The organism is Aliivibrio sp. 1S175 (genome assembly GCF_001690985.1).
In the GTDB taxonomy this organism is placed as follows: Bacteria; Pseudomonadota; Gammaproteobacteria; order Enterobacterales; family Vibrionaceae; genus Aliivibrio.
The window spans coordinates 1-57671 of the sequence record NZ_MAJS01000019.1 but is presented as its reverse complement, the minus strand read 5'-3'; the positions used below and the strand labels follow the sequence as shown (position 1 = coordinate 57671).

Below are 57671 nucleotides of genomic sequence, written 5' to 3'. Positions count from 1 at the left end.
ACGAATTGAAAAAGGATTAAGAAAATCTGATTTGATTCCTCATGGTGATGAAGTGTGGTATTCCGGTCGCCCGGTGATGGTGACTCAAAATGATTATGGCGTAGGTCTTTATAATGGTGATATTGGTATTGCGATGCCAGATCCTGTTGATCAACGTCTACGTGTTTATTTTGATATGCCAGATGGTTCGATTCGTGGAGTATTACCAAGCCAATTACCAGAGCATGAAACCGTGTATGCGATGACGATTCATAAATCTCAAGGGTCTGAGTTTGAACATACCGTTTTAGCTTTACCTGCTGAGTTCAGCCCAATCTTAACGCGAGAGTTGATTTACACTGGTGTAACACGAGCTAAGAAAAAACTCGATCTGTTCGCAACAGAGAAAGTGGTGGCGCGAGGTGTAATGATTAAAACTCAGAGAAACAGTGGGTTAGCAGCGTTAATGAGTTAGTTAAATACAGTGGTTAATAAAGAAAAGATTAGCCGCTGTATTATTTCATATACGTAATAATCATTTTCTTCTCCACCTCTAGTAAATGTGAAATAAATGCCTATAATTGCGTCTCTAAAATTCGGAAGGAATACCGGATCTTTTTTTCTACCAATATGTTCAATTAGATGATTGATAGAGTTGGTATTAATATGGCTGTTCCGTTATATGTTTAAATTACTTGTTTCAATGCCACCAGCAATGGCGCTTATTATTGCTATTATTTCCGAAGTGATAGCGACCTCTTTTATTCCTAAAACAGAGCAATTCACCAAGCTAACCCCGAGTGTTATTGTTGCTGTGGGTTATGCTATCGCCTTCTTTTTACTGTCAATAACCGTAAAAAGCATGCCTGTAGGTATTGTTTATGCGATATGGAGTGGGGCTGGGATTGTTTTGGTCGCCGGTATTGGATATTTTGCTTATGGGCAAAAACTGGATTTACCAGCATTAGCCGGAATCGCTCTGATTTTATCTGGTGTACTGGTTGTTAATTTGTTCTCTAATACTGCTAGTCACTAAAGAGAACAAAGACGATTATTAAAAAGCCGCAAAGGGATAATCCGTTGCGGCTTTTTTCGTTTACAGTTCTTTTAACACTAAGATCTTTGATTTACGTTGGTAGTTATACAATTTTTGTTTTGTCATTGGTAATTGCGAGACATCAACTTCAACAAACCCTTGCTCTCTAAACCAATGAAGGCTGCGAGTGGTAAGTACAAACAGTTGTGATAATTTAAATTGCTTGGCTTTAAAGCGTAAGCGATTGAGTAATGTGACTCCGCGATCTCCGTCTCGATAATCAGGGTGAACCGCAACGCAGCCCATTTCAGCCATTCGATCTTCAGGAAAAGGATAAAGAGCGGCGCAAGCAATCACTAATCCGTCTTTTTCAATAATGGTAAATTGAGCGACTTCTTGTTCTAGTTGTTCTCGAGATCGACGTACTAAAATCCCTTCTTCTTCTAATGGATGAATTAAATCCATAATACCGCCAATGTCATCAATTTCAGCATCACGAATTTGTTCAGAACTGGCCATTACAACTTGAGTACCAATACCATCAAAAGAAAATAATTCTTGAATTAATGCCCCATCTTCTTTGTAACTAATAAGGTGGCTTCTTGGTACGCCCGCTTTACAAGCTGAAATGGCCCCCCTTAAAAAGCGCATGGTGCCCGTAGAATTTCCATCTTTCGGGTTAAGATCCGTTTCTAATTTCCCAAGTATAGTTTCTGCTTCATTGGGAAATAGCTCGGCTAAAATATGACCTTGGTTATCAACAACACCTTGTTCAGAGCAAAATCCAATTAATTTATCTGCGTTTAATCGAATGGCTAATTGGGTCGCTACGTCTTCAGAGAGCAAGTTAAAACACTCCCCAGTGACGGAACTGGCGACAGGGCCAAGTAAGACGATGGATTGCTGGTCAAGCATACGGCTAATACCATTGGTATCAATACGGCGAACACGACCACTGTGGCAATAATCAATCCCATCATCAACGCCAAGCGGTTGGGCGATAATGAAGTTACCGCTGATAACGTTAATTTGTGCACCTGCCATTGGCGTGTTATTTAAACTCATGGATAGCCGAGCAGTAATATCAAGTTGTAATTGCCCTGCGATTTGCTTGACGAGTTCAAGGGTTTGCTCATCGGTGACTCGGATCCCTTTGTGAAAAGGCGCATGATGACCATTTTCTTTGAGTTGGGAGCGCATTTGAGGCCGAGTGCCATAAACAATAACAATCCGTAATCCAAGAGAGTTTAGGAGAGCAATATCATTAACGATATTTGCAAAGTTTTGGTCAGCAATGGCTTCACCTCCAAGCATAATAACCACGGTTTTATCCCGGTGAGCATTTACATAAGGTGCAGATTGGCGAAACCCTTTAACTAAAGCGGTACTACGAAACTTCACACGATTCATCCATGAGTAATTATTTATGCGTTTATATTGACTAATTATTTATATTTCTACAAGTGTTTAGTACAAGGTCACATAAGTTTTTCTTAATATTTTGAAGGATTGCCGATAAGCTTAATAACATAATTATTTTTAGTAGGCATCACAATGAGTCGAGCTCAAGAAAAAGAGTTAAAGAAAAGAAAAATTCGATTATTAGTTTTAATCAGTTTTGTTGCCGTTGGTTTAGTCGCATCAGTGATTGCTGCAATGTATAAATCGGGTGCTTTTGCTCAAATGCCAGTCTCTCAAATATATGGTAATTGGGTTGAGTCTGGCGTACCAAGTTATGCTCAGGATAGCTTTACTGTCAGTAAAGCAGGAATTTATACTCATGGTCGCTTAATTAATACTAAGTTTGAATTTAATGGCAGTAAACTCAGCTATAAACACGGTGAAATGATGTATGTATATATGGTTGAAGACAAAGATGGTGCAGAGTTATTGCGTATTAAACCAACGCATTATAAATCAATTTTTCATAAGCAATAATTTCTAAAGTTTCTAGGTAACTATGTTTCATTACATTTACTTGGAAGTTGACTGCTAGTTTGTGTCAATTTTTGTCAAAATTCTCCTTTTCTTACACTTATTCGAAGGTAAGGAATTGCTCTATTTCTATTTGTTTGTCATTCTTCTTACACTATTTTTCAATAAGGCTTTATTGTGTTTCGTAAATTTTCTCTCGTGTGTGTTCTTCTTGCTTTAGCTGGTTGTGCTGATCGTCCCACTGAACGAGCTCAACAATATTTAGATGGTGGGTTCAGCAGTAATTTAAATGAAGTTAATGAAATCCATACAGATAAACCTTCTGATTTTAGTGCATTCAAAAAGCAAAGTGCCGAAGTAGTTAATCGTTCTGAGTCTATGTCATTACGCTATGAAGATCTGTATGTACAATTGCAAAAATGGATTGATGAAAGTTCAAACCCTGCAGAGTTGTCGGCTTATGGTATTCAATTTGCTCAAATGGGCGGAGGGGACAAACAGGGCAACGTGATGTTTACGGGGTATTTTTCACCTGTGATTGAAATGCGTCATACGCCTAATGAAACGTTTAAATATCCAGTTTATGATAAACCTGATTGTGGTTCAGATTGTCCTACTCGAGCTGAAATTAACGCGGGTGCGTTAGCTGGGTTAGGGCTAGAGCTTGGCTATTCAGATAATCGGATTGATCCGTTTATTATGGAAGTGCAAGGCAGTGGCTTTATTCATTTTGGTGATGACGATAAGTTAGAGTATTTTGCCTATGGTGGAAAAAACAATCATCCTTACGTGAGTATTGGTCGTATCCTTATTGAGCGTGGTGAAGTTGAACGAAAAGATATGTCGCTAAAAGCGATTAAAGAATGGGTTGAAAGAAACGATGATGCAACCGTTCGTGAATTATTAGAAACAAATCCATCCTACGTATTTTTTACGCCTAAAAAAGCACATGATGTATTAGGCTCTGCCGGTATCCCTTTACTTGCTGGTGCGGCAGTTGCGGCTGATCGCAGTTTATTGCCTATGGGAACCCCGATACTTGCAGAGGTTCCACAGTTAGATAAAGATGGTAAGTGGACGGGTAAACACGTATTGAAAGTATTACTCGTACTTGATACGGGTGGTGCAGTTAAAGAAAACCATTTAGACCAATATTACGGTATGGGTTCAGAGGCTGGTATTGCTGCTGGCCACTTTAAGCACTTTGGGCGAGTATGGAAGTTAGGTTTAAAAGACTCAGAAACTGAAAATCCATGGGAAATGCCAAAAAAGAAATAGGTTTGAAATAATCCCGAGTTTCTTAAAGCTTGATCTTCTAAAAAAGAGTGCGTATAAATCGTGCTCTTTTTTTGTTTTTGAGTAAGGTAAACCCATGCGCGAATTAACCACTCCTGCTTCTGAAAGTTATGACCAACGTTTTGGTGGCACTCGCCGTTTGTATGGTAATAGTGAAGTGGAAATCATGCGTGCTGCACATGTCTGTGTGGTAGGTATCGGTGGTGTCGGCTCGTGGGCTGTAGAGGCATTAGTTCGTACTGGTCTTGGTGAGATTACCTTGATTGATATGGATGATGTGTGTGTGACGAATATTAACCGTCAGATCCATGCAATGACGGGAACAATTGGCCAAAGTAAAATTGAAGTAATGGCTGAACGCATTAAATTAATTAATCCTGAGTGTAAGATTAATTTGATTGATGACTTCATCACCCCTGAAAACCAAGCAGAATATATTTCTAAAGAATTTGATTACGTACTTGATGCTATCGATAGCATGAAACCAAAAGCCGCATTATTAGCTTATTGTAAAAGTAATAAGATTAAAATTATCACGACGGGTGGTGCGGGTGGCCAGACGGATCCAACTCAAATTCAAATCACTGATTTAACCAAAACAATTCAAGATCCATTAGCGAAGAAATTGCGTGATACGTTACGTCGCCATCATAATTTCACGAAGAACCCTAAGCGTAAATTTGGCATTGATTGTGTCTATTCAACAGAGCATTTGAAATACCCACAAGCGGATGGCTCTGTGTGTGCGACTAAAGCAACCGCTGATGGTCCAAAGCGTATGGATTGTGCGAGTGGTTTTGGTGCTGCTACGGTTGTCACTGCGACCTTTGGTTTTGTTGCGGTGTCGAGAATTGTAGAGAAGTTGATAGAGAAACACTCTACTAGAGACTAGAGACTAGAGACTATAAGTGCGTGTATGGCTGGTGTGATAAATATTGTTATTACTATCAGCCTTTTCTGCTCTTATAGTATCTAGTTAGCGAAGCGTATAGTTTCTAGCTATCTGAACGAACAGTCTCATTAATCGTTTCAATGATTGCTTTAAGTCCATTACCACGTGATGGGCTTAAATGTTCAATTAACCCTAATTGAGCAAAATAGCCATCCATATCAAACGTGTTAATCTCTTGTGCCGTTTTATTATTAACCGTAGCCATTACTAACGCGATAAGCCCTCGAACAATACGCGCGTCAGAATCAGCACAGAAAAAATAAACCCCATCAATGACTTCATGTTGTAGCCAAACTTTACTTTCACAGCCTGAAATCGTTACATTATCTTGTTGCAGTTCTTCAGGCATTTTAGGCAGTTTTTTACCTAATTGAATCACGTTACGGTAACGATCTTCCCACCCTTTTGCTTCACTCATTAAATCGAGAACCGTGGTGTGAGTAATATCAAAACCAAAAGGTGACGATGGGAATGTAGACATAAATAAAATACCTTAAATTTGAGCTTATAGCATATCTACGGCTTTATTTAGCGCGTCGATAAAACGTTGAACATCTTGCTTGGTATTATACAAGGCAAATGAAACGCGTACAGTACCTGTTAGTCCTAATGCGTCTAACATAGGGTGCGCACAATGGTTACCAGAGCGTACAGCAATGCCTTGCTGGTCTAATAATGTCGCGATGTCTTGGTGGTGGACACCATCAATAACAAAAGAAAATAAGCTCGCATTATTTTGTAAGCCTACAAACCGTAAATCTTCAATATTTTTGATGCCATCGATCGCCATCTGACGAAGCTCGTTGATATGAGTATTTAGATCATTGTGGGTAAACTGCTTAACCCAATTGATTGCGGTAGCACAAGCAATCGCGCCAGCAACGTTTGGTGTGCCCGCTTCAAATTTCCCTGGCAGTTCTGCAAATGTCGTTTTTTTAAACGAGACTTTCTCAACCATTTTACCGCCACCGTGCCAAACTGGCATGGATTCAAGTAAATGTTGCTTACCATAAAGAGCGCCGATACCTGCCGGAGCAAATAATTTATGGCCAGAGAAAACGTAAAAATCCGCATCCATTGCTTGAACATCAATATCGTGATGAACAATACCTTGAGCGCCATCCACAACAACAATGGCTCCTACTTTATGTGCTGCGTTTATAATTTTATCAATTGGATTCAAAGTGCCCGTTACATTGGTCACTTGAGCTACGGCAACAATTTTAGTACGCGGAGTTACCAATGTTGCAAATGCCTCCATATCTAGAGTGCAATCAGGGTTCATTGGGATTTTTACAACTATCGCACCTGTTTGCTCTGCAACAATTTGCCAAGGCACAATATTGGCGTGATGTTCTAATTCGCTTATTAGAATTTCATCACCTATTTTTAATGTACTTCGAGCGTAAGTTTGAGCTATTAAATTAATGGCTTCTGTTGCCCCTCGAGTCCAAATGATTTCTTTACTGTTTTTTGCGTTTATAAAGTGCTGAACAGTTTCACGGGCTTGTTCAAATTGCAACGTTGCTGATGCGGTTAAGCTATGACTGCCACGATGAACATTAGCGTTACTTTTTTGGTAGTAATCTTGAATGGCATTTAATACAACTAATGGTTTTTGCGTAGTGGCTGCACTATCAAAATAAGCAATAGGTTGCCCATTAATATCTTGAGTTAAGGCCGGAAATTGAGTTCGAATAGCGTCAACGCTAAATGCAGTCATAGTGATTTTCTTTTATTAGGGTAAGCAGACAGTGAGAATGATGCGGATTTCTGGTTCGTAAGTCAAAATTACAGGCAAAAAAAAGCACCGTATTAAACGGTGCTAAGAATCTTTTTTAACCAAATGGTCAAAAACGTAGTAAATATTGGGTATTGTTAACAAATTTTTTGAAATCAATACTCGGGGCTCTAACAGTCGAGCCAATATGCAAACACAACATTGGAGTCTAGAGGTTAGTAAAAGATACTCAGGGAGGAATATATGTCTTTCCTCTAAACAACGGAGCCAATATTAGGTTTTATCTGGTAGTTCGGCAATGGACAATTTATAATACTTGGCATTAAAAAAACTAATGATTCAGAATGTGAGTTCTTATGTCTCGAAGATTACCACCTTTAAATTCTTTACGTGTGTTTGAAGCGGCAGCTAGGCACTTAAGCTTTACTCGTGCAGCGGAAGAGTTATTTGTTACACAAGCAGCAGTTAGCCATCAAATCAAAGCATTAGAAGAATTTCTGGGCTTGAAGTTATTTCGCCGTCGTAATCGATCTTTACTTCTTACCGAAGAGGGGCAAAGTTACTTTTTAGATATTAAAGAAATTTTCACATCTCTATCAGAAGCAACAGATAAAGTATTGGAAAGAAGTGCGAAAGGCGCTCTAACTATTAGTTTGCCACCAAGTTTTGCTATTCAATGGCTTGTTCCTCGTTTGTCTGATTTTAATAACCAAGAACCAGACATTGATGTACGAATTAAAGCGGTTGATATGGATGAGGGTTCATTAACGGAAGATGTCGATGTTGCGATTTATTATGGTCGTGGAAATTGGCCTGGTTTACGTGTTGATTTGTTATACCAAGAACAGTTATTACCGTTATGTTCACCGCAAGTACTGTTAAATGAAAAACCATTAGCAACGATTGATGATTTACGTTTCCATACCTTATTGCATGATACCTCCCGTAAAGATTGGAAGTTATTTGTAAAACAATTTGATTTGCAGGGAATGAACGTTAATCAAGGCCCTATATTTAGCCATTCAACGATGGTACTACAAGCCGCAGCGCATGGTCAGGGTATTGCATTAGGGAATAATGTACTTGCTCAACCTGAGTTAGATGCAGGGCGTTTAGTCGCTCCTTTTGAAGAGTTACTCATTAGTAAAAATGCGTTTTATTTAGTATGTAGTGAAAAACAGGCCGATACGGGACGCATTGCTACTTTTAGAAAATGGATACTGAGTAAGGCGCGTAGTGAGCAAGAGATTACAGATGATGAATAGTCGTCTATGTTTATTGACTGCTAGCTTTAGTGGTGCGCTGACTGTTGGTTTAGGTGCTTTTGGTGCCCACGGTCTAAAGTCGATTTTATCGCCATATCTACTGGATGTGTATGAGACAGCAGTGCAATATCAAATGTGGCATACACTTGCTCTGTTTGGATGTGGAATTTTGTTGAGAAATTCATTTTCAAAAGGGGTATCATACGCCGCCTTGCTATTTACCATTGGAATATTATTATTCAGTGGTAGTTTATATGCATTAGTGTTCACTGGAATAAAATGGTTTGGACCAATTACTCCATTAGGTGGATTCTGCTTTATTGTCGGTTGGCTAACGCTGGCTGTTTCAACTTATCGTTTGACTGAGGTTTCAAAGTGAAACAAGTAATGTTCTATTGTCGCTCTGGTTTTGAGAAAGAGTGTGCAGGTGAGATCCAAGATAAAGCCACTCAACTTGAAGTGTTTGGTTTTCCTCGCCTAAAAAATAATACAGGCTATGTGCTATTTGAATGCTACCAGGAAGGCGATGCAGATAAATTGATCCGTGAGATTAAATTTAATGAGCTGATTTTTGCTCGTCAAATGTTTGCGGTAGCTGCTGAGCTACAAGATTTACCATCTGAAGATCGTATCTCACCAATTTTGAATGCATTAGTTGATGTCGAAAATCTTCCTTGCTGTGGTGATATTCGTATCGAAACACCTGATACAAATGAAGCGAAAGAATTATTAAAATTCTGTCGTAAATTTACCGTACCAATGCGAATTGCATTACGTGGTAAAGAAATGCTAACACCAAGAGATTCAGACAGAATCCCTGTTATGCATATTTGTTTTACGGCTCCGGGTCATTGTTATGTAGGTTATTCTTATACTAATAATAACTCAACGTTCTTTATGGGTATTCCTCGTCTGAAATTCCCGTCAGATTCACCAAGCCGTTCTACACTGAAACTGGAAGAAGCATTTCACGTATTCATTCCAAGAGATGAGTGGGATACTCGCTTGGCTTCTGGTATGTGGGCTGTTGATTTAGGCGCGTGTCCTGGAGGTTGGACTTACCAACTAGTTAAGCGTTCTATGTTTGTTCATGCGATTGATAATGGCATGATGGCACAAAGCTTAATGGATACAGGTCAAGTTAAACACCACATGGTTGATGGTTTTAAATTTGAACCACAAAGAAAGAACGTAACGTGGATCGTGTGTGACATGATTGAAAAACCTGCACGTGTTGCTCATCTTATGGGTGAGTGGTTAATTAAAGGTTGGGCTAAAGAAGCGCTATTTAACCTTAAATTACCAATGAAAGGCCGTTACGATGAAGTGCTTCAAGATATTGAAAATTTAAAAGAATTTTTGAAGAAGAATAACTTCCAATACAAGCTTCAAGCGAAGCACTTGTATCATGACCGTGAAGAAATTACGGTACATATCCAAGCTATTTCTAATATTTCGCCACACTAATCTTGTGATATTGATTAGAGTGAGATAAAAATAAACGCCCGCTGATGTTGATAATCAGCGGGCGTTTTTATTTAAGGCTACCGAAGAAAATAGAACCTAGTACGCTTTTTCTTAAAAGAATAATCGCTATATTTCGTGTTGGTGGCTCAATGATGACAAACAGATTTTTGTTTCAAAGCACATTAGTTTCTACATCTTATGGGATTTATAATTCTATCCCCTAGATCCTGATTCTGGTTTCTCATATCGTATATCTTGCAGATTAAAGCCAAGTTCAATATCAGTTCTTAATCCAGCTACTTTTCTACATAGAATCGCCGTTTCGTAATATTCATCAAATTTTTTACGGTATTTTTTTGGTAGTTCTTCAGATTCGTTTGCCGCTTCAATCGTTGGAAATTGAGTTAAAATTTCTAGTGCCGCTTTAGGGCCAACTCCAGGGATCCCCGTAATTTTACTTGAGCTAATCCCTGCTAATCCCCAGTAATCTGCCAATTGTTCAGGTTTTAGACCAAATTCTTTTTCAATAAAAGGGGCATCCAACCAACGGTGTTGAAAGTAATCTCGGATACGAAGTGTAGGAGATAGCAATTGGCAATACCCTTTATCTGTAGAAATTATGGTGACTTGTTCATTATGCGCGGCAACTTTATTTGCTAAGGTAGCCACTAAGTCATCGGCCTCATCACCATCAGATAAAAGTGAATCGATTCCTAATTTCCACCATGCATCTTGAATGCTGTCCATGCCTTCTTTTAGGGTTTCTGGCATTGGTTTTCGGTCTTCTTTGTATTTAGGTAATATTTCTGCTCGCCAGCCTCGGTCTTGAAGGTGGTGATCGAATACCGCGATAATATGAGTCGGCTCGGTTTCTTTTAAAATGCGGTTAATTGTGCGAGAGGTTGTGGTAATAACCGCTTGGATATCGTCTTGATTTGGTTGGGCGGAATGAACGCGACGAATAAGATTTAATGCGTCAATAATAACCAGGTGAATTGCCATAACGTATTCATTCCTATATAGAAAAAAGAAAAAGCCTATGTATTTAGCATAGGCTTTCTATTGTACGTTACTGAAGGGGAGGGATTCCAGCCCTAATCTACGACGATTTCATAACAAGGGACATATTTAGAACCTGGAAGCTTCATTCGACCTTGCTTAACAAAATCTTGTAGTAGGCGATCCATTTTCTTCATTAATTTCGGATCTCCATGAAGTTTAAATACCCCGTTTTTTTCTATTTCAGCAATACCTTCAGCTTTTACATTTCCAGATACAATTCCAGAAAATGCCTGGCGTAAGTTTGCCGCTAGATTTTCAGTGGGTTGGTCTAAATGCAAATCAAGGGCAGACATTGCTTCATGCGTTGGTTCAAATGGATGTTGAAACGCGGATTCAATTTTCAACGCCCAGTTAAAGCTGTATGAATCATCTGTTGCTTTACGGTACTCTTTTACTTTCTTGATGCCATGGTTAATCATCACAGCTGCTTTTTCAGGATCATCGACAACGATTTCATAATAATGCGTCGCTTCTTCACCCAATGTCTCACGTATAAAAGTGTCGATTGAAAGGAAGTAGGCTTCACTCTCTTTTGGTCCGGTGAGTACTATTGGCATTGGTTGCTGACGATTGGCAGGGTTCATCATGATCCCTAAGATATACAGCAACTCTTCAGCTGTACCAGGGCCTCCAGGGAAAATGACAATACCATGAGCCATACGAACAAACGCTTCCAATCGTTTTTCAATATCCGGCATAATAATGAGTTCATTGACGATAGGGTTTGGTGGCTCAGCGGCGATAATTGAAGGTTCTGTTAATCCAACAAAGCGACTACTTAAATAACGCTGTTTAGCATGACCAATAGCCGCTCCTTTCATTGGTCCTTCCATTGCGCCTGGCCCACAACCAGTACAGATATTCAGCTCTCGTAATCCTAGTTCATGCCCAACTTCACGAGTGTATTGGTATTCGATTGGATTAATAGAGTGACCGCCCCAGCAAACAACGAGATTGGGCTCAATGCGAGTATGGAGTGCTTTGGCGTTGCGTAGAATACTGAATACTAGATTGGTTAAATGTGAGTCATTGGATAAGTTCAGTCTATTATGATCTGCGATTTGCATATTCACATATACCATGTCACGTAATACAGAAAAGAGGTGCTCTTGGATCCCTTTAATAATAGTACCGTCAACAAAAGCATGTTCTGGTGGGTTACTTAGTTCGAGTTTTATACCTCGATCTCGACGTGTTACTGATACGTCAAAAGATTCGTATTTTTCTAGAAGTTCTTTCGAGCTATCAGTGTGACTGCCTGAGTTTAAAACGGCTAATGTACAATTTCGGTACATTCTATAGACATCACTAGAAGCGGTTTTTTTTAGTTGGTCTACTTCCAATTGTGATAGCAAATCCATGCTACCTGCAGGACTAATATGAGTGATCATACAGAGCCTCCCTAGCTGTTTTTATTATTGTTTAGGTATTTAACTTACACAGCAATGAAGGATTTTGCGAGGAAAAAACAAAGGAATTGAGAAATGCATACTTATTTATAGGCATATATTTACAGTGTAGCAATAATGAATTATAGGTTAATAAACTGTCTGATCCCTTTTGATTTTTGTTTATAGAGGGCATCAATTGAACGTTTAATTACTTTCTCTGGGATATCGCTATTGGTAAATTCTGAACAGCAAATAGAAACGGTAACTTGAACATGATCATCTTTGAACTTGAACGGAAGTTTTGAAATCGCCAATTGAATTGCTTTCAGGGTGTTATTTATCTGCTCTTTATCTGTTTCTGTAAATAGAATTAAGAATTCTTCACCACTGAAACGAGCGACAAAATCTGTGTCGGACACGTTGTTTTCAATTGTTTTTGCAATGATAGATAGGGCTTTATCTCCCGCTAAATGCCCGAAACGTTCATTAATGCGTTTAAATTGATCAATGTCTATCATAGTGAGAACAAGTGAGTGTTGATGGCGAACCCAACGTTTGTATTCAAGATCTAGACGTTCATGCATTGCTGCACGGTTATACACTTTGGTTAGTGGATCTTTAAATACTCGCTGTTGTTGGTCGCTAAGTTGTCGGCGATATTCTAATGTTTCATCGTATAAATTATTGAGTTTTTTTGTTGTATATTCATGACGAGTGATTAATGCTGCCTCGCGTTCGTGCATTATTTTATTGCGTTCAGCTAGGTCACTCATTTCACCTAGCAACATCGTCATTTTAGCTTTGTATTCGTGTTCGCTACCTTTACTTTCTAGCGTATTCTCAGCTTGTTTAATAAGAAGTGAATACTCTTCATTAAGTAAAGAGCGCTGCTCTAAATAAGATTGGCCTTGGTTTTGATTCTGTTCACTAGTCTTAATTATTTGAGCGACTTGAGTGTTCATCTCTCCAACAAAAGCTTGAGAGGCTTTACGTTCGTTATTCGTCCCTTCTAACACTAATTGTAAGGTCTGCAGAGCTAAGTCAATTAATGAAACGGCATCTACTCCCCTCACTAATTTATTACGAATACCGAGTAATTTATTACCGGAAGAATTATCAAAATCTAGTTCAGAAATGAGATGTTGTAATTCATTACTTAATTGTTTTTGAGTATCAATATCAATAATTTCATTAGTGTTTATTTCAGATGAAATTTTACCGACAGAGATGAATTTGATCGCTCTTTCATACAATTCAACTAATCGAACAATACGTTGAATATGTTTACTGCCATCTTGAGAAGGATATTGTAAAAGAGTTCGAAGATCTCTTTTTAGACCTGCGGGTAAACCGACAACGCGTTGAAGGGTTTCACCACAATAAGAAATATGCTCCTCCATAACAGAATGATCTTTTTGAACGTTTATTTTATAACGATTAATTAAACGTTCAAACGTAGCTATCTGTACGGTTAATTCTGAGGTGTTCTCAACGTTTTCTATACTGTTAGCAAGCTCTACTATTTCTTTATCTAGTTCTCCATCATGATGCTTACACGCAGCGCAAAAGCGTAAAATAATACGTTTTAAAAGTAGTATTTCACGACGTGATTTTAATGTGGTATCACGATGCGATAAGCGTGTTTGATCTAGTTGTTGCTTTAACTGACTTAATTCAGAGGCAACGATGGAGACTTCAATCATAATAATTTAGAGAGTAATTCATACGTTATAAAAACATTGATAAGACCAATTATTTATAGTAACAAATTTATAATTAACAGACTAAAAAAAGTACCCTATTTTGTTTAATTGATAATCATTCACTAATGATAATTGTTAAATTTGTGATGCATAATCCAAATCCTAAAATTAGTGCTTAGACGTCATGACTTTAATTAGGCCCTGATTAATCGCTTGCTTACATGCAGAAATAATATTATTGCTAGCAAAACTGGCAGCAGGGGCATTATCAATCGCTCGATAATGGACCCATTGGCTGCCAGAATGTTCAGCGCTAATATCGCAAGCCGTATTCGTTGCCATTAATAGAATATCGATCAATTCACGGTCATTAATGGCGGTATAAGCACGTGGTAAAAATGGATACTCCACCATACCTATATTGACGGTTCTATTAGGCATTGTTTTTGATTCAAAATTGTTTATCCAAGATTGAACGGTTTCAGCCATTTCTTGAGCGTTGGATGTTGAATCTGATTTATGCTCAATATATAAAAAACTAGAGTCAGAAAAATGATAAATTCGACATGGCAATGTAACTACGGTAGATAGGTAATCGCCAAATTCTTTTTCAATCGATAACCCTTCTTGATAACCGTGAGTGAAATACAATTCTTGTAATACCGGCACATGAAAGAGAGTAAAACGAAGGCGGTCACTTAAGGGTTCGTTAATTAACTCGCCTAAATGCCATTGCTCTATATTTGAGCTACTTTGTTGTAATGATGAAGGCAGTCTTTCTGTTAATAAACGGAAGTTACGTAAGCCACTTCTTGGGTGAGTGTAATATTTGTTCAATAGTAGATGCAGACGTTTCTTTAAAAAACGATTTACCTGCTGTTGTCTAAAGGCATAAATAGAAATCAAGGTTAAAAGAACCAATAAAAATCCGGCTATTTTTTGTATTTTTCGAGTTTGTAAGTGGTTTTCTTTTAATTGTTCCTCTAATCCTTGGTAGTGTAGGGATTGCTCGATAATACTCTTTTGCTGCCTGAAAACACCCTCATTAATTTCATTTTGTACGGCTTGAACTGATGAATTTAAGGTTTCGTATTCTCTTTGGGCTTTTAATGCGAGTTCATATTTACCCATTTTCTCATAGGTTTCAGATAACAATTTTTGTGACTGTAACTTTAAACGTAAGTCATTATCTTTCTTACTGTATTTGATTGCTTTCTGTATCTGTTGAACGGCAAGATCTGTTTTATTATTTACGAGATAAAGTTTCGCCTGTAAAAGGGAAGCGCACGCTTTTTGTTCTGGCAAATTTACGTATTCATTAAGGTTATTTGCTTGTTTAAGGTAATGTTCACTTAACGCATAGTTGTAAAGTAAGAAATAGGTATTCGCGATATCTAAACGTAATGAGATTAATTTATCTACGTTATTTTTTTCTTTTTCTTGGTCAAGAGCATTGAAGTACTGTACTAAGGCTAAGTTAAATCGCCCCTGTTTTAAGTGTATTTGAGCAATTAAAATTAGGACGTTAGAGAGTTGCTCGCTGTTATTGTATCGGCCATAGAACTCGGCAGATTGCGAGGCATGTTCTAATGCTTTATCTAACACTTGTCTTTGGAAAAATAACTGCCCAAGTAAATAGTTAGTTGTTGCTAACTGACCACTTCTGTCCGCTTCAATCGACTGCCAGTAAGCACTTAATAACTCAGTTAATGCTTGATCAAATTGTTTGTTTTTTAAAAAATACTTACCGTAAGAAATATGATAATAAATCATACTACTAGGGTCATTAAGTGCGCTTCCATGAAACATGGCTTGCTTATAATATTGTTGTGCTTGACTGTTATTGCCTTGAAATGATTCCACTTCAGCATGAATTAAGGCTAAGCCAAAATAGAGTTTTTGGTTTAATTTTATTTTTGTATCTAACTTATTTAATTCAACAGAGATGTCTTTTAAAATGGCATTCGTTTCGTTGATATTTTGAGTTAAATTCCACCATAAGCTTGAATAGATAAGTTTTGATTCTAAGTAACCAGACTTTAAGTCAAAGTCTTTTGCTAGAGCGATTGCTTGTTTAATAGATTCAATAGATTCACGATTACGATCAAGGCGCTTATTTGCTAAGGCTTTAATTTGAAACGCTTCAACGGTACTAATTGGAGTGCGGATAGTTCGTTCCGAATCATTATTGATATGAATTCGGTTTGGATCTTGTTCTGGAGATATTTGTCGTTGTTCTAAATATTGCTGGGCAATTGAATGGGCTTGTTCTGGATTTGTATCCAGTAATTGGTAGGCGTCATTTAAAATAGGCGCAGAGAAAAATTTAGCCCACGCTGATAGAGGGAAGAAAATAAAGATAATAAGAAGGCATTGACGCAAAGACATGTAAATGATCCACTAAAAAACAACCATTACATACTATCTATGTGGTGAAATTTGTCTACTAGGAATACGATTCAAAGTAGACAAAACTCACTATTTTAAAGGCTTTTGGTGCCTAAATTCTTATTGTCGAGCCAAACGTAGGTTATGTTCTGGTTTGGCTAAATGTGAACTACGGAATGGATTGATATCAAGTCCGCCACGGCGCGTGTAACGAGCAAATACCGTTAATGACGTTGGTTTACAGAATTTCATAATATCAGTATAGATACGTTCAACACATTGTTCATGAAACTCATTGTGTTGACGGAATGAAATTAAGTAGCGAAGTAGTTTTTCACGATCAATTTTCTTACCGTCATAATTTATTTCAACACTGCCCCAATCTGGTTGGTTTGTAATAAGACAGTTTGATTTTAATAAATGGCTATGTAGAACTTCGTTGACCATTTCTTCTGATGTACTTGATTCTAAATAGTTAGCGTCAAATTCATAGCTATCAATAATAATATCTTGATTATCTATACACTCACCTTGCATATCGACGATTGGTTGTTGTGAGTATGCTTGCACTGGGTGTATTTCTACTTTTACTTCTTCACCTGCACACGCACTTAAGTCTTTAATTAATGTACGAGTTACTTCATCCCATGAAGAGAATTTAGTTTGGTTAAAGCTGTTTAAATACAATTTAAAGGATTTAGATTCAACCAAATTAGGACTTGTTGCAGGTAATACTACGTCCCCAACGGCTACTTGAGGTAAACCACTTTGGTTTAACCAAGATAGCTCATACAGTGTCCATACATCACAACCTACAAAAGGTAATTCGTCACCTAATTTAAGATCATCACGATTTAAACTGCGAGGAACGGCCTGTAATAATTCTGGCTCATAGCTATGTTTATATTCGGTTTTCTGACCAAGAGTCAGTGATTTTAGCTCATCAGCGTTAGTGTATTTAGTCATATTGAAAATGCCAAAAGTAGATTAGAATAGAGGTCGCTTAATAAATTAGCGTTATTTGATACAATTAACGGTAGTTTACTTGAATTTTTGTCTTATTAGGAGAATCGAATGCCACTTTCGGTAGAGCAAGCGCTTGCTAACTTTAGTCAACGCTATGTAGAAGCATGGAAAGCCAAACATAATAGCCTTCCGATAAATGAAGAGTTAGTGGGATTAGCTTCACCTTGTATTGATGAAACGCGTGATTTAGAGATCTTATGGCAACCTATTGCTCGTGAAGAGAACATTCGATTAGTTAACATCGAAAAAGGCATTGAATTAGATCTTCATGATGATTTTCATGCATTTTATGGAGCTCAATTTAGTGCAGATATGGCCGCTAAATTTGAGGATATGAATATAGAGTTACTTCAAGTTTGGAGTGATGAAGATTTAGATAATTTACAAGGCAATATGCTTGGTCATCTTGTTATGCAGCGTAGATTAAAGTTAGTGCCAACGTTATTTATTGCCGTAACGGACGATGAGATGGAAGTGATTTCTATTTGTAATCAATCAGGCGAAGTTATTTTAGATACGGTTGGTACAAAGAAACGAAAAGTATTGGCTGAGAATATGGCTGAATTTTTAGAAAAACTTGAACCGGTTGTTGCTTAAACGATCGGTTAATATGCCCTAGAAAGATCATGATTAAATCAATTCCGATAAAGGTATGCTTATCGGAATTTTCATTTTATACGTTGTAGTAGGAAATAAGCGTTAATGTTTGTAACTGAGTTAGATTTTGAAATTTACTGCGATACTTCAATGGCCGCAGTAGAGAAAGCGATCAATTATTGTTTGGATTGTTTACGTTATAACGGACAAGTGATTGGTCGTGAATTACCAGTGGTAATGAAGGGAACTAATTTTGTTGCACGTGTGGTTTGCCCTGAAGAAGATTCACTTCATCCTGATAATCACAGTCCACAAGTGAAATTGGCGTTTAAACAATTAAGTGATTTCGGATTATTAGAACCGAAAGTCAAAGTGGTTGGCCAGGACATGAATTCTGACCGAAGTGATGAGAGTGAAAAGGTAAGCTGGCAAATTCTGTACACTACCCATTTGCATACTTGCTCTCCAATTCGTCACGGTGAGACGTTTCAACCTATTCCTCTTTATCGTTTACCTGCTGTTGCTAATGGTGATCAAAAACAATTCATTAAATGGCAAGAAGATTGGAGTGCGTGTGATCAATTGCAAATGAATGGGTCTGTGGTTGAACATCCTGCATTGCATGAAGTGAGTTCAAGTGAGAGTCGTTTATTTAAACGTGGTTGGGATTTGTGCCGCCGTATGGAAGTATTGAGTGGTATTTCAACGTATCTATACCTTTATCGTGTCGGCGGTGAAAGTAAAGAAAAAGAATTAGCACGTAAATGCCCAGTGTGCGATGGAGATTGGGCGTTAGAAGAGCCAATTCATGAAGTGTTTGATTTTAAGTGTGATGAGTGTCGATTAGTTAGTAATTTGTCTTGGGATTTTAAAGACTAATACTCGGTCATATACAGATAAATAAAAAATGGGAGCTCACAATGAGCTCCCATTTTTATTTGTTTTTATTTTTTGAATTTAGCAAGGATACGATCCAGTTGATTAGCAAATTCACGTCGGTCAGTCTGAGATAGTGCGGCAGGGCCTCCCGTTTGGATGCCGCTTGCTCGCATTGTATCCATAAAGTCACGGATATTTAAACGTGCTTTTATCGTAGCTTCAGTATAAAGCTCACCGCGAGGGTTCAGAACTTGTACCTTTTTTTCGATCAATTCTGCAGCCAGTGGAATATCACCACTGATAACAAGATCTCCCGCTTCAGAACGTCTTACTATTTCGTCATCTGCAACATCAAAACCAGATTCAACCTGTATTGATTTAATATTGAACGCTATTGGTACTGGAATGTAGTGGTTTGCAACAAAAGTCAGTTGGATGCCAGTACGTGTAGCAGCGCGGCAAAGTACTTCTTTTACGACTTTTGGACATGCATCTGCATCTACCCAAATTTGCATTATTTATTCTCCAAAGCGTTTAAACGCTGGGTTAATTCTCTTACTTGTTGTTCAAGCTGAATAATACGTTCATCGGCAGTTAATGTACTTTCACGTACTTCAATTTTAGGTACGTGAGCACTGGCTTGAAATGATTTAATTGCAGTAATAATCGCAGGCATAGGAACTTGAGTGCTTAAGCGAGATTTAACTAGGGCTGTTGTTGGTTTTTTCCCTTCATTGATTAAATCTTGCATTATTTTTTGCAGTTCATCAGTTACATTTTTCATCATGACTTCCTATATTTCATCTGAAGCCATGATATCTAATACTGGCTCAATGCACCATAGATATACATTACTTCAGTTTGATTGACATAATTTGAGTTTAGGCAGAAATTACATTAGAAATAACCGAGAGTTCTTGTAAGAGATATCTTACAAAATCGTTGAGATATGTCGTTTTCTTTATAGTGATAATCAATGCTATGCATCTTAATTTATTGTTTTTAATGTATTTTGTTTTATTTAATTACGAGACGTATCTTATTTAGGTAGGAAAATGATAATTAGGGGATTGTTCCTAAAAGTAAAAAGCGTAATCTTATTGGTGTCGGAAGGATACTGACACGGAACAGGAATTGACCAAGGATTTGGTACGCTTCAGGATGAGGCACTCGGTTACTTAGGATGAGTAATCGGCATGGAAAGCAAAACCGGACATTGAATGGATTCAATAGTAGCTAGGATGGTTACTACTAAGGAAAGATAATGGACACCTCTAGGATAGAGGAAGGATTAGACATCAGGATGATGTAAAGGACACAGCTCAAGGAACAAGTGAAGTGAGTTAGCGACGGATTGTTAACGGATCAGGATTAGATCATGGACACCGCTAGGATAGCGATGAAAGGAATACGCTGACGGATTCAGCATACTATCAAGGATTTGATGCACGGAGCACCCTAAGTAGCGGGACTGCTGCGAGTAGAGTTATGACCCCATTAGGCGAAAGCTTAGTGGGGTTTTTCTTTATTTTCTATGAAGTACTTATCTTCAATCAAATACCTACCTAGACTAATATTCTTGAGCCATACGATACGGTGGTAAATTAAACTTTGCTGCTTTAAAGCCTACCATGATTAATTTACCCGTATAGTAGTCATCACCAATAGAAGAAAATTCAAATTCATACGTTGTGTATAAACGTTTCTTACCACTTGGTAAGCGAAAACCATAAGATCCTCTTGCGACACTTAATAGCTGCAATTCCATTTTTTTACAGTACTGTTGGATAGCTTGATGGGCGTATTCTGATTGTCTTCTTTGTTGCCAAAAAAGAAAACAGAAAAAGGTTAAGCCAAGTATTGCAAAAAGATTATCCATATCATTAGCTCTTGGTAGTTTGTTGTAACGTTAATAAGGCATCTGCTAGTTTAGGATCTGCTTCTCCATGCAAGATCTGTAACATACACATACGTAATTTAGGTTGCATAACTAAATCTGAAAACAGTTGGTTGAAGAGTTGTTGATCACCCGTCTGAGCTAGACGCAGTAAGAATAAATTCGCAGTCGTAAGGTCTTCTAACCCAAGCCAGCAACGACCAGCAATCGCCACTAAGACTTCAGGGTGGCTCAACCGTTCACTAGATAGAATACTCGTTAATGCTTGAGTTAAAATAGAATGTTGAGATCCAGAAAGTGCACGGATATGCGCAGACAACAAAAATAGGTCAGCATTATCATCACCACAAAGATCATTTACAATATCTAACTGCGTTTGTGCTAGTTTTTCTGGCAGTTCTACATGTTCTAAACAACCCAGAGTGGCATATAAAACAGTCGTTGGTAAATGCGATAGTGCTTTACGTAATGCGACACCATTATTTTCTTTGCTTAAATTAGCACAAACATCCGCTAAGCCCTGAACCCCAACAAATTGCCAATTATCCCACCCATTTTTACCAGAAAGGTATGTTTGAGCATGTTCGTAGTATTGGCTCATTGATTGTTTTAAATCAGAGCGTAGTAAGCTATGAAACATGGCCATTTTGTCGTCTTTGGGCTTAAAGGTGTAAGGATTGTTAGCCAGTTTTTGTTGTTGTTCTTCGTTTAAATCGCCACTTAATGACACACCAATAGCTTCAACTACATACTTAATAAAATTACCAATATCGCCTTGTTGTAATAAACCACGCTCATCCAAAGGTAGTTTTAAAAACCAAATCCAAGGTTGTTTAGCTTCATTCCAATAAGCAATGGCTAAATGAGCATGGCGTTGAAGTGGAAAAGGATAAGGTTGCTGAGCAGCTTCAATCGATTCAAATTGTTTATTGGAAATAGGTTGCACGCGACGACCTAAATCATAAATAGCGTATTCACAATTTGATTGTTGGATAAGTTGGCTAAGCGTATAAATCTGTTCCATGATATGTCTTATTCAATGGTTAATATCATGATTATACCCAACCATTGATAAGATGGTATCCTTTGTCATTAAAAGTATCAGAGAGTGCGAGATCAATCGGTTATGACAACTTCATCATCGTTAGTTGTGTTATTGCAGCAGTTAACGGAACAATTACAACACCATGAACATTGGCAAGAGAGTTCACCATCGGATGCTGCATTGGCAAGTGTAGAGCCTTTCGCCCTTGATACTTTATCGTCAACAGAATGGTTGCAATGGATTTTTATTCCCAAGATGTTCATCTTAATTGAGAATGGACACTCATTGCCAAAAGGATTTTCAATTACCCCTTATGTTGAAGAAACACTGAAAAATCAAAAGGGCGAAGCTGAGATTATTAGCCTTTGTCAGGCCATTGATAAATTGAGTAATATTTTGTGAACATAGATAAACATATCCTAGAAGAAGAGCAACCTGTCGAAAACGATATACAACCAGAACCCATTGAGCTAGAGATTGTGTACCGTGATGAGAATTTAATTGCGATTAATAAACCGGCAGGAATGCTTGTTCACCGTTCATGGCTTGATAAATATGAAACCGTATTTGCGATGCAAACATTACGAAATCAAATTGGCCAACACGTATTCCCGCTACATCGCTTAGATAAACCGACATCAGGCATTTTGTTTTTTGCATTATCAAGTGAAGTTGCTGCTCAATTTTCACCATTGTTTTCAGGTAGAGAAATTAAAAAAACGTACCACGCTATTGTTCGTGGCTGGATAGAAGAGAGCGATACTCTTGATTATCCGCTTAAAGAGCAGTTAGATAAAATAGCGGATAAAAAGGCATCAAAAGAGGTTGAGGCAAAAGAAGCGATAACCGAATACACGCCACTCGCTAAAGTTGAGTTACCTTATTCAACGGGTAAATTTCCAACCAGTCGTTATTGTCTTATGGAACTAAAACCTCAGACTGGTAGAAAGCATCAGCTCCGTCGTCACATGGCACATTTGCGTCACCCAATTGTTGGTGATACGACTCATGGCGATGGGAAGCACAATAGATTATTTAAAGAGAATTTGGACAGCCATCGCTTGTTGTTACATGCATCAGGGCTGAGTTTTACTCACCCTATTACTAATGAAAATATAGAGATAAAAGCAGGCGTTGATGAAACATGGCAGAGATTAATGGCAGAGTTTGGTTGGGATATTGAGTTATAGAATACTGGGTTAAAGACAATAAAAAAGGGAAGTGAGATAAACTCACTTCCCTTTTTTTAACAAAGATTTTTAATTCAAATCTTGATAATCAATTAAGATTATTTAGTCATTGCTTCGCTGCCGTTTTCACGGATTTTCTTAAGCATAGACTTAACGATACGTGGGCTACCAGCTACTAGGCCGCCAGTTTTCATGTAGTCAGTGTTGCCAGAGAAGTCAGTACAGATAACGCCAGATTCACGAGCGATTAGGTCTGCTGCTGCCATTTCCCAAGGCTTAAGGCCAAGAGCGAAGAAGCCATCGATGCGAGCTGCAGCTAGGTAACATAAATCTAGAGAAGGACAGCCAGAGCTACGGATATCAGCACATTCAACAAACATCGCGCCTAGCACTTTTGAGTAGCTTTCTGCGTGTTGTTTTTGACGGTATGGAAGACCAGTCGCAAGAATTGTTTCGTTCATGTCTTTTAATTCTTGAACACGAACACGTTGGTTGTTGCGTTGAGCACCAGAACCACGTTGAGCTGTGAATAATTCATTACGGATTGGATCGTATACACAAGCAACTTCTGTACGACCTTTAATGCGAACTGCAATAGAGATAGCGAAGTGTGGGATACCTTTAACGAAGTTAGTAGTGCCATCTAATGGGTCAATGATCCATTGAACGTCAGCGTCTCTGCCTTCGATTAGGCCAGACTCTTCAGAAATGATGCTGTGATCAGGGTAAGATTTCTTGATCATATCAATAAGCATATATTGAGCATCGTTTTCGATGTTCGTAATAAACTCGTTATTGCCTTTTTTTGTTGTTTCAATTTTGTCAGTTTGCTCAAAAGATTTAGCAACAAAGTCACCGGCTTTACGCGCAGTACGTATAGCAATATTTAGCATTGGATGCATAGTTATATCCCAAAAGATGTTAAAGAACAGAAATCGGCCGCGAGTATACATAAAGTAACGCTTAAAAGGAAGCGTTTATTTTTTGTTCAGTTAGTGTCGTTCATTACAAAAAAAACCATAGCAGGTTAAAATCTCTTATATATAAAGAAGAAAGGGGTATTGCTTTATGGTAGTATCCGGCGGCTCTTTTCATCATATGGAAAAATAACATGTTAGATAGAATTCGTATTGTCCTTGTTGGTACTAGCCATTCAGGAAACATTGGGTCAGCTGCTCGTGCAATGAAAGTAATGGGTTTAACTAATATGGTATTAGTTGCGCCTGAGTGTGAAGTAGATGGTCAAGCCATCGCATTAGCTGCTGGTGCAAGTGATATTGCGAATCGTGCTCGCATTGTTGATACTTTAGATGAAGCCATTTCTGATTGTGGTTTGGTTATTGGTTCAAGTGCACGCTCAAGAACACTTGAATGGCCAATGCTAGAACCGCGTGAAGCAGGTGTAAAAGCAATAGAAGAAGCACCGTCTCATCCAATCGCATTCATTTTTGGCCGAGAAAGAGTAGGATTAACAAATGAAGAATTACAGAAATGTCATTTTCATGTATGCATTCCTGCTAACCCAGAGTACAGCTCATTAAATTTAGCAATGGCGGTACAAACAATCAGTTATGAAGCACGCGTTGCTTGGTTAGATAGCGAAGCTTATAAAGGTGAAACAACAGAATCTGAATATCCTTTAAACTTCGAATTAGAATTATTCTATGAACACCTTGAAAAAGTCATGACAGACACAGACTTTATAAATAAGGCTCATCCTGGACAAGTGATGAATAAGATGCGTCGTATGTTTAATCGATGCCGTCCTGAAACACATGAATTACGCACTTTACGCGGTATATTAACCGCAGTAGAAAGAAGCATGAAAGACGAAAATATAAGCAAGTAATAATACTTGACTAAAATAGTGGGATAAATACTTGACCAAAATAGTCAGGTATGGGAAACTTCATTCCATACGAATAGTGTGGATATGAGGTAACTTATGAAATTAACTTCGAAGGGAAGGTATGCTGTAACAGCAATGCTAGATGTTGCACTGCATGCTCAAGAAGGCCCTGTGCCACTTGCCGATATCTCGGAGCGACAAGGGATTTCATTATCTTATCTTGAACAATTATTCTCTAAATTACGTAAAGCCGGTTTGGTTGCTAGTGTTAGAGGTCCAGGTGGTGGTTATCACTTAGGATTAAAACCAGATGAAATCGCAGTTGGAATGGTTATTTCAGCGGTTGATGAATCGGTTGATGCAACTAAATGTCATGGGAAAGAAGGCTGCCAAGGTGGAACGCGTTGTTTAACGCATACCTTGTGGCGTGATTTAAGTTCTCGTATTAGTAGCTTCTTAGATGGAATTACTCTTGGTGAACTCATGATAGATAATGAAGTTCAACAAGTATCAGATAGACAAAATATCGATGCCGCCTTAAATAATGGGTTAGCACCGAGTTCTAAATTAACAAATTCTGTGGGTGTTAATGTCCGCTTTTGACGGTCAAACGTCTGTATTCTCGGAGATGAAAATGAAACTGCCAATTTACTTTGATTATTCGGCGACTTGTCCTGTTGATGAGCGTGTTGCGAATAAAATGGTTCAACATATGACAATGGATGGATGCTTTGGTAATCCAGCATCACGTTCACACCGTTACGGCTGGCAGGCTGAAGAAGCGGTTGATACCGCTCGTGACAATATTGCTGCTTTATTAAATGCTGATCCACGTGAGATCGTATTTACATCTGGCGCTACAGAATCAGATAACCTTGCAATTAAGGGTGCTGCACATTTCTATCATAAGAAAGGCAAGCACGTAATTACTTGCAAAACAGAACATAAAGCCGTTCTTGACCCATGTCGTCAACTTGAGCGTGAAGGCTATGAAGTTACTTACCTAGACCCAGAATCTAATGGTTTAGTTGACCTAGCTAAATTAGAAGCAGCAATGCGTGAAGATACCGTGCTTGTTTCTATTATGCATGTAAACAATGAAATTGGTGTGATTCAAGACATCACAGCAATTGGTGAACTTTGTCGTTCACGTAAAATTATTTTCCATGTTGATGCAGCACAATCAGCAGGTAAGGTCCCTCTTGATGTACAAGAAATGAAAGTGGATTTAATCTCTCTTTCTGCTCATAAAATGTATGGCCCTAAAGGCATTGGTGCATTGTACGTTCGTCGTAAACCACGTATTCGTTTAGAAGCACAAATGCACGGTGGCGGTCATGAGCGTGGTTTCCGTTCTGGTACATTAGCAACTCATCAAATCGTTGGCATGGGTGAAGCGTGTCGTATCGCAAAAGAAGAGATGCAAAAAGATTATGATCATTGTTTAGCAATGCGTGATCGTCTTCTTGATGGCGTTAAAGATATGGAAGCTGTACACATTAATGGTGATTTAGACCAACGTGTACCACATAACTTAAACATCAGCTTTGAATTTGTTGAAGGTGAATCATTGCTAATGGCACTGAAAGATCTTGCGGTTTCTTCAGGTTCAGCATGTACGTCAGCAAGTCTTGAACCATCGTATGTATTACGTGCGTTAGGTCTGAATGATGAGCTAGCACACAGTTCAATTCGTTTCTCATTTGGTCGTTATACGACAGAAGAAGAGATTGATCATGCAATCACACAAATTAGCCAAGCAGTAAACAAACTGCGTGATATGTCTCCATTATGGGATATGTATAAAGAAGGCATCGACTTAAACACGGTTGAGTGGGCACACCACTAACACGGACGTTCCAGAATTTAGAGGTATTTATCATGGCTTATAGCGAAAAAGTAATCGATCATTACGAAAACCCACGTAACGTTGGTTCATTTGAAAAAGATGATCCATCGGTTGGTAGTGGTATGGTTGGTGCGCCTGCATGTGGTGATGTAATGAAATTGCAAATCAAGGTATCTCCAGAAGGTATTATTGAAGATGCAAAATTCAAAACATACGGCTGTGGTTCAGCAATCGCATCAAGCTCATTAGTTACTGAATGGGTAAAAGGTAAAACTCTAGACGAAGCAGCTGCGTTGAAAAATGCTGAAATTGCTGAAGAGCTAGAATTACCACCAGTGAAAGTACACTGTTCAATCTTAGCGGAAGATGCGATTAAAGCAGCGGTACTAGATTACCGTAATAAACACTAAGATTAAGTAACATTATAAAGCGTCTTGTTTACGTTATATTATGTAAATATGACGCTTTATTGTTTAATATAGGTCGTTATAAATTAACGACACCCATGACCACAAACAAATATAGTAAAGGTTGTAGTATGGCCATTTCAGTTACTGAAGCAGCAGCAAGCCGTGTTCAAACATTTCTTGAAAACAGAGGGAAAGGCATTGGTCTACGTTTAGGCGTAAGAACCTCTGGTTGCTCAGGTATGGCGTATATTCTTGAATTTGTTGATGAACTAAACGAAGAAGACGAAGTGTTTGAAGAGTTTGGTGTAAAAATCATTATCGATCCTAAAAGCCTAGCTTACATGGATGGAACAGAATTAGACTTTGCCAAAGAAGGTTTAAATGAAGGTTTCCAATTCAACAATCCAAACGTAAAAAGTGAATGTGGGTGTGGTGAAAGCTTCAACGTATAGAGCATAACGTTAACTATGAATCATTTTGAATTATTTGGGCTACCAAACCAGTTTAAACTGGATGGTGGCCTTCTTTCTGCTCAATTCCGTGAATTGCAGAAACGATTCCATCCCGATAACTTCGCGACTTCGTCAGAGCGTGACCGCTTGCTTTCCGTTCAAAAAGCGGCACAAATTAACGACGCTTATCAAACGCTAAAAAATCCAGTTTCCCGTGCAGAATATCTACTTTCAGAACAAGGTCATGACATTCGTGGTGAGCAAACTACGATGCAAGATCCAATGTTTTTAATGCAACAGATGGAACTACGAGAAGATTTAGAAGACATCTCATCAAGTTCTGATCCTGAAAGTGCACTATTTGATTTTTCTGAAAATGTTTCCGCAATGCGTAAATCACAATTGGCTGAGTTAGAACAGCAGTTAGACGCGGATGCATGGCAAGAAGCGGCACAAAGCGTACGTAAACTAAAGTTTATTGATAAGCTAAATCAAGAAGTCGAAAAGTTAGAAGATAAATTATTAAATTAATCTTTGTTAGATTAATTAAGTGAAGGATATTACTCATGGCATTTCTACAAATTTCTGAGCCTGGACAAAGTGCTGCACCACATCAACATAAACTAGCAGTCGGCATCGATTTAGGCACAACTAACTCATTGGTCGCTTCGGTTCGAAGTGGTGAAGCAAAGACATTACCTGATACAAAAGGTAACGTAATTCTTCCGTCCGTGGTGCAATATCAAAACGATAAAATTTGTGTGGGTGCCAACGCTTACCAATCAGCCGCTTCTGATCCTCAAAATACCATTATTTCGGTAAAACGTTTAATGGGACGCTCATTGAAAGACATTCAAGCGCGTTACCCTGATCTACCTTACCAATTTACAGAAAGTGATAACGGGTTACCTGTTATTAGTACACCTCAAGGTGATGTTAATCCAGTTCAAGTATCAGCGGAGATCCTTAAATCGTTATCTAATCGTGCTCAAGCAACGTTAGGTGGTGATCTTGAAGGTGTGGTAATTACAGTACCGGCTTATTTTGATGATGCTCAGCGCGCAGGAACAAAAGATGCAGCAACATTAGCAGGCTTAACTGTTCTTCGTCTATTAAATGAACCAACAGCCGCAGCGATTGCTTATGGCTTAGATTCAGGTCAGGAAGGCGTTATTGCAGTCTATGATCTTGGTGGTGGGACATTTGATATTTCAATCTTACGTTTATCAAAAGGCGTATTTGAAGTATTAGCAACAGGTGGTGATTCAGCACTGGGTGGTGATGATTTCGATCATGCATTAGCTCAATGGATTAAAAACCAAGCAGGTATTACATCTGCACTTTCTAATCAAGAACAACGTGAGCTTTTAACATTAGCAACAGAAACTAAAGTGGCATTGTCAGATGCAGATTCAGTTACTGTTTCTTTTAAAGAATGGTCAGGCAATATTACGGTTGATATCTTTAATCAATTAATTCAATCATTAGTGAAGAAAACGCTAATGGCTTGTCGTCGCGCTCTAAAAGATGCAGATATTACCTCAGAAGAAGTAATGGAAGTGGTTATGGTTGGCGGTTCGACAAGAACGCCTATCATTCGCAGTTCTGTTGGTGATTATTTCGGTAAAACGCCATTAACCAGTATTGACCCTGACCAAGTGGTTGCTATTGGTGCTGCCATTCAAGCGGATATTTTAGTGGGTAATAAACCTGATGCTGAAATGTTACTGCTTGATGTTATTCCATTGTCTCTAGGTATTGAAACTATGGGTGGTTTGGTTGAAAAAATCATTCCACGCAATACCACTATTCCTGTCGCGAAAGCACAAGAATTTACGACCTTTAAAGATGGTCAAACAGGAATGATGGTTCACGTTGTTCAAGGTGAACGTGAAATGGTGGAAGACGGTCGTTCTCTTGCTCGCTTCTCATTGAAAGGCATTCCACCGATGACGGCGGGTGCTGCACATATTCGAGTGACTTACCAAGTGGATGCTGATGGACTTTTATCTGTAACGGCAATGGAAAAAAGCACAGGTGTTCAATCTCATATCCAAGTTAAGCCTTCTTATGGTTTAAGTGATAATGAAGTAGCGAACATGCTGAAAGATTCAATGACGTTTGCTAAAGAAGATATGCAAGCTCGTGCATTAGCAGAGCAGCAAGTTGAAGCGGATCGTGTTATCGAAGGGTTAGTTGTTGCGCTTAATAATGATGGCGACACATTACTATCCAAAGAAGAGCAAGCAGAAATTTTACAAGCAGTTGAAGCGTTGATCATAGTACGTCAAGGTACAGATACGCAAGCAATTGAAGATGGAATTAAACACGCTGATGAAGCAAGCCAAGAGTTTGCTGCGCGTCGAATGGATGCTTCTATTCGCGCCGCATTAGCCGGTCAATCTATTGATGAGGTATAGAAATGCCAAAGATTATTGTTCTACCACACAGTGAGCTATGCCCAGAAGGTGCAGTGCTTGAAGCCAATGAAGGCGATACGGTTTTAGACGTAGCGTTAAAAAATGGTATTGCTATTGAGCATGCGTGTGAGAAATCATGTGCATGTACTACGTGTCATATTGTTATTCGTGAAGGGTTTGACTCACTAGAAGAAAGCGATGAGCTTGAAGATGATATGCTAGATAAAGCATGGGGTTTAGAGCCAGAGTCTCGTCTAGGTTGCCAAGCGAGAATGGCAAAACAAGATTTAGTGGTAGAAATTCCAAAATATACACTAAACTTAGCATCAGAAGATCATTAATCTTACCGATTAATTAAGTTCCTTTTGATAAAGGTAAGGGATGAAGAGTGAGTGATGAACTTACCTTTCAGAACTTACCTTTTTTTATATCTGTAATAACGTAATTAAGGATGAAATTATGAGCATGAAATGGATAGATTCACGAGATATAGCAATAGAATTATCAGAAAAATACCCTGAAATAGATCCACAAACTGTTCGCTTTACCGATTTAAGAGAATGGGTGATGGCGTTAGATGAATTTGAAGACGATCCAAATCATTCTGGTGAGAAGATACTCGAAGCGATAATGCTCTGTTGGATGGATGAACGAGATTAATTTCGTTGTATTAATTGATCTAGCTTATAACGTATAAAATCCCACCAATTGGCTAGATCAATCTCTTACATTTTGTGTAAACGCCTTGTATCGCTAAGGTAAAATAGGCAAATTAGATAAAAACGAACATTCTGTTCGCTTATGCCTATTTGATATTCGCGTAATATAAAAGATCACCATGGTAACTTGTGTGATTATATGGAGTTATTGCGTATTTAAAGGAGATCCACCATGTCACAAAAGATGACAGTACAACTTTCAACAGAAGTAGCAGCAGCTCATTGGGGTGATAATGCGCTAATTTCATTTGCCGCTGAAGGCGCAGTCATTCACTGTGTAAATACTGATGTGTGCAGTGCAATTCAACAAGCGGCTAGAAAGTTAAACGGCCAAGGCATTGTTGAGGTTGAATTAAAAGGGTCAGATTGGGATCTTGAATCTATTTGGTCTTTTATTCAGGGTTTCCGTAATTCTAAAAAGAACAACGATGTGACTTGGGCTGCATTACCTGATGTGGATGAAAATGAGCTGAAGGCACGTATTTTAACGACTAACTGGACACGCGACATCATCAATAAAACAGCGGAAGAAGTCGCGCCACGTCAATTGGCAACGATGGCTTCTGAGTTTATTAAGTCAGTGGCGCCAGCAGGAACAGTGACAACTAAAATTGTAAAAGATAAAGATCTTTTAACGGAAGGTTGGACTGGTACTTATGCTGTTGGCCGCGGATCTGAGCGCACTTCAGCGATGCTGCAATTGGATTACAACCCAACAGGTGATGTTGATGCCCCTGTATTCGCTTGTCTTGTTGGTAAGGGGATCACGTTTGATTCAGGTGGATACAGCATTAAACCATCAGGTGGAATGGCATCAATGAAGTCTGATATGGGTGGTTCTGCACTAGCAACTGCCGGTCTTGCTATGTCTATTCTTCGTGGTTTAGATAAGCGTGTTAAGTTAATTCTATGCTGTGCTGAAAATATGATCTCAGGTCGAGCATTAAAATTAGGTGATGTCATTACCTATAAGAATGGCAAAACGGTAGAGATATTAAATACAGATGCAGAAGGGCGATTAGTATTAGCCGACGGTCTTCAATTTGCTTCAGCACAGAATCCAGAATTAATTATTGATTGTGCAACATTAACAGGGTCGGCTAAAATGGCCGTTGGTAATGATTTTCATTCATTATTAAGTTTTGATGATGAATTAAGCCAAAAAGCATTGTTATCAGCCCAGGAAGAAAACGAAGGACTGTGGCGTTTACCATTAATGGAATTTCACCGCGCTATGCTACCATCGAATTTTGCAGACTTAGCAAATATTGGGTCTGGCACATATTCACCAGGGGCTAGTACTGCAGCAGCCTTCCTTTCTTATTTTGTTGATGATTATAAAAAAGGATGGTTACATATGGATTGTTCAGCAACATATCGTACATCGCCTTCTGATAAATGGTCAGCCGGAGCAACAGGTGTTGGTGTAAGGACATTGGCGAACCTACTTACAAAATAACGCAGAAAAGATCGAGCCATAAACTCGGTCTTTTTTCTTATAACTATAATAGCTTCAAAAGAAGTAATGAAATTCGAAAAAAGGAAAGTAAAATGACAATAGAACGTACTTTTTCAATTGTAAAACCCGATGCCGTTAAGCGTAATCTTATTGGTGCAATTTACCGTCGTATTGAAAAAACAGGTATGCAAGTTGTTGCTGCTAAAATGTTACATCTAACTAAGGAACAAGCTGAAGGTTTTTACGCAGAGCATGAAGGCAAAGAATTCTTTAATGACCTAGTTGCTTACATGATTTCTGGTCCAGTAATGGTACAGGTATTGGAAGGTGAAAATGCGGTTGTTCGTTATCGTGAATTAATGGGTAAAACAAACCCAACAGAAGCCGCTTGTGGATCACTTCGTGCTGATTATGCGATCAGTATGCGTCATAACTCTGTTCATGGCGCTGATAGTCCTGAATCAGCAGCACGTGAAATTGCATACTTCTTCGCTGGCGATGAAATTTGTCCGCGTCCAGCGGAATAAAATCATGTTAAAAAATAAGCGAAGCTAAGGTTTCTATATTAACTAGGAATTAATCGCTTCGCTCTCTATAAGAGCAGACTCTTTTACACTGGTTGTATATCTGCTCTTATAGTATCTAGGCACGAAGTGCATATAGTTTCTATTCTTTGATCCCCAGCAATACCTCGAACCTCTAGCAATATGCCCCCAAAACTTGTACAATTCTGCGCCCGATATTCGCGGTGATGTTATTTATCAGAGAGGCAACATGACTACAGCTAAAATCAATCTACTGGACTTTGATCGTAAAGGACTTCGAGCATTTTTTTCTGAGGAATTAGGAGAGAAGGCCTTCCGTGCAGATCAAATCATGAAGTGGATGTATCACTTTGGTTGTGATGACTTCGATCAAATGAACAATATCAACAAAAAACTTCGTGAAAAACTAAAGCATAAGTGTGAGATCCGTGCTCCTTACGTATCTGAAGCTCAGCATTCTGTAGATGGCACTATCAAGTGGGCAATGAAAGTTGGCGATCAAGATGTTGAAACGGTTTATATCCCTGATGGTGATCGTGCAACGTTATGCGTCTCTTCTCAAGTAGGTTGTGCACTTGCTTGTACATTCTGCTCAACTGCTCAACAAGGTTTTAACCGTAACCTTAAAGTGTCTGAAATTGTAGGCCAAATTTGGCGTGCAGCTCGTGAAATTGGTCTAGAAAAAGAAACGGGTCGTCGTCCAATTACGAATGTTGTAATGATGGGCATGGGCGAACCATTACTTAACATGAAAAACCTAATTCCATCATTAGATATCATGCTTGATGATCTAGGTTTTGGTTTATCTAAACGTCGTGTAACCGTCTCTACATCAGGTGTCGTTTCTGGTTTAGAACAAATGATTGGTAAAGTTGACGTTGCTTTAGCTATTTCTCTTCACGCTCCAACCGATAAATTGCGCAGTGAGATTATGCCAATTAATGATCGTTGGAATATCGACGCGTTTTTAGCGTGTGTTCGTGAATACATTGCATCATCAAATGCTAACCGTGGACGCGTAACGGTAGAGTACGTACTTTTAGATCATATTAATGACGATATGGATCATGCAAGACAACTCGCAGAATTGCTAAAAGATACCCCTGCAAAGATTAATTTGATTCCATTTAACCCATATCCTGGGTCACCATACAAGAAGCCAAGTAATTCACGTATCGATCGATTCATGAAAACACTAATGGAATATGATTTTACGGTAACAGTTCGTAAAACTCGTGGTGATGATATTGATGCCGCTTGTGGTCAATTAGTGGGTGATGTAATCGATAGAACTAAACGTACTCAAGTTAAACAGCAAGGTGAGGCTATCCCTGTTAAAACTGTTTAACCTTATTGTATAACAGCAAGGGAAGGCAGAATGAGAAAATGGAGAGTCGCGCTACTAACGGTGAGTTTGTTAGTAAGTGCCGGTTGTGTCACGGTAAATGAATCCGATGAGATGACCGACGCTGAGATAATTCGAGCTGCTGAAGCTCGAGTTACTCTTGGATTAAGCTATTTAAATGCGGGTAATATGATAAAAGCCCGTGAAAATTTGGAACTGGCTGTACGATACGCTCCCGACTATTACCGCTCTCAAACTTCCCTTGCCTATTATTATCAACAAGTAGATGAAAACGAATTAGCGGAAAAGGCTTATAAACGAGCATTACGTTCTTCGTCAAAAAATGGTAATGTATTAAATAACTACGGCGTTTTTCTTTGCAAAAATGGCCGATATGAGGAAGCTCAACAGAAGTTTACTCAAGCAATAGACCAACCTTACTACTATCTTGTTTCGGCAAGTTATGAAAATGCCGCAATGTGTGCGTTAGGTAGTGGGGATAAAGTGACAGCAAAAACGTATTTTGAGCGCTCATTGGCTCACGATCCGAATCGCGTTCGTTCCACCCTTCAATTGGCTAAATTGAATATTGATGAAGGTAACTATTCAGAACCGAGAATTGCGCTGTTTAAATTTACTAAGAAGTACGGATACAAACCCGTTAGCCTAAGCTTACTCATAGAATTAGAAAAAAAAGCAGGCAATGCGCATTTAGTTAAAAAATACGCAGATTTACTCGGGAAAAAATATCCGGACTCCAGAGAATATCAGAATTATTTAAATTATGACTCCTGAAAATATTGAAGAAAAAGTAGAAACAATTGTCGCTCCAGGGCTGCTATTAAAAGAAGCTCGTGAAGCATTAGGGTTAACTCGAGAAGATGTTTCTTCTCGCTTACGTTTACGAGTAGAAGTTCTAGAGCAAATAGAAGCAGATCTATTTGATATGGGAAAGCTGGCCACCTTTACGCGTGGCTACTATCGCTCTTACGCTAAAATGGTAAATGTACCTGAAATTGAAGTTCTAAACGCATTAGATCAATTAGGTAAAGCCAAAATAGAGCAACATGATATGCAAAGCTTTTCTCGAAAGACGAAAAGAGAAAAGCACGATAATCGTATTATGAAACTGACGTGGGTAATTTTTGCAATTATTCTGGGAATGTCTGTTCTATGGTGGTGGCAAGAACAAGCTCAATTAGAGAGTGGTAATGATGCTGAATTGATCAGCGAAGTGACTACAGCTGAATCAATGGATTCTACAATTCAAAAGACAGAAACAGAGACTGCTGCTCCTCTAGATGAAGCAGAGATGCTTGACGTTGATACGAATATGTCTGAATTAGAAACGTCTCCAGAAGCACTTGAAAAAGAAATCGTAAAAAAGCCAGAAACGGCAGCGGTTTCTGAAGAAAAAGTTGAAGATAAAATAGCAATAGTTAGTGAAGATGTTGTTATGACATTCAAGAGTGATTGCTGGTTACAAGTTCAAGATGCCTCAAACAACCGTTTGTACTCGGGCGTTAAAAAAACAAATCAAACATTAAAGTTAACAGGTAAAGCGCCTTATAAATTAGTTATCGGTGCACCAAGCGCTGTAACCCTAACTTATAAAGGTAAGCCTGTTGATTTATCAGCATACCCAGCTGGTAAAGTTGCACGATTAACCCTACCTCAATAATGAGTTGATTCCATGCATATAGAGTCCCCAATCAAACGTCGCCAATCTACCCGCATTTATGTGGGTAATGTGCCTATTGGTGATGGCGCACCTATCGCTGTTCAGTCTATGACAAATACGTTAACGACTGATGTTGCAGCTACCGTTGCACAAATTAATGCACTTCAAAAAGTCGGTGCTGACATTGTACGAGTTTCGGTTCCAACGATGGATGCTGCGGAAGCGTTTAAGTTAATTAAACAGCAAGTGTCAGTGCCATTAGTCGCTGATATTCATTTTGATTACCGTATCGCGTTACAAGTAGCGGAGTATGGTGTTGATTGCTTGCGTATCAACCCTGGTAATATTGGTAACGAGCAGCGTATTCGTTCTGTTGTTGATTGTGCAAAAGATAAAAACATTCCTATTCGCATTGGCGTGAATGGCGGTTCATTAGAAAAAGACATTCAAATTAAATACAAAGAGCCAACGGCCCAAGCGTTACTTGAGTCGGCAATGCGCCATGTAGATATTTTAGAAAGAATGAACTTTGATCAATTTAAAGTCAGCGTAAAAGCATCAGATGTTTTCTTAGCAGTCGACTCTTACCGTTTATTAGCAAAACAAATTGCTCAACCATTGCACTTAGGCATTACTGAAGCGGGCGGAGCTCGTGCAGGTTCTGTTAAATCAGCCGTTGGTTTAGGCATGTTATTGTCTGAAGGTATTGGTGATACTCTACGTATTTCATTGGCAGCAGATCCTATTGAAGAGATCAAAGTTGGCTTTGATATATTAAAGTCGTTGCGTATCCGTTCTCGTGGTATTAACTTTATTGCTTGCCCAACATGTTCTCGTCAAGAGTTTGATGTTATTGCAACAGTAAACGAGTTAGAACAGCGTTTAGAAGATTTAATCACACCAATGGACGTTTCCCTTATTGGTTGTGTTGTAAACGGTCCTGGTGAGGCTGAAGTGTCTCATATGGGGATCGCGGGAAGTAATCGTAGAAGTGCCTTCTATGAAGATGGCATTCGTCAGAAAGAGCGTTTTGATAACGACAATATTGTGGATAAGCTAGAAGCAAAAATTCGTGCAAAAGCGGCAATGTTATCAAAAGAAAACCAAATTGATGTTAATCAGATTGACTGATTAGTAAACCAGATATAAATAAAACCCATTGGGAAGTGAACGTGGCTAAAGCAATCCAAGCAATTCGAGGCATGAATGACTGCCTTCCAACACAATCGCCATTGTGGCATAAAGTAGAAGATGGCGTTAAACGCGTTATTAGTGCATATGGTTACAACGAAGTTCGTATGCCTATTGTTGAACAAACTCATCTATTTAAGCGTGCTATCGGTGAAGTGACTGACGTTGTTGAAAAAGAGATGTACACGTTTGAAGATCGTAATGGTGATAGTTTAACACTTCGTCCTGAAGGAACCGCTGGCTGTGTGCGTGCAGGGATTGAAAATGGTTTACTGTACAACCAAGAACAGCGCTTATGGTACATGGGTCCAATGTTCCGTCATGAACGCCCTCAAAAAGGTCGTTACCGTCAATTTCACCAAGTTGGTGTTGAAGTCTTTGGCCTAAACGGTCCTGATGTTGATGCCGAACTTATCATGATGACTGCACGTTTATGGCGTGAATTAGGTATTGATAAACACGTTCGTTTAGAATTGAACTCTATCGGTTCATTAGAGGCTCGTGCTAACTACCGTATCGCATTAGTTGAATTTTTAGAACAGCATCTAGATGTGTTGGATGAAGATTGCAAACGTCGTATGCACACAAACCCAATGCGAGTTCTTGATACTAAAAATCCAGAAGTACAAGCTATTTTAGGTGATGCACCTAAGTTATCTGAGTATTTAGATGATGATTCAAAAGCACATTTTTCTGGTTTATGTGAACTACTTGACGCTGCTGGCATCCAATATCAAGTTAATGAACGTTTAGTTCGTGGATTAGATTATTATAACCGTACTGTTTTTGAGTGGATCACCGAAAGTTTAGGCGCTCAAGGCACGGTATGTGGTGGTGGTCGTTATGATGGCCTAGTGGAGCAATTAGGCGGTAAAACAACTCCTGCCGTTGGTTTTGCTATGGGCTTAGAGCGTTTGGTATTACTAATGGAAACATTAGAACTAACAGATGTACGTCGTTCAGTGGATGTTTACATGGTAACGTCTGGTGAAGGAACTCTAATGGCTGGAATGAAACTGGCTGAGTCACTGCGCGAACAAGTTCCAGGTTTACGAGTAATGTGTCACTTCGGTGGTGGTAACTTTAAAAAGCAATTTAAACGTGCTGATAACGCAGGTGCTGCAGTTGCTCTTATTTTAGGTGAGAGTGAAGTGGCTGAGCAAACAGTAAACGTAAAAGATTTACATACTGGCGAACAAGAAATGTTCGCTCAAGCCGATGTATTCGCAAAATTAGCTGAATTGATTTAAGAGGATAGGACGTGGAAGCCTACGAAACTGAAGAACAACAAGTTGAAGCCATTAAAAGTTGGTGGAAAGAAAACGGCAAGGCTGTCGTAGTTGGTGGCGTTGTTGGTATTGGTGCAATTTTAGGTTGGAAATATTACCAATCGACACAAATTGAAGCAAAAGAAACAGCTTCAATTTCTTATGAAAAAACACTAACAGAATTGCAAGCCTCTGGTGCAGAAGCGGCTGAATCTACACAAGCATTTATTACCGATCATGCTAAAAGTGAGTATGCGGTATTAGCGGCACTTCAGTTAGCAAAAGTTCAAGTAGATGCAGGTCAACTTGATGCAGCACTAGAGCAATTAAATTGGGTAGCAAGTAACAGTAAAGATGAATCTTTAATTGCGACGGCTCAAATTCGTTCTGCTCGTATTCAAGCAGAACAAACTCAATTTGATGCCGCTTTAGCGACATTAGCTAATGTTAAATCAACAAGTTGGGCTGCTCGTGTTGCTGAACTAAAAGGTGATATTGCTCTAGAACAAGGCGACATAGCAACGGCTCGTACTGCTTATACTGAAGCACTACAAGCTGGAATGAACCAAGCGGTTCAAATGAAACTGGACGATTTAGCAGAGTAAGGACAACTGAATGCGTAAGGTGTTAAAAAAAGCGGCATTATGTACCTTTGGTTTCTCCATGCTTTTTGGCTGTGCGAGTGAAGAAGATACAATCGTAATGGCACCGGTTCCTGTTGTTCAGAATCAATTTGAACCAACAACGGAATGGACAAGTTCAATTGGTGATGGGGTTGGGCATTATTTTTCACGTTTAACTCCTGTTTATGCTTATCAAAAAGTGTATGTCGCAAGCCGTGATGGTCTTGTTAAAGCACTTGATCCCGAAAATGGTAAAACCATTTGGGAGCAAGATTTAGAACAAGATATATCCGCACGATTGTCGGGTGGTTTAACCCTAACTTATGGCAAAGTATTCATTGGTTCTGAGAATGGAGAGGTAATAACTCTTGATGCAGAAACAGGTGAAGAATTATGGCGTAAAACGGTTGATGGTGAAGTTCTTGCTAAGCCATTAGCAGATGAGGGTTATGTCATTGTTCATACGAGTCGCGGCGCATTAATTGCTTTTGATGCTGAGACTGGCGATGAAAAATGGCAGATCAACAGTGAAGTACCTAACTTAACGCTTCGTGGCGATAGTGCTCCCGTCAGTATTTCTGGTGGTGTATTCTGGGGTATGTCTAATGGTCGTTTAGCCGCTGCATTGATCTCTAAAGGTCAATTGTTATGGCAGCAACCAGTAGGCACACCAAAAGGCGCAACTGAAATTGATCGTTTAGTTGATGTTGATGCTTCTCCGCTTATTTTAGGTGGGCGCTTATATACCATTGGCTATAATGGTCAGCTAATTGCACTGGATCTACGTACTGGTCAGCCAGCATGGAAGCGTAATTACTCATCAGCGATAAATATGTCGTCAGATGGTAAACGTCTTTTCTTAGTAACAGAGAAAGATCACGTTGTGGCAGTTGATGCTCGAAGTGGTACTGAACTTTGGAACAATGAAGAGCTTGAATACCGTCAGCTGACCTCACCGATGATTATTGATAATTATATCGTTTTAGCTGACAGTGAAGGTTATCTACACTGGTTAGATAGAGATACTGGGCTGTTCGTTTCTCAACAAGAGATCGACAGTGATGGTATCGCAGTATCCCCAATTATTGTTGAAGATGGCTTTTTAATCGTGACTCGCGAAGGCGATATCAAAAAAATGCGAATTAAATAAGTTTTATTTGCTATAATTGTGAATTGGCTCCAAGTCATTTTGACTTTGGGGCCTTTTATTGTTTTTAGATAGTGAAAGATAATCCAATTTGGTGATGGTTTTTATCCGTTCATATTAAAAAAACTATCATCAAATTGGTATTAGCTCGCGCTATGCCTATGATTAAATTAAGAGGTATATATGATTCCTGTTGTTGCTCTGGTAGGGCGTCCAAATGTTGGTAAGTCGACGCTGTTTAACCGTGTTACACGCACAAGGGATGCATTAGTTGCTGACTTTCCAGGTTTAACTCGTGACCGTAAGTACGGTCGTGCTAAGTTAGAAGAACTTGAATTCATTTTGATCGATACCGGCGGTATTGATGGAACTGAAGAAGGTGTAGAAACTAAAATGGCTGAACAGTCATTAGCTGCGATTGAAGAAGCTGATGTTGTGTTATTTATGGTTGATGGCCGTGCTGGTTTAACATCATCTGATGAAGCGATTGCAAAACACTTACGCTCACGCGAAAAACCAACGTTCTTAGTAGTAAATAAGATCGATGGTATTGATGCCGATGCAGCAAGTGCTGAGTTCTGGCAATTAGGGATGAATAAAGTTTATCAAATTGCAGCATCACATGGTCGTGGTGTAACGTCTCTACTTGAGTTGGCTCTTGCTCCTTTCATGGAAGAGTTAATTCAAGAATCTTTGAAAGATGAAAATGGTGAGATCATGGATCTTACTGAATTTGAAGATTTTGACGAAGAAGAAAAAGATTTAACAGAAGAAGATGCAGAAAAAGACTTTGCTCGCCTTCAAGACCAACCAATCAAACTTGCGATTATCGGTCGTCCTAACGTAGGTAAATCAACGCTAATTAACCGTATTTTAGGTGAAGAGCGTGTGGTTGTTTACGATATGCCAGGTACTACTCGTGATTCTATTTACATTCCAATGGAACGTGAAGGTCAAGAATACGTACTTATTGATACTGCAGGTGTTCGTCGCCGTGGCCGTATCAATGAAACGGTTGAGAAATTCTCTGTAATCAAAACATTGAAAGCGGTTGAAGATGCTAACGTAGTATTGCTTGTTATCGATGCTCGTGAAAACATCTCAGATCAAGATCTAAGCTTATTAGGCTTTGCATTGAACGCCGGTCGTTCATTAGTGATTGCAGTGAATAAGTGGGATGGTCTTGATAATGAAGTTAAGGAAAAAGTGAAATCTGAGCTAGACCGTCGTCTAGGTTTCGTTGATTTTGCTCGTCTGCACTTTATTTCAGCGTTGCATGGTACAGGTGTTGGTCATTTATATGAATCAGTACAAGAAGCGTATGTTTCAGCAACTAAACGTGTAGGTACATCTGTTCTTACTCGTGTTATGAAAATGGCTCAAGATGATCACCAACCGCCAATGGTTCGTGGCCGTCGTGTGAAATTGAAATATGCACACGCAGGTGGTTATAACCCACCGCTTATCGTTATTCACGGTAACCAAGTAAAAGAATTACCATCTTCTTACAAACGTTTCTTAATGAACTACTTCCGTAAATCATTAGAAATAATGGGCACACCTATTCGTATTCAATTCCAGAATAGTGAAAACCCATTTGAAGATCGCGGTGGCAAGTTGACTCTATCTCAAGAGCGTCAACGCAAGCGCCTAGTTGGCGCGGTGAAAAACCGTAATAAAAAGTAATTTTTAATTACCTTACTTATACATAGTCAATAATAAAACGCCCACCTTGTTGGGCGTTTTTTTTAGGTGAAATTTATGATAGAGCTATCAGCAACAGAGATTCTTTTTTGTCATAACACATGGCAACACACGTCAGTTGTTCAATTAATTAAAGAAACAGACCAAGGGACATGGTTTGTTACTAAAGAAACGCCCTTTCATCCAGTTAGCCACATCTGGCCTGATCATCCTGAAGATAAAGGTACTGTCGTGATTAATGGGATTAAATACCCAGTACTTGCTTGTCAAACGGGTGCGATTGAATTGGCAACCGGTGAGCTATATATAGATAAAGATATCCCAATTAAACGTGGAGAAGCGGGGTGGGTGTTTGTTGTATCGCATTTTATCTCTAAAAAATCTAATATTGCAGTAGAAAATACTGTCGAACTAACGGTTGATAAAGAATACCAAGATGCATTGAGCCGTGGGCACAGTGCAGGTCATATCGCTTATCTCGCATTAAATAAAGTATTACATACAAGTTATTGGCGTAAGGATGCAGATAGAAAAGACGAATTAGGACATCACAATTTTAATAGCTATGCACAGGAAACCAGTTTTGTCACAGAAGATCAGTGTGAAGACGTTTACCGTCTAGGAAAAACATTACGTAAGCGTGGCTTGAATAGTGCTGAACTGATGGCTGATCTTAGCTCTATTACTGAGCAAGTAAATCAGCAGATAACTGTGTGGTTAGCCTTAGAAAATGAAGTTTCTATTGAATGTGAAGGTAAAGCGTTAACCGATTCACGTTACTGGATTGCAGATTTTGGTATAGATGGTGTAGTAAAACTTCCTTGTGGTGGAACTCATGTCTCTTCATTTAAAGAATATCAAGAGATTAAAGTTGAGCTGAAAACACAAGGTGAACAAGAATTATTAATGCTGACTCATTCGAAAAAACGAATTTAAAGTTGAAATTACATAAGATGTAATTCTTATTTTGCATTTTGTGTAATTTGCGTTTTTTCCACTAAAACAGAGAAGGTTAATGCTGATTGATGTTCTGGATCTTCTGGTTTTAAAACCACTAATTGAAACATTATATCGTTTTAAATTGAAGGACAGGATATGTAACTAATGCTTTCGGGGTGTGGTTATATAAATGTTCTTAAGTGGCATGATCGCTGATCAGATCCCAATAAGCATGAAGATCCGCATTCTTTGATGTGTACAGAGAGTCTGTATTTATTTTTAAATAAATTAAGAAGGAATATGCAATGCAAATAAATGAGTGTCCTAAATGTCAGTCTGAATTACGTTGGCATAAAGAAGGATATCATTGCGATTTTTGTCAGGTTGATTTTAAAAAAATAGCCTACTGTCCAGATTGCAACAAAGAAATGGAAAAGCTCAATGCATGTGGTGCACCAAGCTATTTTTGTCATGATTGTAATGAGTTGAAATCAAAATCTCGTGCGAAAACAGAATTTGTAGAAATTAGTCTTAGTTAATTACGGTAGATGTAATTTCACCATCGACAAAGCGAGTGGTTATGTTCTCACCCGTTTCTACTTGTTTTGTTGAAGTGACAACCGCGCCTTTCTTATTACGAGTAATAGAGTAGCCGCGTTGTAATGTTGCTAATGGGCTTACAGTATCCAGTTTTTCTGCTGCTAGAGCTAACTGATGGCGCTGCATGAGCAAATTTCTATCCATTGAATCTAATAAGCGACGTTTTAATTCTTCAATACGTAATTTATCTTGAGGGATTTTTTTACTTGGAGATAAATTATTTAATCGGAGAGTTAGGTTTTCAATTTTATGCTGATGACGTTGTAGGCGTTGCTGCATATACGTCATTAAACGCTGATTCAAATCATCTAGTTTTTGGCTTTGATTATTTAACTGCATTTGTGGATGCTGTTTTTCAAGACGATGTTGAAGTGCTGATAATTGGCGCTGCTGCCCTGATAAATAGCGATCCATTGCACTGTTCAGACGACGTTTCTGGTGAGTAACGGTTTGCAGCTGGGAAGATAAATCTCGGCTCACTAATTCAGCGGCTGCAGAAGGCGTCGGAGCTCTAACATCAGCAACAAAATCTGCAATGGTTACGTCAATTTCATGGCCTACGGCACTAACGATAGGGATTTTACTAGCTGCAATTGTACGAGCGACTATTTCTTCGTTGAAGCACCAAAGATCCTCTAGAGAACCACCGCCACGGCCAACGATCAAAATATCACATTCATTACGAGTATTGGCACGTCCAATCGCTTGAGCTATTTGAATTGCAGCGCTTGCTCCTTGTACCATCGTAGGATAAATCACGACAGGAAGATTAGGATCTCGTCGTTTTAATACATTTAAGATATCAAACAATGCAGCGCCAGTTTGCGAGGTAATGACACCAACACGTTTTGGTTGCTCAGGTAAAGGTTGTTTCGCTGTTTGAGCAAAAAGTCCTTCAGCGGCGAGTGACATTTTTAATTGATCAAACTCTTGTTGAAGACGACCATCTCCTTCGGGCTGCATACTTTCAATGATTATTTGGTAGTCACCACGAGGTTCATAAAGAGAAAGGCGGGCTTTAACAAGAACTTGTTTACCGTTTTGGGGCTTAAAGGTAACTCGACGGTTATTGCCTTTAAACATAGCACATTTGACTTGAGCTTGACTGTCTTTGAGGGTGAGGTACCAGTGGCCAGAAACAGGCACGGTTAGGTTGGATATTTCACCAACAAGCCAAACAATTCCCATTTCATTCTCTAATAATAAGCGAACTTCAGAGTTAAGACGAGAGACAGTAAAGATGCGAGGATTGGAATCGAGAGACATCAGAATGCCTTAGACATGAATATAGGAATTAGCGGCAATATAATACATATCAAGGGGGTAAATGCAAATTAAAAACAAATAAATGTCTAGCCAAGCGTTTGCGTGATGCGTATAATCCGTCTGCAATATCAAATCCAAAACACTTTATTATGCGAAACGATAAAGTGGGATTTATTTCTTTTAACACCTTATGTTGTGAGATATTGCAAATGCTACGAATCGCAAAAGAAGCTTTAACCTTCGATGACGTTTTACTCGTCCCAGCACACTCTACTGTTCTTCCTAACACCGCTGATATTCGCACTCAGTTAACGAAGAGCATCTCTCTAAATATCCCAATGATTTCAGCATCAATGGATACCGTGACAGAAGCGCGTCTTGCTATTGCTTTAGCGCAAGAGGGTGGCATCGGTTTTATCCACAAAAACATGTCAATTGAACAGCAAGCTGAAGAAGTTCGCTTAGTAAAAATCTTTGAAGCAGGCGTTGTCTCTGCTCCAGTAACCGTTCGTCCTGACGCAACTATTCAAGATGTGAAAGATCTGACTGAAAAACACGGTTTTGCTGGCTTCCCTGTAGTAACTGACACTAATGAACTTGTTGGTATCATTACTGGTCGTGATGTTCGTTTCGTAACAGATTTATCTAAGAAAGTTGACGTTGTAATGACGCCAAAATCACGCTTAGCTTCTGTTAAAGAAGGCGCAACTCGTGAAGAAGTTCAAGAGAAAATGCATGAAGCTCGCGTTGAGAAAGTATTGGTAGTGAACGATGAGTTCCAACTAACTGGTATGATCACAGCAAAAGATTTCCATAAAGCAGAACGTAAACCGAATGCATGTAAAGACGAACGTGGTCGTCTACGTGTTGGTGCTGCTGTTGGTGCGGGTGCTGGTAATGAAGAGCGTGTTGCTGCTCTTGTTGAAGCGGGTGTTGACGTACTACTTATCGATTCATCACACGGTCACTCAGAAGGCGTTTTACAACGTATTCGTGAAACTCGTGCTGCTTTCCCTGATCTACAAATAATCGGTGGTAACGTTGCGACTGGTTTAGGCGCTCAAGCATTAATCGATGCTGGCGTAAGTGCGGTTAAAGTAGGTATTGGCCCTGGTTCAATTTGTACTACTCGAATTGTAACGGGTGTTGGTGTTCCTCAAATTACAGCAATTTCAGACGCAGCTGAAGTGGCAAATGCTCACGGCATCCCTGTTATTGCAGATGGCGGCATTCGTTACTCTGGTGATATCTGTAAAGCAATCGCTGCCGGTGCATCATGTGTCATGGTTGGCTCAATGTTTGCTGGTACAGAAGAAGCACCGGGTGAAGTTATTCTTTATCAAGGTCGTTCATACAAATCTTACCGTGGCATGGGCTCTCTTGGCGCAATGTCTCAAGGTTCTTCAGACCGTTACTTCCAATCAGATAATGCAGCCGACAAACTTGTACCAGAAGGTATTGAAGGTCGTATCGCTTATCGTGGTCGTCTAAAAGAGATCGTTCACCAACAAATGGGTGGTTTACGCTCAAGTATGGGTCTAACGGGTTCTGCAACGATTGAAGACATGCGTACTAAAGCAGAATTTGTACGAATCTCAGGTGCGGGTATGAAAGAATCGCACGTACATGATGTTCAGATCACAAAAGAAGCACCAAACTACCGTTTAGGTTAGAAAAAGCGCCTAGGTTAATTTTTCTTCATATTTTTCTTTGAAATATGAAGAAATACTTTGTACCAAATTCAATTTTAAGCGTGTGGTTTTATAGTAAAACCACACTAAATAAATGACTTTTTGAGAAAGACTAATGACGACTAATATCCACGCTCAACGCATTCTTATTTTAGATTTTGGTTCTCAATACACGCAGCTTGTTGCGCGTCGTATTCGTGAGATAGGTGTTTACTGTGAGCTTTGGAGCTGGGATGTAGAAGAATCGGATATCCGTGACTTCAATCCTGATGGCATCATATTATCTGGTGGTCCAGAAAGTGTTACAGAGGCAAATTCTCCTCGTGCTCCTCAATATGTATTTGATTCTGGTGTTCCTGTATTCGGTGTATGTTACGGCATGCAAACAATGGCAGAGCAACTTGGCGGTAAAGTAGCAACGTCTACTGAGCGTGAGTTTGGCTATGCTGCGGTTCAAGTAACTGGCGAATCAGCGTTGTTTAAAGATCTTGAAGCAACTCAAGATGTTTGGATGAGCCACGGTGATAAAGTTGTTGAAATTCCATCTGATTTCGTAAAAATTGCAGAGACAGAAACTTGTCCTTACGCTGCAATGGCGAATGAAGAGAAAAAATATTACGGTGTTCAATTCCACCCAGAAGTAACACACACTAAAAATGGCCTAAAAATGCTTGAGAACTTTGTTCTTAATGTATGTGGTTGTGAAGGTCTGTGGACTTCTGCATCTATCATTGAAGATGCAGTTGCTCGTATTAAAGAGCAAGTGGGTGACGATGAAGTTATCCTTGGATTATCTGGTGGTGTTGATTCATCAGTGGTTGCGATGCTTGCTCACCGTGCAATTGGCGACAAACTAACGTGTGTATTTGTTGATAACGGTTTACTTCGTTTAAATGAAGCAGAACAAGTGATGGAAATGTTCAGTGAAGGCTTTGGTCTTAAGATCATTCATGTTGAAGCTGAAGAGCGTTTCTTAACTGCTCTTAGTGGTGAATCCGATCCAGAAGCTAAGCGTAAGATCATTGGTCATGTGTTTGTTGATATCTTTGATGAAGAATCTAAGAAACTATCAAATGCTAAGTGGTTAGCTCAAGGGACAATTTACCCAGACGTTATCGAGTCTGCGGCGTCTAAAACGGGTAAAGCACACGTTATTAAATCTCACCATAACGTTGGCGGCCTTCCTGATGACATGGAAATGGGTCTTGTTGAACCGTTACGTGAATTGTTTAAAGATGAAGTTCGTAAGATCGGTCTAGAATTAGGTCTTCCATACAACATGCTTTATCGTCACCCGTTCCCTGGACCTGGTCTAGGTGTACGTGTTCTTGGCGAAGTTAAGAAAGAGTACTGTGATTTACTTCGTCGTGCTGATGCGATCTTTATTGAAGAACTTCATAATGCTGATCTTTACAATAAAGTATCTCAAGCATTCACGGTATTCTTACCAGTACGCTCTGTTGGCGTAATGGGTGATGGCCGTAAATACGATTGGGTTGTCTCTCTACGTGCGGTAGAAACCATTGATTTCATGACGGCGCATTGGGCACATTTACCATACGATTTCTTAGGTAAAGTATCTAACCGTATTATTAATGAAGTTGGTGGTATTTCTCGTGTTGTTTACGATATTTCAGGTAAACCACCAGCGACGATTGAATGGGAATAATTCTAATTTAATTGTTAAATGATGAATATAATAAAGCGCCGAAAGGCGCTTTTTTTGTTTCTATTGTAATGTAAATATTAACCTTGTTAGTTATATGTTTCATTGAAACATTATTTTACAAATTTACTATTTGCACAGTGCTGAAAATGCAATGTATTCATCTTTTCTTAGCAATATCTGGTTTACACTGATTTAGCAAAGGAATAGATAAAGAATAAAAAAAATTAAATCTCTTTATCTTTACATACAACATTAAACAAAATGGAGTTACGGATGAGTAACCAAGCAGCAGAGAAAGCATCTAAGCCAAGTGGTATGGATCGCTTTCTAAATACAATCGAACGAGTAGGTAATAAGATCCCAGATCCTGCACTACTGTTTTTCTGGGGCCTTTTAATTGTTTGGGGCCTTTCGGCGCTATTATCACAAGTACAATTTGACTTGATTCATCCTGTTACTCAAGATGCAGTTCAAGTGAAAAACCTTTTAACGGGTGATTCTTTAGCAAACTTTTTAGCAACAATGGTAACTAACTTTACCAGTTTTGCTCCATTAGGCATCGTATTAGTTGCCATGCTAGGTGTTGGTGTTGCTGACTCTTCAGGCTTTATTCAAACTGGCCTAAAGAAAATGCTGAACTTCACGCCAGCTAAATTACTAACACCAATGCTTATCCTTGTTGCGATTGTGTCACACACAGCAGCAGATGCCGGTTATGTATTAGTTATTCCACTTGGTGGTATCATTTTCCACGCGGCGGGTCGTCATCCGTTAGCGGGTATTGCCGCAGCATTTGCCGGTGTATCTGGTGGTTTCTCTGCTAACTTTATTCCATCGGGTATTGATCCATTACTTGCCGGTTTTACACAAACTGCAGCACAAGTATTGGATACGTCTTACATCGTTAACCCATTAGCAAATATTTACTTTACTGGTCTTTCTTCAATTTTAATTGTTGTGATTGGTTGGTATGTAACCGAGAAAATCATTGAGCCTCGTTTAGCGAAAACACCAGTAGATAAAGATGCAGAAACCGCGCCAGATTTAGGATCATTCACTGAAATTGAATCAAGAGCATTTAAGTTTGCAGGTTGGGCAATGGTTGCTGGTATCGCATTACTTATCGCGCTTATTTACCCTGAAGATTCAGCGCTTCGTTCTCCAGATGGTCAAATTACCTCATTCTCTGCGCCATTAATGAAGTCTATTGTTCCACTTATCTTCATTTTATTTATCATTCCGGGTATCGTTTTTGGGCGAGTTTCTGGTACGTTTAAAAGCAGTAATGATGTAATCAAAGCAATGTCAGAGACGATGGGCACAATGGGTGCATACATGGTTATGTCATTCTTCTGTGCACAGTTCTTAGTTGCGTTCAGCCAATCGAACATTGGTACAATCTTAGCGATGTACGGTGCTGATGTACTTAAAGCAATGGAGCTTCCTGGTCAGCTAACGATTATTGGTATGATTTTGCTTACCGCATTTGTAAACCTATTAATCGGTTCTGCATCAGCTAAATGGGCATTAATTGGTCCAGTATTAGTTCCAATGCTAATGGGTGTTGGTATCTCTCCTGAGTTATCTCAAGCGGCATACCGTGTAGGTGATTCTGTTTCAAATATCATCTCACCATTAATGGTATTCTTCCCATTAGTAGTGGTTTATTGCCAACGTTATGTTAAGTCTACAGGTATCGGTACATTGGCTTCTCTAATGATGCCTTTCTCTATCGCGATGCTAATTGGTTGGACAATCTTCTTACTAGCGTACTGGGCTCTAGGTATTCCTCTAGGGATACAAGCACCATATACATACCAATTACCTGGTTAATATAAGCACTTCGCTTTATGAAATAGCTTATAAAATAAAAGCCCTGAGAATGATAAGTTCTCAGGGCTTTTTTGTATGACGTTCTTTTCTTTTTTATTATTTAAATTTTCTTAAATAACGATAAACAGAGTCTTTAGACACATTAAGAATGTTGGCGGTTATTTGAGTCGCATCTTTTATATTAAACGCCCCTTGATGATGTAAACGTTCAACAATGGTTCTTACTCTTCGAGAAATAGCAATGCTTTCATCTTCTAATACTTCGCTTTGTATTCTTGCAATAGAGTCTGTCAGCATTTCAATACTGTCTTTTGCAAAGGTTTCAGGTGACGCTGCTAATTGATTTGCTTGTGGGAATAGGTCCATAAAGAAGCTATTCATTGGCACATCAAGATTAGAGTTAATGCAAAGTAAAGCGATAGGTATTCCTGCTTCATTTCTAATCATTGAAGTAACAGAGCGAAGTAGTTCACCTTTATCAGTTCTTGTGAAATAAGGTGTCGATACATCGGATCCTGCCTTCAATTTCTCTAACGCAAGATTGGTAATGGGTGCACCAATACCACGACCAGTGACGTGGCCATTAGCGATCTTTATGATTGATGGATTATCAGAATCAAGAGAGTGCAGTACCACTTCAACATGTTTTCCAAACATAGCAGCAATGCCATCAACAATACTATAAGTTGATTTCAGTATGAGTTTATCGGCAGTAGAAAGTTTATGTAGCATATGTTTTCTTTATGTTGGTAAAAAGATGATGTCACTTAGTGTGTAAGTGACATCTTTTCATTATGACGCCATTATTTCAATGATTTCATGATCAATATTTGGCATTCCAGTTGTTATCATTCTACCGATGTTTTGAATGGTTTTTTCTACATCTTCAGCAATAACACCCTGCTTCGTTACGCAATGATTATTCAAAGCGAGTAGGGATGATTTCATTGCCGATTGGGCGCTGCTGCCTACTTTCATCGCACAGGTTGATTTCGCACCATCACAGATCATACCGCTAGTATCACTGATTGTGTTTTGTATTGCTGAACAAGATTGCTCGAATGTACCACCCGCTAAATATACCATTGCCATTGCTGCAGCAGCAGATGTGACGGCATTACCACAAAATGCGGATAGTGGTGGATAATGAGATTTGATGTAAATGGCACCAAGGTGACTCATAATAAAGGCTCTTGCTAATGCTTCTTCATCAGCATTATAAAAATCAGCCATTTTAACGACCGGAATCGTTGCGGCTATACCTTGATTACCGCTGCCATAATTAGACATAGCAGGTAAAGTCGCGCCACCCATTCGAGCATCAGATGCTGCAGAGGTATAAATTAAAATATCACTATCTAAGCTTTTTGAAAGTAAACCAGTATCTATATTCTTTTGATAAGTTCGACCCACTTCTAAGCCGTATGGGTTCTTTAGTCCTTCTTGAGCTAGTGCAATATTGAGATCTTTAGCTTTAAGAATAAATTTAATGTCATCGAATTCAGCGTGAGTTGCAAAGTCATAAATGGATGAAATAGTGATATCTACACCATCACAAATAGAAGCGGTAGAGGCTTTTGGTAATGAAGAATCAAGGGAAAAAATGACATTACCATCAAGTCGTTTTTCTACAATGAGAGTGTGACCCCCGCTGATAGTGACTTCTGCGTGATGTTGTGAGCCTTTAACTACAACGCGACAATAAATGAACTCCTCTGTAGTTTCTCGTTTTACTTGAACTCGACCAGCATCAATAAGTTGTTGCGCTTCATTTACTTGGGATTCAGTCAGTTTTGCAAGAACTTCTAAACCAGCTTCTGGGTTTCCACCTGTAGCGCCAGTTGCTGCTGCGATGGCAAGACCAACTCTACCTGTTCTTGGAACAAAAACACCCATACTATTTTTATACAAATTATCAGAGACAAAAACATCAATTGTTTCAGCTTTTTCTCCTAGCATTTGCGTTGCTACGCTTGTTGCATAGGCCGCACAAATAGGTTCAGTACAGCCAAGAGCTGGCTTCACGACATTTTTTAAAATAGTAATGTATTGCTTCCAGGTAGAGTTCATTTTGTTCACCTTTTTAGTTATACCGTTGTTTTCTTGTGAGCAATCGCTTCGACTTCAACTAATACGCCAAGCGGAAGATCTTTTACCGCAAAGCAAGAACGAGCAGGGCAGTCGGTATGGAAAACGGTTTTATATACTTCATTAAATGCTGAAAAATCAGTGATGTTAGCAAGGTAGCAGGTTGTTTTTAAAACCGTATTCACATCACCATCAGCGGCTTCAATTACTGACATTAAGTTTTTAAGAGACATTACTGATTGAGCGGTAATGCCCCCTTCTACAACAGAGCCAGTTGAGCCATCAACAGGTAATTGACCTGATGTGAAAATAAGACCATTAAATGCAGTACCGTGAGAGTAAGGACCGATTGCTTCTGGAGCTGATTTTGCCACGATAATTTGTTTCATATTTCCCATCCTTTTTTTTGCAACTATTGTTGACTTGGAGTTTGATTTTTAATTATGCAAAAATAATTGCATTTATTTGTGTGAGTTGAATTTATGCTTATTCGTAAGGGAATGCAATGACTTTGTTGCAAATCTTTGTTTATTTTACGAACTGAGATCTCGATATCATTTCAAATAAAATTGCATTGTTATTTTTAAATTAGAGAGTAAATTCTTCAAAAGTTGCAAAAAATGGCGTTTAGACGCTTTAAAATTATAAAAATAATGTTCCCTACAAAGATGGAGTTTTATATGAACACAGCTACATTGGCGAATCCAAGTCATGGTAAAAGTGATATGACTGATTCTGAATGGAAAAAAGCCACTAAATTCGACAGTGTCGATATTGGATGGATTGTAATCAGCATTGGTATGGCGATAGGGGCAGGGATCGTATTTTTACCTGTTCAAGTTGGGATAATGGGGATTTGGGTTTTTCTTCTGTCTTCAATTATTGGTTACCCAGCCATGTATTTGTTTCAAAAACTTTTTATCAATACTCTTGCCGAAGCAAAAACATGTACAGATTATCCTGGTGTGATTACCGGATATTTAGGTAAAAACTGGGGGGTAGCTTTAGGAGCCCTTTATTTCATCATGCTTGTTATTTGGGTATTGGTATACGCACTTGCTGTAACCAATGACAGTTCTTCGTACTTACATTCGTTTGGTGTTACGGAAGGGCATTTAAATGATAACGTGTTTTATGGTTTAGGTTTAATTTGTATACTTGCTTTTATTGGTTCTAAAGGTGAGAAGTTACTCTTTAAATTATCTGGCTTTATGGCCGTAACAGTACTTTCATTAGTTGCTGTTATGGGGTTATTACTGGTTTCTCGTTGGGATTTTTCTAACGTACCAGCCATTGGCTCTTTTGGCCCAATGCTAAAAGATGCGATCATTACGCTTCCATTTACACTAACGTCTATTCTTTTTATTCAGTCGCTTAGCCCTATGGTTATCTCATACCGTTCACGTGAGAAATCAATTGAAGTTGCACGTTATAAATCACTAAGAGCGATGAATATTGCTTTTTCAATCTTATTTGTTGTTGTTTTCTTTTTTGCTGTGTCATTTACCTTTGCTATCAGTCAAGAGCAAGCGGCAGAAGCGATGAATAAAAATATCTCAGCTCTCGCTATTATTGCTCATTACTTCCCAGGCAGTTGGGCTACCGTTACGGGTATCGTGATTAATATTTTTGCTGTAGTCACCTCATTCTTCGGTGTATTTATGGCATTCCAAGAAGCGTGTCGTGGTTTGGCGATGAATATTTTACTAAGACGCATGGATGAGTCGGCGATTAACAAAGAGTTAGTTAATAAACTTATCACGGTATTTATTGTTTTATTGGCTTGGTCGGCAGTCGCATTAAATGCACCTATCTTATCTTTCACATCAATTTGTAGCCCTGTGTTTGGTTTGGTTGGTTGTTTAATTCCAGCTTATCTTGTTCATAAGGTGCCAGATCTTCATAAATACAAAGGTCTATCAACTAACTTAATCATCGTGACAGGTATATTACTTTGTATCTCTCCAGTATTAGCATTCATCTAATCGTATTGGATTAGTAGATATAAAAAAGCCCAGAGAAGGAGAACCTACTCTGGGCTTTTGTTGTTTATGCTTTTACTTATCTTAAACCAGTATTATTTATTTAAATAAGCAGCATGAAATTCTAGGTGGTCATCAATAAACGTCGATATAAAGAAGTAGCTGTGGTCGTAACCTGGTTGCATTCTTACATTTATATCCGCACCAGATTGCTCTGCCGAAGAAAGTAGGTATTCAGGTTTTAATTGATTTTCTAAGAAGCCATCGGCCTCACCTTGGTCAACTAAAATCGGAAGTTTAGCCCCTTTTTTAAGAAGCTTAGAGCTATCGTATTCTTTCCAAGTGTCTTTATTATCGCCAAGGTATAGACCTAATGCTTTTTGACCCCAAGGGCAGTTAATAGGGCTTGATATTGGGCTAAATGCAGAGATAGATTGGTATGCATTTTGGTTTTTTAACCCGATAGTAATTGCACCGTGTCCACCCATACTATGACCAGATATAGATTTTTTATCTGATACAGGGAAATGCTCTTCAATTAAAGAAGGCAGCTCTTTAGTTACGTAATCGTACATGTGATAGTGACGATTCCACGGCGCTTGTGTTGCGTTTAAATAGAACCCTGCACCTAGGCCAAAATCGTACGCGCCTTCTGCATCATCAGGTACATCTTCACCACGAGGACTTGTATCCATTGCTACAATAGCAATACCTAATTCAGCCGCTTTTTTGAATGCGCCTGCTTTTTGCATAAAGTTTTCATCAGTACACGTTAAGCCTGATAACCAATACAGCACAGGGACTTTATTTGTCTCTGATGCATTAGCTGGAAGATAAATTGCAAAACGCATATCGCAATTTAATGTTGATGAAGTATGTGTGTACTGTTTATGCCAACCACCGGCAACTTTAGCTTGGCTGATGTTTTCAACTGTCATGATGAATCCTTATAATATTTAATTCATATCAGTGATTTCACTGCATAGAATGAGGTATCTACTGATTGATTTTAAAGTGCTTTGAGGCGGGGAAATAATACTTAGCAATTATATTCATCAGCGCGCCACCCACGCGAAAATGAAGACGTATTTATTTTCATTTGCTGAAAGCACTTTAAAATCAAAAAGTCATTTATAAATGGCTCCCATCAGTATAGAAGATGGGAGCAAAATAAAATCAAGTTCTAACGGTTTGAGCTAGAATCGAATTTCTTATTTATCCATATGTAGAACAGTACGGATAGATTTACCTTCGTGCATTAAGTCGAACGCTGCGTTTACATCAGCAAGACCCATAGTGTGAGTGATGAAGTCATCAAGAGCGAACTCACCTTGCATGTAACGGTCAACGATACCTGGAAGCTCAGTACGGCCTTTAACGCCACCGAATGCAGAGCCACGCCATACGCGACCAGTCACAAGTTGGAACGGACGAGTTGAGATCTCTTGACCCGCACCCGCAACCCCGATGATGATTGATTCACCCCAACCTTTGTGACAACACTCAAGAGCAGCACGCATAACGTGTACGTTACCGATACACTCAAAAGAGTAATCAACGCCGCCGTCAGTCATTTCAACGATTACTTCTTGAATTGGCTTGTCGAATTTTGTTGGGTTGATGCAATCAGTTGCGCCTAATTTCTTAGCCAGTTCGTATTTGCTTTCGTTTAAGTCAACACCAATGATACGACTTGCCCCCGCCATTTTTGCGCCGATGATAGCTGAAAGACCAATACCGCCAAGACCGAATACAGCAACTGTGTCGCCTTTTTCAACTTTAGCCGTGTTAAGAACTGCGCCCATACCCGTCGTTACGCCACAACCTAGAAGACAAACTTCTTCAAGTGGTGCCTCTTTAGATACTTTCGCTAGTGAAATCTCAGGAAGAACTGTGAATTCAGAGAACGTAGAGCAACCCATGTAATGGAAGATAGTTTCACCATTAATAGAGAAACGGCTAGTTCCATCAGGCATAAGGCCTTGCCCTTGAGTTTCACGAACTGCTTGGCAAAGGTTAGTTTTACCAGATTTACAGAATTTACACTCACCACATTCCGCAGTGTAAAGAGGGATAACGTGGTCGCCAACTTCAACACTTGTCACGCCTTCGCCGATCATCTCAACAATACCGCCGCCTTCATGGCCTAGGATTGAAGGGAAGATACCTTCTGGATCATCACCAGAAAGAGTGAATAAATCAGTGTGACATACGCCAGTAGCAACGATGCGAACTAATACTTCGCCCGCTTTAGGAAGTTGAACATCAACTTCTTCCATTTTAAGAGGTTCGCCAGCAGCCCAAGCTACCATTGCTTTAGATTTAATTGATGTTTGACCTGGTTTAATATCAAGAGCCATTGGATTTTCCTTATTAATATATTCGAATGAGCAGTCAACTAAAGCCTAGTTGAATTTGTCTTTTCTGCTGTCTCGTTTTGATGTGGCTAGTATAGGTGTTTCTAAAGAATTGATAATCCCCCTAAAATGAAAATGATTTTTACTAAAATGTAATAATTGCGGCTATTTTAGCTAGTGATAACTTCTTTATACATGAAAAGGTGAATAATAAAGGAGGATTTAAAGGCCATATCAGATAAAAAGTCATTAAACGTGAGGGCTTTTTATTATTTAAGTTATGCAGGAATATCCTGTGTGAAGGTTTCTTTTTTAGCTGATTGTGTTTGCCATTTATCGATAACTAAAGCGGCAATCATGTCTCCTTCAACATTGACAGCAGTACGGAAAGTATCAAGCGGGCGTTCAATAATTAACAAGATCGCGATGGCTTCAAGTGGGATCCCTGCGGCTAGAAGCACCAGTTGCATACCTGACATCGATCCTGATGGCATTCCTGGTGCGCCAACAGATGAAACCATGGCCATGATAAAAATCATGACTAATCCTGATGTTGTTAAATCAACACCAAAAAGTTGAGCTAAGAATATCGCAGCAACACCTTCGAATAATGCAGTTCCATCCATATTCATTACCGCACCAAGGGGTAATACCATACTGCTGGTACTTTGTGATACTCCAAGTTTTTCTTGGGCACTTTGCATTGCTAATGGCAAAGTTGCAGAGCTAGAAGAGGTAGCAAAAGCCATCGCCATAGGAGCGGAGATCGCTTTAAATAAGGTGGTATATTTAATGCCTGTTGCTAGTTTTGCAATCGTTGGTAAAACAATGGCGCCATGAATTAAAGTAAGAACAAAAACCAGTAGAGAAAACAGAGCTAGCTGTTCAAATAAAGATGCACCACCACGGATCGTGAAGTCAAAAACAATGGCAAATACCGCCAGTGGAGATATTTTAATTATCCAACCTACTATCGTATTAATGCTTTTATTTAAGCCACTGAGTACATCAAAAATAGGGTGTTTTTCAGGTAATGAAGAGAGTAAAGCCCCCCCTAACATGAATGAAAACACTACAATAGCAAGTAAATTCCCCTGAGTTAATGCGGCCACTGGATTAACAAAAGCCATATTTAGCAGTTTACCTGCAATGGCAGCGCCGCCAGCGGACTCCTCACTAATGAGCCGAACGTTATCACCAACAGGTGCAAACTCAGTAAGAGGCTGCCATGCAGGTAATAGTAATGAAGCACCTAAGCCAAGAGAAATAGCTAACAAAGTGGTAAAACTGTAAAACAATAAGGTATTACGACCGACTTGTTTTAATCGAGTGATAGAGCCAATGCTTGTAATTCCTTGAAGTAAGGAAAACATCACGACGAGACCGACGACCATTTTAAGTAAACCGATATAAGTGACTTTTCCTAACATAACTAATTGATACCAAGAAGCTTGGGTTACGTCAGTTGTAGGAGAAATAAATAGGGTGAAAAACCATGCAAGTAATGCGGCTAGTAGCAATTGCAAAGGCAAAGATTGACGAAGTTTAGACAACATAAAAATGGTTTCCAGTGGTTTGGATAAGATGCATTTATACATTTATTGAAGAATTATTCCTTTAATAAACGTATGTACCTTTAAAAAATAAAGCCCGTTTGAAATGAATCTAACGGGCTTTACGTTTAGTTAATGATCGTTAAGTTTTAACTATTTAGATCTTATTTATCCATATGTAG

Annotated in this window: 57 protein-coding genes (1 of these 57 running past the window's edge); 37 read left to right on the top strand and 20 right to left on the bottom strand. The window is 39.0% G+C overall.

Going from position 1 to position 57671, the window contains the following annotated elements:
- Together recD and A6E06_RS09055 are read left to right on the top strand one after the other, a co-directional pair.
- Nucleotides 1–454, top strand: partial view of an exodeoxyribonuclease V subunit alpha gene (recD, locus tag A6E06_RS09060; protein ID WP_065592607.1) — the final stretch only. The gene continues 1565 nt to the left of window position 1, outside the view; the window shows 454 of its 2019 coding nt (coding positions 1566–2019); its start codon lies off the left edge, out of view; it ends in the stop codon at nt 452–454.
- A gap of 207 nt (nt 455–661) precedes the next feature.
- Nucleotides 662–1015, top strand: coding sequence for a multidrug efflux SMR transporter (locus A6E06_RS09055; RefSeq protein WP_083190309.1), 354 nt, complete (start codon nt 662–664; stop codon nt 1013–1015).
- A 60-nt stretch (nt 1016–1075) separates the two neighbouring features.
- Here A6E06_RS09055 and argA read toward each other — a convergent pair whose 3' ends face one another.
- Nucleotides 1076–2416: an amino-acid N-acetyltransferase gene (gene argA / locus A6E06_RS09050; RefSeq protein WP_065592608.1), complete on the bottom strand. Its 1341-nt coding sequence runs from the start codon at nt 2414–2416 to the stop codon at nt 1076–1078.
- 153 nt (nt 2417–2569) lie between these two features.
- On the opposite strand from argA, the gene A6E06_RS09045 reads away from it, so the two are divergent.
- The 3 genes from A6E06_RS09045 (at nt 2570) to tcdA (ending at nt 5138) form a co-directional block, all read left to right on the top strand.
- A complete protein-coding gene (locus A6E06_RS09045; RefSeq protein ID WP_065592609.1) occupies nt 2570–2953 on the top strand; it encodes a DUF2850 domain-containing protein in 384 nt (127 codons plus the stop codon).
- Nucleotides 2954–3127: 174 nt separating this feature from the next.
- Nucleotides 3128–4228, top strand: a complete 1101-nt coding sequence (gene mltA / locus A6E06_RS09040; protein WP_065592610.1) for a murein transglycosylase A — start codon at nt 3128–3130, stop codon at nt 4226–4228.
- A gap of 94 nt (nt 4229–4322) precedes the next feature.
- Nucleotides 4323–5138 (top strand): tRNA cyclic N6-threonylcarbamoyladenosine(37) synthase TcdA, encoded by an 816-nt coding sequence (gene tcdA / locus A6E06_RS09035; RefSeq protein ID WP_065592611.1) that lies wholly within the window; start codon nt 4323–4325, stop codon nt 5136–5138.
- Nucleotides 5139–5241: 103 nt separating this feature from the next.
- On the opposite strand, the gene csdE is transcribed toward tcdA, so the two are convergent.
- Both csdE and csdA read right to left on the bottom strand, forming a co-directional pair.
- A complete protein-coding gene (gene csdE / locus A6E06_RS09030; protein WP_065592612.1) occupies nt 5242–5679 on the bottom strand; it encodes a cysteine desulfurase sulfur acceptor subunit CsdE in 438 nt (145 codons plus the stop codon).
- A gap of 24 nt (nt 5680–5703) precedes the next feature.
- Nucleotides 5704–6921, bottom strand: coding sequence for a cysteine desulfurase CsdA (gene csdA, locus A6E06_RS09025; RefSeq protein ID WP_065592613.1), 1218 nt, complete (start codon nt 6919–6921; stop codon nt 5704–5706).
- 374 nt (nt 6922–7295) lie between these two features.
- Between csdA and A6E06_RS09020 the strand changes: the two genes are divergently transcribed.
- Genes A6E06_RS09020 through rlmM form a run of 3 tightly spaced genes read left to right on the top strand, consistent with a single transcriptional unit; the run spans nt 7296 to nt 9671 of the window.
- Nucleotides 7296–8204: a transcriptional regulator GcvA gene (locus tag A6E06_RS09020; RefSeq protein WP_065592614.1), complete on the top strand. Its 909-nt coding sequence runs from the start codon at nt 7296–7298 to the stop codon at nt 8202–8204.
- Nucleotides 8194–8583 carry a DUF423 domain-containing protein gene (locus A6E06_RS09015; RefSeq protein WP_083190308.1) on the top strand — a complete coding sequence of 130 codons (390 nt, stop codon included), beginning with the start codon at nt 8194–8196 and terminating at the stop codon, nt 8581–8583. The genes A6E06_RS09020 and A6E06_RS09015 overlap by 11 nt, the downstream gene beginning before the upstream one ends.
- Nucleotides 8580–9671 carry a 23S rRNA (cytidine(2498)-2'-O)-methyltransferase RlmM gene (gene rlmM, locus A6E06_RS09010; RefSeq protein ID WP_065592615.1) on the top strand — a complete coding sequence of 364 codons (1092 nt, stop codon included), beginning with the start codon at nt 8580–8582 and terminating at the stop codon, nt 9669–9671. The genes A6E06_RS09015 and rlmM overlap by 4 nt, the downstream gene beginning before the upstream one ends.
- 213 nt (nt 9672–9884) lie before the next feature.
- Here the strand turns inward: rlmM and xni are convergent, their stop codons facing one another.
- From xni to queF, 5 genes are all read right to left on the bottom strand, one after another.
- Nucleotides 9885–10673: a flap endonuclease Xni gene (gene xni / locus A6E06_RS09005; RefSeq protein WP_065592616.1), complete on the bottom strand. Its 789-nt coding sequence runs from the start codon at nt 10671–10673 to the stop codon at nt 9885–9887.
- Between the two features lie 92 nt (nt 10674–10765).
- Entirely contained in the window at nt 10766–12124 is a 1359-nt protein-coding gene (ppnN, locus tag A6E06_RS09000) for a nucleotide 5'-monophosphate nucleosidase PpnN (RefSeq protein ID WP_065592617.1), read from the bottom strand.
- Between the two features lie 140 nt (nt 12125–12264).
- Complete coding sequence (locus tag A6E06_RS08995) at nt 12265–13827, bottom strand: GGDEF domain-containing protein (protein WP_065592618.1); 1563 nt, start codon at nt 13825–13827, stop codon at nt 12265–12267.
- Between the two features lie 168 nt (nt 13828–13995).
- On the bottom strand, nt 13996–16215 hold the full coding sequence (locus A6E06_RS08990) for a lipopolysaccharide assembly protein LapB (RefSeq protein ID WP_065592619.1): 2220 nt from the start codon (nt 16213–16215) through the stop codon (nt 13996–13998).
- A gap of 120 nt (nt 16216–16335) precedes the next feature.
- On the bottom strand, nt 16336–17181 hold the full coding sequence (queF, locus tag A6E06_RS08985) for an NADPH-dependent 7-cyano-7-deazaguanine reductase QueF (protein ID WP_065592620.1): 846 nt from the start codon (nt 17179–17181) through the stop codon (nt 16336–16338).
- A gap of 108 nt (nt 17182–17289) precedes the next feature.
- Between queF and syd the strand changes: the two genes are divergently transcribed.
- Both syd and A6E06_RS08975 read left to right on the top strand, forming a co-directional pair.
- Nucleotides 17290–17838, top strand: a complete 549-nt coding sequence (syd, locus tag A6E06_RS08980) for a SecY-interacting protein (protein ID WP_065592621.1) — start codon at nt 17290–17292, stop codon at nt 17836–17838.
- 105 nt (nt 17839–17943) lie between these two features.
- Nucleotides 17944–18717 carry a Zn-ribbon-containing protein gene (locus tag A6E06_RS08975; protein WP_065592622.1) on the top strand — a complete coding sequence of 258 codons (774 nt, stop codon included), beginning with the start codon at nt 17944–17946 and terminating at the stop codon, nt 18715–18717.
- Nucleotides 18718–18782: 65 nt separating this feature from the next.
- On the opposite strand, the gene A6E06_RS08970 is transcribed toward A6E06_RS08975, so the two are convergent.
- The 4 genes from A6E06_RS08970 to A6E06_RS08955 all read right to left on the bottom strand — a co-directional run bounded on the left by A6E06_RS08970 (nt 18783) and on the right by A6E06_RS08955 (nt 21638).
- Entirely contained in the window at nt 18783–19232 is a 450-nt protein-coding gene (locus A6E06_RS08970; RefSeq protein WP_065592623.1) for a YaiI/YqxD family protein, read from the bottom strand.
- A complete protein-coding gene (locus A6E06_RS08965; protein ID WP_065592624.1) occupies nt 19232–19501 on the bottom strand; it encodes a hypothetical protein in 270 nt (89 codons plus the stop codon). The genes A6E06_RS08970 and A6E06_RS08965 overlap by 1 nt, the downstream gene beginning before the upstream one ends.
- 786 nt (nt 19502–20287) lie before the next feature.
- Nucleotides 20288–20596 (bottom strand): DUF3301 domain-containing protein, encoded by a 309-nt coding sequence (locus A6E06_RS08960; RefSeq protein WP_065592625.1) that lies wholly within the window; start codon nt 20594–20596, stop codon nt 20288–20290.
- Between the two features lie 4 nt (nt 20597–20600).
- Nucleotides 20601–21638 carry a DUF3549 family protein gene (locus A6E06_RS08955; RefSeq protein ID WP_065592626.1) on the bottom strand — a complete coding sequence of 346 codons (1038 nt, stop codon included), beginning with the start codon at nt 21636–21638 and terminating at the stop codon, nt 20601–20603.
- A 102-nt stretch (nt 21639–21740) separates the two neighbouring features.
- On the opposite strand from A6E06_RS08955, the gene A6E06_RS08950 reads away from it, so the two are divergent.
- Both A6E06_RS08950 and truC read left to right on the top strand, forming a co-directional pair.
- Nucleotides 21741–22061, top strand: a complete 321-nt coding sequence (locus A6E06_RS08950) for a YqcC family protein (protein ID WP_065592661.1) — start codon at nt 21741–21743, stop codon at nt 22059–22061.
- A gap of 14 nt (nt 22062–22075) precedes the next feature.
- Nucleotides 22076–22849 (top strand): tRNA pseudouridine(65) synthase TruC, encoded by a 774-nt coding sequence (gene truC / locus A6E06_RS08945; protein WP_176713281.1) that lies wholly within the window; start codon nt 22076–22078, stop codon nt 22847–22849.
- Between the two features lie 98 nt (nt 22850–22947).
- On the opposite strand, the gene suhB is transcribed toward truC, so the two are convergent.
- Complete coding sequence (gene suhB / locus A6E06_RS08940) at nt 22948–23751, bottom strand: inositol-1-monophosphatase (protein ID WP_065592628.1); 804 nt, start codon at nt 23749–23751, stop codon at nt 22948–22950.
- A 209-nt stretch (nt 23752–23960) separates the two neighbouring features.
- On the opposite strand from suhB, the gene trmJ reads away from it, so the two are divergent.
- The 21 genes from trmJ to A6E06_RS08835 all read left to right on the top strand — a co-directional run bounded on the left by trmJ (nt 23961) and on the right by A6E06_RS08835 (nt 42989).
- A complete protein-coding gene (trmJ, locus tag A6E06_RS08935) occupies nt 23961–24698 on the top strand; it encodes a tRNA (cytosine(32)/uridine(32)-2'-O)-methyltransferase TrmJ (RefSeq protein ID WP_065592629.1) in 738 nt (245 codons plus the stop codon).
- A 96-nt stretch (nt 24699–24794) separates the two neighbouring features.
- Entirely contained in the window at nt 24795–25301 is a 507-nt protein-coding gene (iscR, locus tag A6E06_RS08930; RefSeq protein WP_065592630.1) for a Fe-S cluster assembly transcriptional regulator IscR, read from the top strand.
- Nucleotides 25302–25332: 31 nt separating this feature from the next.
- Nucleotides 25333–26547, top strand: a complete 1215-nt coding sequence (locus tag A6E06_RS08925; RefSeq protein ID WP_065592631.1) for an IscS subfamily cysteine desulfurase — start codon at nt 25333–25335, stop codon at nt 26545–26547.
- 32 nt (nt 26548–26579) lie between these two features.
- Entirely contained in the window at nt 26580–26957 is a 378-nt protein-coding gene (gene iscU / locus A6E06_RS08920) for a Fe-S cluster assembly scaffold IscU (RefSeq protein WP_012549523.1), read from the top strand.
- Nucleotides 26958–27085: 128 nt separating this feature from the next.
- Entirely contained in the window at nt 27086–27409 is a 324-nt protein-coding gene (iscA, locus tag A6E06_RS08915; RefSeq protein ID WP_065592632.1) for an iron-sulfur cluster assembly protein IscA, read from the top strand.
- Nucleotides 27410–27424: 15 nt separating this feature from the next.
- Nucleotides 27425–27940: a co-chaperone HscB gene (hscB, locus tag A6E06_RS08910; protein WP_065592633.1), complete on the top strand. Its 516-nt coding sequence runs from the start codon at nt 27425–27427 to the stop codon at nt 27938–27940.
- 35 nt (nt 27941–27975) lie between these two features.
- Complete coding sequence (hscA, locus tag A6E06_RS08905) at nt 27976–29829, top strand: Fe-S protein assembly chaperone HscA (RefSeq protein ID WP_065592634.1); 1854 nt, start codon at nt 27976–27978, stop codon at nt 29827–29829.
- Nucleotides 29830–29831: 2 nt separating this feature from the next.
- Nucleotides 29832–30170 (top strand): ISC system 2Fe-2S type ferredoxin, encoded by a 339-nt coding sequence (fdx, locus tag A6E06_RS08900; protein WP_065592635.1) that lies wholly within the window; start codon nt 29832–29834, stop codon nt 30168–30170.
- Between the two features lie 124 nt (nt 30171–30294).
- Nucleotides 30295–30489, top strand: coding sequence for a Fe-S cluster assembly protein IscX (gene iscX, locus A6E06_RS08895; RefSeq protein ID WP_176703495.1), 195 nt, complete (start codon nt 30295–30297; stop codon nt 30487–30489).
- A 231-nt stretch (nt 30490–30720) separates the two neighbouring features.
- Nucleotides 30721–32007 (top strand): aminopeptidase PepB, encoded by a 1287-nt coding sequence (pepB, locus tag A6E06_RS08890; RefSeq protein ID WP_065592637.1) that lies wholly within the window; start codon nt 30721–30723, stop codon nt 32005–32007.
- A gap of 92 nt (nt 32008–32099) precedes the next feature.
- The gene (gene ndk / locus A6E06_RS08885; protein ID WP_065592638.1) at nt 32100–32534 is read left to right on the top strand and encodes a nucleoside-diphosphate kinase; all 435 of its coding nucleotides are present in this window, start codon (nt 32100–32102) and stop codon (nt 32532–32534) included.
- 247 nt (nt 32535–32781) lie between these two features.
- Nucleotides 32782–33900 carry a bifunctional tRNA (adenosine(37)-C2)-methyltransferase TrmG/ribosomal RNA large subunit methyltransferase RlmN gene (locus tag A6E06_RS08880; protein ID WP_065592639.1) on the top strand — a complete coding sequence of 373 codons (1119 nt, stop codon included), beginning with the start codon at nt 32782–32784 and terminating at the stop codon, nt 33898–33900.
- Nucleotides 33901–33930: 30 nt separating this feature from the next.
- Nucleotides 33931–34692, top strand: coding sequence for a type IV pilus biogenesis/stability protein PilW (gene pilW, locus A6E06_RS08875; RefSeq protein WP_065592640.1), 762 nt, complete (start codon nt 33931–33933; stop codon nt 34690–34692).
- Nucleotides 34682–35578: a RodZ domain-containing protein gene (locus tag A6E06_RS08870; protein WP_065592641.1), complete on the top strand. Its 897-nt coding sequence runs from the start codon at nt 34682–34684 to the stop codon at nt 35576–35578. Before pilW ends, A6E06_RS08870 begins: the two co-directional genes overlap by 11 nt.
- Nucleotides 35579–35590: 12 nt before the next feature.
- A complete protein-coding gene (gene ispG, locus A6E06_RS08865; RefSeq protein WP_065592642.1) occupies nt 35591–36709 on the top strand; it encodes a flavodoxin-dependent (E)-4-hydroxy-3-methylbut-2-enyl-diphosphate synthase in 1119 nt (372 codons plus the stop codon).
- A gap of 41 nt (nt 36710–36750) precedes the next feature.
- Complete coding sequence (gene hisS / locus A6E06_RS08860) at nt 36751–38019, top strand: histidine--tRNA ligase (RefSeq protein WP_065592643.1); 1269 nt, start codon at nt 36751–36753, stop codon at nt 38017–38019.
- A gap of 11 nt (nt 38020–38030) precedes the next feature.
- The gene (locus A6E06_RS08855; protein WP_065592644.1) at nt 38031–38642 is read left to right on the top strand and encodes a tetratricopeptide repeat protein; all 612 of its coding nucleotides are present in this window, start codon (nt 38031–38033) and stop codon (nt 38640–38642) included.
- A 10-nt stretch (nt 38643–38652) separates the two neighbouring features.
- Nucleotides 38653–39810, top strand: a complete 1158-nt coding sequence (bamB, locus tag A6E06_RS08850) for an outer membrane protein assembly factor BamB (RefSeq protein WP_065592645.1) — start codon at nt 38653–38655, stop codon at nt 39808–39810.
- Nucleotides 39811–39990: 180 nt separating this feature from the next.
- On the top strand, nt 39991–41493 hold the full coding sequence (der, locus tag A6E06_RS08845; RefSeq protein ID WP_065592646.1) for a ribosome biogenesis GTPase Der: 1503 nt from the start codon (nt 39991–39993) through the stop codon (nt 41491–41493).
- Nucleotides 41494–41568: 75 nt separating this feature from the next.
- Nucleotides 41569–42447 (top strand): metal-dependent hydrolase, encoded by an 879-nt coding sequence (locus A6E06_RS08840; RefSeq protein ID WP_065592647.1) that lies wholly within the window; start codon nt 41569–41571, stop codon nt 42445–42447.
- Between the two features lie 308 nt (nt 42448–42755).
- Nucleotides 42756–42989 carry a zinc ribbon domain-containing protein gene (locus A6E06_RS08835; RefSeq protein ID WP_065592648.1) on the top strand — a complete coding sequence of 78 codons (234 nt, stop codon included), beginning with the start codon at nt 42756–42758 and terminating at the stop codon, nt 42987–42989.
- On the opposite strand, the gene xseA is transcribed toward A6E06_RS08835, so the two are convergent.
- Nucleotides 42982–44316: an exodeoxyribonuclease VII large subunit gene (gene xseA, locus A6E06_RS08830; protein WP_065592649.1), complete on the bottom strand. Its 1335-nt coding sequence runs from the start codon at nt 44314–44316 to the stop codon at nt 42982–42984. The genes A6E06_RS08835 and xseA overlap by 8 nt on opposite strands.
- 209 nt (nt 44317–44525) lie before the next feature.
- Between xseA and guaB the strand changes: the two genes are divergently transcribed.
- The 3 genes from guaB (at nt 44526) to A6E06_RS08815 (ending at nt 49509) form a co-directional block, all read left to right on the top strand.
- Nucleotides 44526–45989 (top strand): IMP dehydrogenase, encoded by a 1464-nt coding sequence (guaB, locus tag A6E06_RS08825; protein ID WP_065592650.1) that lies wholly within the window; start codon nt 44526–44528, stop codon nt 45987–45989.
- 133 nt (nt 45990–46122) lie between these two features.
- A complete protein-coding gene (guaA, locus tag A6E06_RS08820) occupies nt 46123–47676 on the top strand; it encodes a glutamine-hydrolyzing GMP synthase (RefSeq protein ID WP_065592651.1) in 1554 nt (517 codons plus the stop codon).
- A 273-nt stretch (nt 47677–47949) separates the two neighbouring features.
- Nucleotides 47950–49509, top strand: a complete 1560-nt coding sequence (locus A6E06_RS08815; protein WP_065592652.1) for an AbgT family transporter — start codon at nt 47950–47952, stop codon at nt 49507–49509.
- Nucleotides 49510–49605: 96 nt separating this feature from the next.
- Here A6E06_RS08815 and A6E06_RS08810 read toward each other — a convergent pair whose 3' ends face one another.
- The 3 genes from A6E06_RS08810 to A6E06_RS08800 are packed head-to-tail and all read right to left on the bottom strand — an operon-like array spanning nt 49606 to nt 51986.
- A complete protein-coding gene (locus A6E06_RS08810; protein ID WP_065592653.1) occupies nt 49606–50241 on the bottom strand; it encodes a transcriptional regulator in 636 nt (211 codons plus the stop codon).
- A 60-nt stretch (nt 50242–50301) separates the two neighbouring features.
- Nucleotides 50302–51579 carry a serine dehydratase subunit alpha family protein gene (locus tag A6E06_RS08805; RefSeq protein ID WP_065592654.1) on the bottom strand — a complete coding sequence of 426 codons (1278 nt, stop codon included), beginning with the start codon at nt 51577–51579 and terminating at the stop codon, nt 50302–50304.
- A gap of 17 nt (nt 51580–51596) precedes the next feature.
- A complete protein-coding gene (locus tag A6E06_RS08800; RefSeq protein ID WP_065592655.1) occupies nt 51597–51986 on the bottom strand; it encodes a Rid family detoxifying hydrolase in 390 nt (129 codons plus the stop codon).
- Between the two features lie 291 nt (nt 51987–52277).
- Between A6E06_RS08800 and A6E06_RS08795 the strand changes: the two genes are divergently transcribed.
- Nucleotides 52278–53582, top strand: a complete 1305-nt coding sequence (locus A6E06_RS08795) for an amino acid permease (protein WP_065592656.1) — start codon at nt 52278–52280, stop codon at nt 53580–53582.
- 92 nt (nt 53583–53674) lie between these two features.
- Here the strand turns inward: A6E06_RS08795 and fghA are convergent, their stop codons facing one another.
- The 3 genes from fghA to A6E06_RS08780 all read right to left on the bottom strand — a co-directional run bounded on the left by fghA (nt 53675) and on the right by A6E06_RS08780 (nt 57492).
- Entirely contained in the window at nt 53675–54517 is an 843-nt protein-coding gene (gene fghA, locus A6E06_RS08790) for an S-formylglutathione hydrolase (RefSeq protein ID WP_065592657.1), read from the bottom strand.
- Nucleotides 54518–54790: 273 nt separating this feature from the next.
- On the bottom strand, nt 54791–55939 hold the full coding sequence (locus tag A6E06_RS08785; protein WP_012549549.1) for an S-(hydroxymethyl)glutathione dehydrogenase/class III alcohol dehydrogenase: 1149 nt from the start codon (nt 55937–55939) through the stop codon (nt 54791–54793).
- Nucleotides 55940–56214: 275 nt separating this feature from the next.
- Nucleotides 56215–57492, bottom strand: a complete 1278-nt coding sequence (locus tag A6E06_RS08780) for a dicarboxylate/amino acid:cation symporter (protein ID WP_065593069.1) — start codon at nt 57490–57492, stop codon at nt 56215–56217.
- Between the last annotated feature and the right edge of the window lie 179 nt (nt 57493–57671).

What these genes read in the sequence shown, in the direction of transcription:
- guaA (WP_065592651.1), top strand. Translation starts at nt 46,123, where the DNA reads ATGACGACTAATATCCACGCTCAACGCATTCTTATTTTAGATTTTGGT.
- fghA (WP_065592657.1), bottom strand. Translation starts at nt 54,517, where the DNA reads ATGACAGTTGAAAACATCAGCCAAGCTAAAGTTGCCGGTGGTTGGCAT.
- iscX (WP_176703495.1), top strand. Translation starts at nt 30,295, where the DNA reads ATGAAATGGATAGATTCACGAGATATAGCAATAGAATTATCAGAAAAA.
- A6E06_RS08800 (WP_065592655.1), bottom strand. Translation starts at nt 51,986, where the DNA reads ATGAAACAAATTATCGTGGCAAAATCAGCTCCAGAAGCAATCGGTCCT.
- ppnN (WP_065592617.1), bottom strand. Translation starts at nt 12,124, where the DNA reads ATGATCACTCATATTAGTCCTGCAGGTAGCATGGATTTGCTATCACAA.
- A6E06_RS08815 (WP_065592652.1), top strand. Translation starts at nt 47,950, where the DNA reads ATGAGTAACCAAGCAGCAGAGAAAGCATCTAAGCCAAGTGGTATGGAT.
- iscU (WP_012549523.1), top strand. Translation starts at nt 26,580, where the DNA reads ATGGCTTATAGCGAAAAAGTAATCGATCATTACGAAAACCCACGTAAC.
- A6E06_RS09015 (WP_083190308.1), top strand. Translation starts at nt 8,194, where the DNA reads ATGATGAATAGTCGTCTATGTTTATTGACTGCTAGCTTTAGTGGTGCG.
- csdA (WP_065592613.1), bottom strand. Translation starts at nt 6,921, where the DNA reads ATGACTGCATTTAGCGTTGACGCTATTCGAACTCAATTTCCGGCCTTA.
- suhB (WP_065592628.1), bottom strand. Translation starts at nt 23,751, where the DNA reads ATGCATCCAATGCTAAATATTGCTATACGTACTGCGCGTAAAGCCGGT.
- A6E06_RS08805 (WP_065592654.1), bottom strand. Translation starts at nt 51,579, where the DNA reads ATGAACTCTACCTGGAAGCAATACATTACTATTTTAAAAAATGTCGTG.
- A6E06_RS08950 (WP_065592661.1), top strand. Translation starts at nt 21,741, where the DNA reads ATGACAACTTCATCATCGTTAGTTGTGTTATTGCAGCAGTTAACGGAA.
- A6E06_RS08880 (WP_065592639.1), top strand. Translation starts at nt 32,782, where the DNA reads ATGACTACAGCTAAAATCAATCTACTGGACTTTGATCGTAAAGGACTT.
- hscB (WP_065592633.1), top strand. Translation starts at nt 27,425, where the DNA reads ATGAATCATTTTGAATTATTTGGGCTACCAAACCAGTTTAAACTGGAT.
- pilW (WP_065592640.1), top strand. Translation starts at nt 33,931, where the DNA reads ATGAGAAAATGGAGAGTCGCGCTACTAACGGTGAGTTTGTTAGTAAGT.
- A6E06_RS08975 (WP_065592622.1), top strand. Translation starts at nt 17,944, where the DNA reads ATGTTTGTAACTGAGTTAGATTTTGAAATTTACTGCGATACTTCAATG.
- trmJ (WP_065592629.1), top strand. Translation starts at nt 23,961, where the DNA reads ATGTTAGATAGAATTCGTATTGTCCTTGTTGGTACTAGCCATTCAGGA.
- xseA (WP_065592649.1), bottom strand. Translation starts at nt 44,316, where the DNA reads ATGTCTCTCGATTCCAATCCTCGCATCTTTACTGTCTCTCGTCTTAAC.
- A6E06_RS08785 (WP_012549549.1), bottom strand. Translation starts at nt 55,939, where the DNA reads ATGGCTCTTGATATTAAACCAGGTCAAACATCAATTAAATCTAAAGCA.
- ndk (WP_065592638.1), top strand. Translation starts at nt 32,100, where the DNA reads ATGACAATAGAACGTACTTTTTCAATTGTAAAACCCGATGCCGTTAAG.
- A6E06_RS08780 (WP_065593069.1), bottom strand. Translation starts at nt 57,492, where the DNA reads ATGTTGTCTAAACTTCGTCAATCTTTGCCTTTGCAATTGCTACTAGCC.
- syd (WP_065592621.1), top strand. Translation starts at nt 17,290, where the DNA reads ATGCCACTTTCGGTAGAGCAAGCGCTTGCTAACTTTAGTCAACGCTAT.
- A6E06_RS08970 (WP_065592623.1), bottom strand. Translation starts at nt 19,232, where the DNA reads ATGCAAATTTGGGTAGATGCAGATGCATGTCCAAAAGTCGTAAAAGAA.
- queF (WP_065592620.1), bottom strand. Translation starts at nt 17,181, where the DNA reads ATGACTAAATACACTAACGCTGATGAGCTAAAATCACTGACTCTTGGT.
- csdE (WP_065592612.1), bottom strand. Translation starts at nt 5,679, where the DNA reads ATGTCTACATTCCCATCGTCACCTTTTGGTTTTGATATTACTCACACC.
- A6E06_RS08955 (WP_065592626.1), bottom strand. Translation starts at nt 21,638, where the DNA reads ATGGAACAGATTTATACGCTTAGCCAACTTATCCAACAATCAAATTGT.
- iscR (WP_065592630.1), top strand. Translation starts at nt 24,795, where the DNA reads ATGAAATTAACTTCGAAGGGAAGGTATGCTGTAACAGCAATGCTAGAT.
- A6E06_RS08995 (WP_065592618.1), bottom strand. Translation starts at nt 13,827, where the DNA reads ATGATTGAAGTCTCCATCGTTGCCTCTGAATTAAGTCAGTTAAAGCAA.
- ispG (WP_065592642.1), top strand. Translation starts at nt 35,591, where the DNA reads ATGCATATAGAGTCCCCAATCAAACGTCGCCAATCTACCCGCATTTAT.
- A6E06_RS08925 (WP_065592631.1), top strand. Translation starts at nt 25,333, where the DNA reads ATGAAACTGCCAATTTACTTTGATTATTCGGCGACTTGTCCTGTTGAT.
- A6E06_RS08960 (WP_065592625.1), bottom strand. Translation starts at nt 20,596, where the DNA reads ATGGATAATCTTTTTGCAATACTTGGCTTAACCTTTTTCTGTTTTCTT.
- A6E06_RS08840 (WP_065592647.1), top strand. Translation starts at nt 41,569, where the DNA reads ATGATAGAGCTATCAGCAACAGAGATTCTTTTTTGTCATAACACATGG.
- pepB (WP_065592637.1), top strand. Translation starts at nt 30,721, where the DNA reads ATGTCACAAAAGATGACAGTACAACTTTCAACAGAAGTAGCAGCAGCT.
- iscA (WP_065592632.1), top strand. Translation starts at nt 27,086, where the DNA reads ATGGCCATTTCAGTTACTGAAGCAGCAGCAAGCCGTGTTCAAACATTT.
- A6E06_RS08870 (WP_065592641.1), top strand. Translation starts at nt 34,682, where the DNA reads ATGACTCCTGAAAATATTGAAGAAAAAGTAGAAACAATTGTCGCTCCA.
- A6E06_RS09020 (WP_065592614.1), top strand. Translation starts at nt 7,296, where the DNA reads ATGTCTCGAAGATTACCACCTTTAAATTCTTTACGTGTGTTTGAAGCG.
- A6E06_RS08990 (WP_065592619.1), bottom strand. Translation starts at nt 16,215, where the DNA reads ATGTCTTTGCGTCAATGCCTTCTTATTATCTTTATTTTCTTCCCTCTA.
- hscA (WP_065592634.1), top strand. Translation starts at nt 27,976, where the DNA reads ATGGCATTTCTACAAATTTCTGAGCCTGGACAAAGTGCTGCACCACAT.
- der (WP_065592646.1), top strand. Translation starts at nt 39,991, where the DNA reads ATGATTCCTGTTGTTGCTCTGGTAGGGCGTCCAAATGTTGGTAAGTCG.
- xni (WP_065592616.1), bottom strand. Translation starts at nt 10,673, where the DNA reads ATGGCAATTCACCTGGTTATTATTGACGCATTAAATCTTATTCGTCGC.
- A6E06_RS09045 (WP_065592609.1), top strand. Translation starts at nt 2,570, where the DNA reads ATGAGTCGAGCTCAAGAAAAAGAGTTAAAGAAAAGAAAAATTCGATTA.
- A6E06_RS08810 (WP_065592653.1), bottom strand. Translation starts at nt 50,241, where the DNA reads ATGCTACATAAACTTTCTACTGCCGATAAACTCATACTGAAATCAACT.
- fdx (WP_065592635.1), top strand. Translation starts at nt 29,832, where the DNA reads ATGCCAAAGATTATTGTTCTACCACACAGTGAGCTATGCCCAGAAGGT.
- A6E06_RS09055 (WP_083190309.1), top strand. Translation starts at nt 662, where the DNA reads ATGTTTAAATTACTTGTTTCAATGCCACCAGCAATGGCGCTTATTATT.
- tcdA (WP_065592611.1), top strand. Translation starts at nt 4,323, where the DNA reads ATGCGCGAATTAACCACTCCTGCTTCTGAAAGTTATGACCAACGTTTT.
- guaB (WP_065592650.1), top strand. Translation starts at nt 44,526, where the DNA reads ATGCTACGAATCGCAAAAGAAGCTTTAACCTTCGATGACGTTTTACTC.
- A6E06_RS08965 (WP_065592624.1), bottom strand. Translation starts at nt 19,501, where the DNA reads ATGAAAAATGTAACTGATGAACTGCAAAAAATAATGCAAGATTTAATC.
- bamB (WP_065592645.1), top strand. Translation starts at nt 38,653, where the DNA reads ATGCGTAAGGTGTTAAAAAAAGCGGCATTATGTACCTTTGGTTTCTCC.
- A6E06_RS08795 (WP_065592656.1), top strand. Translation starts at nt 52,278, where the DNA reads ATGAACACAGCTACATTGGCGAATCCAAGTCATGGTAAAAGTGATATG.
- A6E06_RS08835 (WP_065592648.1), top strand. Translation starts at nt 42,756, where the DNA reads ATGCAAATAAATGAGTGTCCTAAATGTCAGTCTGAATTACGTTGGCAT.